Origin of the sequence: Parafannyhessea umbonata (genome assembly GCF_012844235.1) — a bacterium.
Lineage (GTDB): Bacteria > Actinomycetota > Coriobacteriia > Coriobacteriales > Atopobiaceae > Parafannyhessea.
Window position 1 is genome coordinate 1 of the sequence record NZ_JABAGR010000011.1, and the last position, 43,411, is coordinate 43,411.

At 63.6% G+C, this 43,411-nt stretch carries 36 protein-coding genes, 4 tRNA genes and 1 other RNA gene; 12 read left to right on the forward strand and 29 right to left on the reverse strand.

Annotation, left to right across the window (positions count from 1 at the left end; translation table 11 throughout):
• From HF885_RS09455 to dnaX, 6 genes are all read right to left on the reverse strand, one after another.
• Positions 1-73, reverse strand: a tRNA-Asp gene (locus HF885_RS09455).
• Between the two features lie 54 nt (positions 74-127).
• Positions 128-204: transfer RNA gene (locus HF885_RS09460), tRNA-Asp, on the reverse strand.
• Between the two features lie 183 nt (positions 205-387).
• Positions 388-1,422 (reverse strand): hypothetical protein, encoded by a 1,035-nt coding sequence (locus HF885_RS09465; protein WP_170104685.1) that lies wholly within the window; start codon positions 1,420-1,422, stop codon positions 388-390.
• Between the two features lie 62 nt (positions 1,423-1,484).
• Positions 1,485-2,093: a recombination mediator RecR gene (gene recR, locus HF885_RS09470; RefSeq protein ID WP_170104714.1), complete on the reverse strand. Its 609-nt coding sequence runs from the start codon at positions 2,091-2,093 to the stop codon at positions 1,485-1,487.
• Between the two features lie 71 nt (positions 2,094-2,164).
• A complete protein-coding gene (locus tag HF885_RS09475; RefSeq protein WP_170104686.1) occupies positions 2,165-2,473 on the reverse strand; it encodes a YbaB/EbfC family nucleoid-associated protein in 309 nt (102 codons plus the stop codon).
• A 153-nt stretch (positions 2,474-2,626) separates the two neighbouring features.
• Complete coding sequence (gene dnaX / locus HF885_RS09480) at positions 2,627-4,975, reverse strand: DNA polymerase III subunit gamma/tau (RefSeq protein ID WP_170104687.1); 2,349 nt, start codon at positions 4,973-4,975, stop codon at positions 2,627-2,629.
• 464 nt (positions 4,976-5,439) lie between these two features.
• Here dnaX and HF885_RS09485 point away from each other — a divergent pair, with 464 nt between their 5' ends.
• Positions 5,440-6,525, forward strand: a complete 1,086-nt coding sequence (locus HF885_RS09485) for a hypothetical protein (protein ID WP_170104688.1) — start codon at positions 5,440-5,442, stop codon at positions 6,523-6,525.
• A gap of 223 nt (positions 6,526-6,748) precedes the next feature.
• Here HF885_RS09485 and deoC read toward each other — a convergent pair whose 3' ends face one another.
• From deoC to HF885_RS09520, 7 genes are all read right to left on the reverse strand, one after another.
• A complete protein-coding gene (gene deoC, locus HF885_RS09490; protein ID WP_170104689.1) occupies positions 6,749-7,459 on the reverse strand; it encodes a deoxyribose-phosphate aldolase in 711 nt (236 codons plus the stop codon).
• 501 nt (positions 7,460-7,960) lie between these two features.
• On the reverse strand, positions 7,961-8,389 hold the full coding sequence (locus tag HF885_RS09495) for an Hsp20/alpha crystallin family protein (protein WP_090863840.1): 429 nt from the start codon (positions 8,387-8,389) through the stop codon (positions 7,961-7,963).
• Between the two features lie 247 nt (positions 8,390-8,636).
• Entirely contained in the window at positions 8,637-8,867 is a 231-nt protein-coding gene (locus HF885_RS09500; RefSeq protein WP_235927401.1) for a hypothetical protein, read from the reverse strand.
• A gap of 118 nt (positions 8,868-8,985) precedes the next feature.
• Complete coding sequence (locus HF885_RS09505) at positions 8,986-9,645, reverse strand: DedA family protein (RefSeq protein WP_170104690.1); 660 nt, start codon at positions 9,643-9,645, stop codon at positions 8,986-8,988.
• A gap of 123 nt (positions 9,646-9,768) precedes the next feature.
• An RNA gene (ffs, locus tag HF885_RS09510) (signal recognition particle sRNA small type) lies at positions 9,769-9,864 on the reverse strand.
• 163 nt (positions 9,865-10,027) lie between these two features.
• Positions 10,028-11,071, reverse strand: coding sequence for an Ltp family lipoprotein (locus tag HF885_RS10670; RefSeq protein WP_206109892.1), 1,044 nt, complete (start codon positions 11,069-11,071; stop codon positions 10,028-10,030).
• A 37-nt stretch (positions 11,072-11,108) separates the two neighbouring features.
• Entirely contained in the window at positions 11,109-12,071 is a 963-nt protein-coding gene (locus HF885_RS09520; protein WP_170104691.1) for a hypothetical protein, read from the reverse strand.
• A 347-nt stretch (positions 12,072-12,418) separates the two neighbouring features.
• Between HF885_RS09520 and HF885_RS09525 the strand changes: the two genes are divergently transcribed.
• The 5 genes from HF885_RS09525 (at position 12,419) to HF885_RS09545 (ending at position 17,869) form a co-directional block, all read left to right on the forward strand.
• A complete protein-coding gene (locus tag HF885_RS09525) occupies positions 12,419-14,230 on the forward strand; it encodes an adenine deaminase (protein WP_170104692.1) in 1,812 nt (603 codons plus the stop codon).
• 125 nt (positions 14,231-14,355) lie between these two features.
• Entirely contained in the window at positions 14,356-14,958 is a 603-nt protein-coding gene (locus HF885_RS09530) for a hypothetical protein (protein ID WP_170104693.1), read from the forward strand.
• 158 nt (positions 14,959-15,116) lie between these two features.
• On the forward strand, positions 15,117-16,556 hold the full coding sequence (amrA, locus tag HF885_RS09535; protein WP_170104694.1) for an AmmeMemoRadiSam system protein A: 1,440 nt from the start codon (positions 15,117-15,119) through the stop codon (positions 16,554-16,556).
• Positions 16,553-17,452 carry an AmmeMemoRadiSam system radical SAM enzyme gene (amrS, locus tag HF885_RS09540; RefSeq protein ID WP_170104695.1) on the forward strand — a complete coding sequence of 300 codons (900 nt, stop codon included), beginning with the start codon at positions 16,553-16,555 and terminating at the stop codon, positions 17,450-17,452. The genes amrA and amrS overlap by 4 nt, the downstream gene beginning before the upstream one ends.
• Positions 17,453-17,593: 141 nt before the next feature.
• Positions 17,594-17,869, forward strand: coding sequence for a GNAT family N-acetyltransferase (locus tag HF885_RS09545; RefSeq protein WP_170104696.1), 276 nt, complete (start codon positions 17,594-17,596; stop codon positions 17,867-17,869).
• A 162-nt stretch (positions 17,870-18,031) separates the two neighbouring features.
• Here HF885_RS09545 and HF885_RS09550 read toward each other — a convergent pair whose 3' ends face one another.
• The 4 genes from HF885_RS09550 to HF885_RS09565 form a co-directional block, all read right to left on the reverse strand.
• A complete protein-coding gene (locus HF885_RS09550) occupies positions 18,032-18,709 on the reverse strand; it encodes a prolyl oligopeptidase family serine peptidase (protein WP_206109893.1) in 678 nt (225 codons plus the stop codon).
• On the reverse strand, positions 18,697-19,245 hold the full coding sequence (locus HF885_RS09555) for a hypothetical protein (protein ID WP_170104698.1): 549 nt from the start codon (positions 19,243-19,245) through the stop codon (positions 18,697-18,699). The genes HF885_RS09550 and HF885_RS09555 overlap by 13 nt, the downstream gene beginning before the upstream one ends.
• 234 nt (positions 19,246-19,479) lie before the next feature.
• Entirely contained in the window at positions 19,480-21,174 is a 1,695-nt protein-coding gene (pgi, locus tag HF885_RS09560; protein ID WP_170104699.1) for a glucose-6-phosphate isomerase, read from the reverse strand.
• 174 nt (positions 21,175-21,348) lie between these two features.
• Complete coding sequence (locus tag HF885_RS09565) at positions 21,349-21,903, reverse strand: hypothetical protein (protein ID WP_170104700.1); 555 nt, start codon at positions 21,901-21,903, stop codon at positions 21,349-21,351.
• A gap of 133 nt (positions 21,904-22,036) precedes the next feature.
• Here HF885_RS09565 and trxA point away from each other — a divergent pair, with 133 nt between their 5' ends.
• Together trxA and HF885_RS09575 are read left to right on the forward strand one after the other, a co-directional pair.
• Positions 22,037-22,354, forward strand: a complete 318-nt coding sequence (gene trxA, locus HF885_RS09570) for a thioredoxin (protein ID WP_090847325.1) — start codon at positions 22,037-22,039, stop codon at positions 22,352-22,354.
• A 114-nt stretch (positions 22,355-22,468) separates the two neighbouring features.
• Positions 22,469-23,179, forward strand: coding sequence for a phosphatase PAP2 family protein (locus tag HF885_RS09575; RefSeq protein WP_170104701.1), 711 nt, complete (start codon positions 22,469-22,471; stop codon positions 23,177-23,179).
• Positions 23,180-23,274: 95 nt separating this feature from the next.
• On the opposite strand, the gene HF885_RS09580 is transcribed toward HF885_RS09575, so the two are convergent.
• From HF885_RS09580 to HF885_RS09630, 11 genes are all read right to left on the reverse strand, one after another.
• Complete coding sequence (locus HF885_RS09580) at positions 23,275-23,748, reverse strand: YfcE family phosphodiesterase (protein ID WP_170104702.1); 474 nt, start codon at positions 23,746-23,748, stop codon at positions 23,275-23,277.
• A 107-nt stretch (positions 23,749-23,855) separates the two neighbouring features.
• Positions 23,856-24,593, reverse strand: a complete 738-nt coding sequence (locus HF885_RS09585; protein WP_206109894.1) for a LytR/AlgR family response regulator transcription factor — start codon at positions 24,591-24,593, stop codon at positions 23,856-23,858.
• Between the two features lie 59 nt (positions 24,594-24,652).
• A complete protein-coding gene (locus HF885_RS09590; protein ID WP_170104703.1) occupies positions 24,653-26,005 on the reverse strand; it encodes a sensor histidine kinase in 1,353 nt (450 codons plus the stop codon).
• Positions 26,002-27,225, reverse strand: a complete 1,224-nt coding sequence (locus HF885_RS09595) for a glycosyltransferase (protein WP_170104704.1) — start codon at positions 27,223-27,225, stop codon at positions 26,002-26,004. Before HF885_RS09595 ends, HF885_RS09590 begins: the two co-directional genes overlap by 4 nt.
• Before the next feature lie 145 nt (positions 27,226-27,370).
• Positions 27,371-28,828 (reverse strand): APC family permease, encoded by a 1,458-nt coding sequence (locus HF885_RS09600; protein ID WP_170104705.1) that lies wholly within the window; start codon positions 28,826-28,828, stop codon positions 27,371-27,373.
• A 131-nt stretch (positions 28,829-28,959) separates the two neighbouring features.
• A complete protein-coding gene (locus tag HF885_RS09605; protein ID WP_170104706.1) occupies positions 28,960-30,174 on the reverse strand; it encodes an agmatine deiminase family protein in 1,215 nt (404 codons plus the stop codon).
• 140 nt (positions 30,175-30,314) lie between these two features.
• Positions 30,315-31,745 carry an APC family permease gene (locus HF885_RS09610; RefSeq protein ID WP_170104707.1) on the reverse strand — a complete coding sequence of 477 codons (1,431 nt, stop codon included), beginning with the start codon at positions 31,743-31,745 and terminating at the stop codon, positions 30,315-30,317.
• 119 nt (positions 31,746-31,864) lie between these two features.
• Positions 31,865-32,944, reverse strand: coding sequence for a putrescine carbamoyltransferase (gene ptcA / locus HF885_RS09615; protein ID WP_170104708.1), 1,080 nt, complete (start codon positions 32,942-32,944; stop codon positions 31,865-31,867).
• 542 nt (positions 32,945-33,486) lie between these two features.
• On the reverse strand, positions 33,487-34,650 hold the full coding sequence (gene nagA / locus HF885_RS09620; RefSeq protein ID WP_235927402.1) for an N-acetylglucosamine-6-phosphate deacetylase: 1,164 nt from the start codon (positions 34,648-34,650) through the stop codon (positions 33,487-33,489).
• Positions 34,651-34,932: 282 nt separating this feature from the next.
• Positions 34,933-38,490, reverse strand: a complete 3,558-nt coding sequence (gene nifJ / locus HF885_RS09625) for a pyruvate:ferredoxin (flavodoxin) oxidoreductase (protein ID WP_170104710.1) — start codon at positions 38,488-38,490, stop codon at positions 34,933-34,935.
• A gap of 238 nt (positions 38,491-38,728) precedes the next feature.
• Positions 38,729-39,388 (reverse strand): hypothetical protein, encoded by a 660-nt coding sequence (locus HF885_RS09630; RefSeq protein WP_328804376.1) that lies wholly within the window; start codon positions 39,386-39,388, stop codon positions 38,729-38,731.
• Positions 39,389-39,674: 286 nt separating this feature from the next.
• On the opposite strand from HF885_RS09630, the gene HF885_RS09635 reads away from it, so the two are divergent.
• On the forward strand, positions 39,675-40,667 hold the full coding sequence (locus HF885_RS09635; protein ID WP_328804377.1) for a LuxR C-terminal-related transcriptional regulator: 993 nt from the start codon (positions 39,675-39,677) through the stop codon (positions 40,665-40,667).
• Between the two features lie 98 nt (positions 40,668-40,765).
• On the opposite strand, the gene arcC is transcribed toward HF885_RS09635, so the two are convergent.
• On the reverse strand, positions 40,766-41,734 hold the full coding sequence (gene arcC / locus HF885_RS09640) for a carbamate kinase (RefSeq protein ID WP_170104712.1): 969 nt from the start codon (positions 41,732-41,734) through the stop codon (positions 40,766-40,768).
• A gap of 347 nt (positions 41,735-42,081) precedes the next feature.
• Here arcC and gluQRS point away from each other — a divergent pair, with 347 nt between their 5' ends.
• From gluQRS to HF885_RS09655, 3 genes are all read left to right on the forward strand, one after another.
• On the forward strand, positions 42,082-43,050 hold the full coding sequence (gene gluQRS, locus HF885_RS09645) for a tRNA glutamyl-Q(34) synthetase GluQRS (RefSeq protein WP_170104713.1): 969 nt from the start codon (positions 42,082-42,084) through the stop codon (positions 43,048-43,050).
• A 50-nt stretch (positions 43,051-43,100) separates the two neighbouring features.
• Positions 43,101-43,191 (forward strand) — tRNA-Ser (locus HF885_RS09650).
• A gap of 141 nt (positions 43,192-43,332) precedes the next feature.
• A tRNA-Arg gene (locus tag HF885_RS09655) sits at positions 43,333-43,409 on the forward strand.
• Positions 43,410-43,411: the final 2 nt, after the last annotated feature.

Below are 43,411 nucleotides of genomic sequence, written 5' to 3' on the forward strand. Positions count from 1 at the left end.
GGGATATGCGGGACTCGAACCCGCGACCTCCGACGTGACAGGCCGGCGCTCTAACCAGCTGAGCTAATACCCCGTGCGCTGGTGCAATAAAAAGGGCCCCGGTTCCCCGAAGCCCTGAATACATGAATGGCGGGATATGCGGGACTCGAACCCGCGACCTCCGACGTGACAGGCCGGCGCTCTAACCAGCTGAGCTAATACCCCGTGCATCAGTGCGTAAGCAATAGTACACGCTTCGCCCCACGTTTGTCTAGCACAAAATTAAGAAAGTTCTTCTCCACCAGTTGTGCACAACCTTGGCGGGCACGCGCCGGCGAGCGAGAAGGACGCGGGCCCGGCACCGCAAGGCGGCTGCGGGGCCCGGCGGGCGTGGCGGCTCCGGCGGCGCTACTCCGTGGTCGCGGTGCCGTCGTCGGACGCGCCCGCGGCGCTGGATGACGCGTCGGAGTCCGAGCCCGACTTGGAGTCCGACTTCGCATCCGACTTCGCATCGGACTTCGTGCCGATGGCCGAGGCGCTGCCGCTGAGCGTCACGCTGGTGGTGTCGCCCGAGTCGGTCGTGACGGCGATCCCCTGCTGGGACAGCTTGACGGACTTGATGGTGCCCGATCCGCCCACGGCCTTTCCGTCCGAGTCGACCACGGGCGAGGCCGGCGTGCCCATGCCGATGGTGCACGCGTACACGTCCCAGTTGCCATCCAGGTTCTCGGGCACCACGATCGTGCCGTTGTACAGTACCAGGCTCGCCGGCGTTCCGGGCACCGTGCTCATCACCTGCAGGCCTTCGCCCTTTGTGACGGCCGACACGATGGCGTACGTGCCGTCGTCCTGCTTGCGCAGCGAGTACGTGGCGTCGCGGTAGCGGATGGACTGGTCCGCGGCGACCACGGTCTTCTCCACCTGCTTTGTCTTGGTGGTCTTGGCGGTGCCGCCGCTCAGGATGCCGCCCAGAAGGTAGCCGCCAAGCGCCAGCACCACCACGACGGCCACCGCGATGCCCGCGATCAGCTTGCGGTTGGTGTGCGTCTGGGGCTCGCGGCGCTGCGTCTGGGGGCGGTACGCGTCGGACAGCCGGCGCTCGCTTCCGTAGCCGCTGCGGCGCCACGACGTGGTTGAGTCCGCGGAGAGCGTCTCTACGTTTGAGCGGGTCTCGACCTTCGCGCCCATGCTCGCGTCGATCCGCCTGAACGAGCCGGTCGCCGCCGGGTCGAGCACGGGGCGCGGCGCGGCCTGCTCGGCCATGCCGTCGCTATCGTAGTCGTGACCGACGCTGTAGTTCTGGTAGTGGTTGGTGGTGGCTCCCGCAAAGTGCGTGCCGCCCGTGGAGCGTCCGCCGCGCCTGGGCACGCGCGCGCCGCCCGAGCCGGTCGCCGCGTGCCGGGCGCCGTGCCGTGCGGAGGAGCTTCCTGCGTTTTCGCTCATGTGTCAGACCTCCCCGTCTGGTGTCTGCTGCGATTATGCTACGAACCGCGCGGAGCCGCGAACTAAAGCGCCCTTCTGGCCTCTATCGCGCGGCCAAGGGTCACCTCGTCGGCGTACTCCAGGTCGCCGCCCACGGGCAGCCCGCTTGCCAGGCGCGTCACCTCCACGCCCAGCGGCCGGATGATCCGGCTCAGGTACGTGGCCGTGGTCTCGCCCTCGACGTCCGGGTTCGTGGCCAGGATGACCTCCTCCACCGTGCCGTCCGCAAGGCGGCCAAGCAGCTCGCGCACGTGCAGCTGCTCGGGGCCCACCTTGTCCATGGGCGATATCACCCCGCCCAGCACGTGGTACAGCCCGTGGAACGAGCCGGTACGCTCGATGGCCTGCACGTCGCGCGGCTCCGAGACCACGCAGATGCGGCTGCGGTCGCGCGTGGGGTCGTCGCACACGTCGCAGTGCTCGCGCGTGGCGTAGTTGAAGCAGATCGGGCAGAAGTGCACCTGCTCCTTCACCCTCAGGATGGCGTCCGCCAGCCGGCGCGCGGTCTCGGCGTCCGCCTCGAGCAGGTAGTACGCGATGCGCTGGGCAGACTTTGGCCCTATGCCCGGCAGGCGGCCCAGCTCGTCAAGCAGGCGCTGCAGCGCTCGGCCGTCGCCCGGCGCGCCCGCCACCGCGACGCCCGAGCCCGCGCCGGCCGAGCCCGCGCCGGCCGAGCCGACAAACGCCTCGCCCGAAAGCGCCACTAGAACATCCCCGGGATGTTCATGCCGCCGGTGATGGCACCCATCTGCTGGTTCGCGACGCTCTGGCCGCTCTCCAGGCAGTCGTTCACGGCCGCGAGGATGCTGTCCTGCAGCATCTCCACGTCCTCCGGGTCCAGCGCCTCCGGGTCGATCGTGATGCCGGTGATGTGCCCGTCCGCGGTGCCGGTCACCTTGACCATCCCGCCGCCGGCCGAGGCGGACACCTCGGTCTCGCCCAGCTTCTCCTGCGCCTGCGCAAGCTGCTTTTGCATCTTCTGCGCCTGCTTCATCATCTGCTGCATGTTCATGTTGGTTCTCCTAACTGGGGAATCGCCGTGGGCGAGAAGAGCATGCCCTTCTCGCCCTATTGTTTGTACCCACCGAATGATACGGCTACTTGCACGTCACGAAACCGCGAGCAAGTCACGTACAGCGTACCGCTACGAACCTGTGCGGCCCGGCTACTCCTTCTTCTGCACGCCGGCGTACTTCACGTCGCCAAACACGCTGGACAGCATGTCGAGCACGGCCTGGGCGTCTGCGGGCGCGTCGTCCAGCGACGCCTCGGGCTGCGCGTCGCCAAACGCGCGCACGGGTTCTGGCTTGGGCGCGGGCTTCGGCGTCGGGGCCGGCGCGGGCGCGGGCTGCGGCGCAGGCGCAGGCGCGGGGACAGGTGCTGGTTGCGGCGCAGGCGCGGGGGCCAGGGCAGGCGCAGGCTTGCGAGCGGTCGCCGGGGTCTGCGGTGAAGGTGCAGGCGCGGCGTCGTATCCACCGGGAGCCCTTCCCTCCTGCACGTCCTCGTCGTACGAGACGGCGGCCGCGTCGTCGTAGGGAACCTCCTCGTAGGGTGGCATGTCGTCCCAGGGCATGGGCCCGGCTGGCTGCGCGGGTGCGGGAGCCGGGGCGGGAACCGGGGCAGGCGCCGGGGCGGGAGCCGGACGCGGTGCGGAAGTCGGCGCGGCCGCCCTCTGGGAGCGCGCGATGTCCGCGCCGCGCAGGCTTGCCTCGGCATAGATCAGCTGTCTGTGGCCGAACAGCGCCTCGACGGCAGGCTCGACCACGGCCCTCACGTCTGCTCGCTCGAGCATCTTCACGGCGAACGCGGAGCCCTTAGGCAGGTTGACCAGCAGCTTCGAGCCGTCGTCGCTGATGGCCGAGGAGCTGAGCAGCAGCGAGCCGCGCGGCGGGTCCTTGCGCACCAGCGCGTCGACCACCTGGCGCCACCTGCGCTGGAGCTCTCCGCCATCCGTCACGGCAGTCGATCCGGAAGCCGGACTTGGCGCGGGAGCCACGGGCTGGGGCGCCGGTTGGGATGCCGGTTTTGGCACCGGCCGGGGTGCCGAAGCCGGTGCGGGCTGGGGTGCCGGAGCCGGTGCGGGCCGGGGCGTGACAGGCTTCGGTGCCGGCGCCGCGGATCGTGGCGCTGGAGCCGGCTTGCTTGCGGCTGCCTGCACGGGCGCCTGCTGCGACACCGTGGGCTGTGGCGAAGGCGCGGGGCGCACCCCAGCTTCTGGCTGCGGCGCGGTGGCCACGTTCTTCTCGCCCTGCGCCGGACGCGCGGGCGCAGTTGGACGCGGCACACGGGGCGCGGCTGCTGGTGCGGCGACCGGTGGCGCGGGGGTCGCCGGAGCGGCGGTAGGCATCGCGCCCGGCACCATCAGCTCCGCCACGCGGCGCTCGAGCTGGGCCACGCGATCCGCGAGGGAGTCGAGCGTCAGGTCGCTCTTGGGGCGCGCGATCTTGGTGAGCGCCACCTCGAGCACCAGGCGCTGGTCCGTCGCGGTGCGCATCTCCTTCGCGGCATCGCCCAGCACCACCATCGCGCGCGAGATCCTGTCCACGGAGCCAAACGCCAGCGCCTCGTCGCGCAGGTTCTGAAGCTCCTCCTCGTTAGCTTCCACCACGCCGGGCTTCACTCCCACCGCGGCGACCACGTACACGTCGCGCAGGTGACCCGCGAGCTCGCGGGTGAACTCCAGCAGGTCGCGGCCCTGGCTCACGAGGTCGCCCACCGCCGAGAACAGCGTGGGCACGTTGCGCTCCGCCATGGCGCAGGCGACGCTCACCAGCATGGAGCCGCTGACCTCGCCCAACAGGTCCTGGGCGGACTCCAGCGACACCTTGCCGTCACCAAATACGGAGAGCTTCTCCAGCGTGCTCAGCGCATCGCGCATGCCGCCGCGCGCGTGGCGCACCACCAGCTCGAGCGCGGCCTTGTCGTACTCGAAGCCCTCTTGGCGGCAGACGTCCTCGAGGTGGGCCTCGATGTCCGGCGCGCCAATGGCGCGGAAGTCGAAGCGCTGCACGCGCGAGAGGATGGTCTCGGGAATCTTCTGCGGGTCCGTTGTGCACAGTACGAAAACCACGTGCTCAGGAGGCTCCTCAAGCGTCTTCAGCAGCGCGTTGAACGCCGCCGTCGTGAGCATGTGGACCTCGTCGATGATATAGAACTTGTAATTGCCGCGCACGGGGGCATAGTTGACGCGATTGATGATCTCTTCGCGAACGTTGTCCACGCCGGTCCTGGACGCGGCGTCCAGCTCGTACACGTCCGGGTGCTCGCCCGCCGCGATCAGCTTGCACTGCTCGCACGTCCCGTCCGGCAGATGCCCCGGCCCCTGCTCGCACATCAGGGCCTTTGCCAGGATGCGCGCCATGGTCGTCTTGCCCGTACCACGCGGCCCGCAGAACAGGTACGCGTGGCTCGTGCGGCCCTCCAGCACGGCGTTCTCAAGCGTCGAAACCACATGCTGCTGGCCAACTACCTGGTCAAACGTCTGCGGACGATACTTCCTGTACAGAGATTCCATTGCGCCTCCCGCGCGTCGCGACGCCACGCCCCGGCTATGCCGCCGAGGCACCGCGTCGCGGGCCTTGTTGTCTGGGGCATAAGTATAGCGGCCGGGGGGCTTGCGACGCATCGCGGTCGCGGCGCGGGATGCCTTGCCACTGCGGGCCGCGTGGATCGCTTGCTGCATCCCCTCGCCGCGCGCGGCGGTGCTCTTACCGCAGATCACTACGTCCACAGTGCTTATCTTTCATCTATCTTTATGCATCTATGAAGTTTGCCCAGTTGAGTAAATTTTGCTCGTTTATCACGTAATATCGCTTGCTATGAACGACTAGTCGAACGTCGATATTTGTTATAATTCGCCCTCACTACTACATACGGTAGCTCATCTTAGTTCGTCGCTTGTCCGCGCGAGCGCGTCGCGCGGTCGAAAGAACGAGTTAGCGATGACAAAGCCGCGGTCGCGCACGGGAGGTCTTCAACATGAGACTCACGGTCGGACTTTCGGATGCCCTGCGCATCACGCGCGCCCTTAGGGCTCAGCGCGTAGACCTGCACGGCCTTCCCCACGGCGAGCTCCAGGCTCCTGACCCCTCGCCCGCGAAGCGCTGGTCCGCACAAGCCATCGATTGCGACGCGCTCCTTCTGAGCGAACCGCCGAGTCCAGGGGAGCCAGTCGAGGTTATCGTTAGCCGCTTCTGCAAAGCACCGCGCACAAAGCTGCTGCATGCCAGTACGCTCAGGGACTGGCTATTGCCGCAGAACTCGTTCATCCGAGTCGATGACGAAATCTGGATACCCCGACCAGAGATGCTCTTTGCACAAATGGGGTCTCTTCTTTCCCCCGTTGAGCACCTCGCGCTCGCGCTCGAGCTTTGCGGAACCTACACCTTGGACGCCCACGAGCCCAATCGCGGTGCTTCGACGTTCGGCATCACTCCCGCAACTAGCGAGGAAGAGATACGTGCCTTTCTCGCCTCCTACCCGCAGGCTCACATCTGGGGAATGCAACAGGCAAGAAGCCTCGCACCTCTCATTACTGATAACTCCTGGTCTCCGATGGAAACCTCTGTGGCGACCGTGCTCTCGATACCCGTCACAAGTCAGGGCTATGGCCTCGGACCCCTGGTCCTCAACAAGCGATTCGCTGGGGGCTCCACCTTTGTCGGAGCGCGCACCTCTCGCGTTCCCGACATTCTCTTTGCAGGAACGCACGTTGGCTTCAACTACGACAGCAGCGATCACCTTCCTATCGATACCATTGCCCACGCCGGCCTTAACCTTGGGCTGAACCCAGGCAGCCGCGCCAGAGAGCGTGAGCTTGACAGGGCAACACGCGATGCGAGACACAAGTTCGTCGATGACCGCCGCAGAGACCGCGAGCTTATGGCCGCTGGCCTGCAGGTTATTTCCGTTACGTCCGAAGATCTGTACGAGCCAGGCGGTATGGACGCGCTGGCAAGATGGGCGATGGACAGAATCGAGGCCGAGGGAGCTCGAAACCTCCTCGCCCAACGCGATGCTCTCGCCCACCAGGACCTCGCACGTACCAGGCAGCTGTTGCTGTGATCGCTCCTGCCTGGCCGTCGAGGCGACATGGCCCGCAGCGAGCTCGAACGTCGCTAGTACGGGCACGAAAGCGATGGGCCGCATCACCCGGACACGGCCCACCGCACACGAACGTAGAACATATTTTCGACACAATTCAGCGACCTGCGGAAACGCGACGCGAACGTCAACCTTACTTTGAGTGTTCTACGTTCGTCCTTAGCGGTTGCGTCGCACGTCCCGCCTACAGCTCGATGCTGCTCACGCCTCGCTCCTCGAAGCGGCGCCGCAGCTCGTCCATGATCGGCACGCCCGCGCTGCAGCCAATGCGCTCGGCACCCGCGCGCACCATGTCCAAAAACGCGTCGGCCGTGCGAATGCCACCCGCAGCCTTCACCTTCACGCGCGGATCCACGTGCGCGCGCATCAGCCGCACGTCCTCCACGGTCGCCCCGCCGGTGCTGAAGCCGGTCGACGTCTTCACGAACGTGGGCAGCACGCGGTTGGCCACCTCGCACAGCGACACCTTCTCGTCGTCGGTCAGCAGGCAGTTCTCGAAGATCACCTTGCTCGGAACGCCGGCCTCACGGCACACGTCCACGATCTGCCGCATCTCGTCCTCAACGTACTCCCAGTTGCCGGCCTTGACCTCCGTCAGGTTCACCACGTAGTCGATCTCGTTCGCGCCGGCGGCCAGGGCGTCTTTCGTCTCGAACACCTTGCACGCGACGCTCGTCTGTCCCAGCGGAAACCCGATAGCGGCACCGGTGTCGATGTCGGTCCCCGCCAGAAGGCGCGAGCACAGCGCCGACTGCACCGAGTTGATCGCGACCATCTTGAAGTGGTAGCGCCGCGCCTCGTCGCACAGGCGCTCCATGTCCTCGCGCGTCGCGTCGGGGTGCAGGTTGGTGTGGTCAACGAGCCTCGCAAGGTCGTCCAGCGTGTAAGACTTCATGTTCCCCCTCCCCCGCGCGCGTCCATCCGCGCGCGGCCAATGCTTCGACATGCGCATTATCCAACGCATCGCCGCGCGCCGCGACCATCGCTCACGCAGACGGTTGCGCAGGACGGCCCCGTGGGGCTTTCGCGCGGGCGAGAAGAACGGGGCGGTACCTCTCGGCACCGCCCCGTCCAGAGCAAGTCATATTCGGTTGTGCGCATGCGCGAGTGCGTGTTCCGCGTCGTGGATGGCGAGGCACTCCCGCCGTTTCCGCGCCTTCCTAGAGTCTCACGGCGCCGTGAGTCCCCGGGAATCGACGCCACATGAGTCCGCGACACTCTTGCGGCCGCACGAAACCTCGCGTGCGCGGGAAAGCCATTCCCTCTCTCATTCGCCTCGACCCCCTTTCAGCTCTCGGCCGTCAGGCATCGGGCACCGCCTTCCGCCTGGCATCTAACGCTTGCTACCTAACGGTTGCCTGAAACCCCGCAGGTCAGAAAGCCTTCCGCCGTCCGGCTACTCGATGGTGACCTTCGTGACGTTTGCCTTCTTCTCCTCCTGCTTCGGGACGTCGACCGTCAGAACGCCGCCGTCCATCTTTGCAGAGATGCCCTCGTTGGCCGCGTCCTTCAGGTACACGCCACGGGTTGCCTGCCACTCCGAGGTCTCCTTCTGCAGGTAGTTCTTGTCCTTCTGCTCGTCGGACTCCTTCTTGTCGACGCTAATGCTCAGACGACCCTCGTTGAGCTCAATGTCGACCTGGTCCTTCTTGACGCCCGGCAGCTCAGCCGTGATCACGTACTTGTCGCCCGCGTCCTCGACGTCCATGTTGAACGCGTCTGCGTCCGACACAGCCAGCGGTGCGAAGAAGTCGTCAATCGCTGCGAACGGCCAAACCCTGCGAAGTGCCTTCTCGTAGTCGCTATAGGGAACCATACCTGCCATTGTTACCACTCCTTCTATTGGCTGGACGCCCTTCCTTTGGGCTTCCTTGGGTTCACTGGTATATGTAACCACCTACCAGTAACTTAAACATGGTTTCTCAGATTTTTTGAGTCTTATACGCTAACGATATCTAAGTGCTTCAGCCTAAGGTTTAGACCTCTCGAATCCATGACGCCTGTCTCCATGCACAAGGGGACGTCGCCCAAGCTGGGAAACGTCCCCTCGGTCGTCCTTCTCTCTGGCGCCTCTACAGACCACACTCCTCCAGGCGGTCCAGGATTTCGCCCAGCGTCGACTTGTACGCAAAGAGCTGCCGGTACGTCGCCGTCTTCACGCGACCCTGCGCGCGCAGGTCGTCCATCTGGCGCACGGCGTTGCTGTAGTCCTCCCGCACGCCCGCCGCAAACGCCTCGTAGCGCTCGAGCCTGCGCTCGCGCTCCGCCGCGGCCATGCCCGCGGTCGTCGTGTCATCGCTCATGCATCCTCCGTCCCACGCAAAGGGGCGCCCGCCTCCGTCGGAAGGCAGACGCCCCAGGCTTGCACCTATCTATCTTAACGGACGCCTTCGAAGGCAGCCCCCCTTGCCGCGCGGCAGCCTACTCGGCCGCCTCCTCCGCCTTCTTGCCAAACTTCGCCTTGAGCGCACCCACGACGGCCGGGATGACAGAAACGAGAATGATGCCCACGATGACCAGCTCAAAGTGCTTCTGCACCGCGGGGATGCCGCCAAAGAAGTAGCCCAGCAGCGTAAAGAGCGTGGACCACGTGATGCCGCCCAGGACGTTGAAGATCACGAAGTTGCGCCAGTGCATGCCGCCCATGCCGCTCAGGAACGGGACGAACGTGCGGATGAACGGGAAGAACCTGCCCAGGAAGACCGCGAGGTGGCCCCACTTGTCCAGGAAGTCCTCCGTCTTCTTCACGCGCTCCGGGGTCATGGCCTTTACCTTGCCTGACGCCACGATTCTCTGCCCAAAGAAGTGGCCGATCATGAAGTTGCACTGGTCGCCCAGGATGGCCGCGGCCCACGCGACGCCAAGCAGCATAAAAATGTTGAAGCCGCCGTTGTGCGCGAAGAACCCCGACGCAAACAGCAGCGAGTCACCCGGAAGAAACGGGAAGAACACGACGCCCGTCTCGATGAAGATGATGAGAAACACAAAGCCGTACGCCACAACCGGTCCGGCGGCGATGGCGCTGGCTATGGCCGTGCGGGGGTCCTTCAGCAGCTCGACGATGAAGTTCACGAATCCCATGCGAGAAAATCCTTACCTTTGGCGGCGCCAACGCGTGCCAGGGCTCGCGACAGGCGGGTCCGCAGTCTCTGCTTACAACAACACCCCTTGCCGCGTTCGCGGTTTGGGGCGCAGGTCAAAGTGTGCTCGATGGGAACGGGCGCCCGCCCGAGGCTCCTTATGGCTGCTACCTTCCGGTCCTGACCAGGTTCGGAACAGTACGTCGCCCGAACCCATCGAGCACACTCACGGACTGATACTCTACCTGCCCGGCGCGGCGCACGTGGTATCGCCCGGACGATAACACCAAAAGCCCACGTCGCCAGTGCGCCCGGGCCGATGGAAAACCACCCACCAGCCCGGGCACAAATTAACGCTGTCTGTCTTCCGGAAGCATCAGAATCTACAGCCCGACCGAATCCGCTCCATGCGCTGCCTGCTCGGCCGTGAAGCCCTCAAACTCAAGCTGCCCGATCAGACTCGCTCTCGAGAAGGACGAGTAGTCCATGTACTGTCTAGCCTTCTTCTCTGCCTGGACCATCCAGTCAGCTCCACAGTGGTCTGCCGCAAAGGTAGCATCCTCTGAAGAGAACCCCTCAAATTCCAGCTGATCGATGAGGCTCTTGTAGGAGAACGAAGTATAGTCCAGGTAACTAGCGGCCCTTGCCAAGGCATTACTCTGAGAGACAGTAAGTTCGACCGTGTACTCCTGTTGGTTGAGCACCTGTCCGCAAACCTTGCATTTCTGGACCTTTACTCCAGGCGTAACGTAACCGTCGCTAGATATGGTGTAGTCCTTCTGAATCTCCCAGTCTCCTGGCGTATGCTCCTTCTTCTGAGTTTCTTGCTTGATGGTCTCCCCGCAGCGCTTGCACACACCTTCTCGCACGCCGGTTTCAGTGCACGTCGCTTCTTTCGTGACCTTCCAGTCAGTAATATCGTGTCCTAGGGCAGACCCTCTGGTTACAAGACAACGGCTACATGTTTCCGGTTCAGTACACGTCGCCTTTTTCCAAGCGTGGCCAAGTGGCTTGCCTTCCTCTTTGCCACAACGTTCACAGACTTCTGGCAAGGTGCACGTAGCCGCAAGCCATTTATGCCCGAGTTTTTTCCCTTGTGTTCTCCCGCAAATCAGACAGGTCTTCGGCGCAGTGCACGTTGCTTCTTTCCACTCGTGTGCGCACAACACGTGCGTTCCGAAGAGGATTCCCAGCACCACTATCGCTGCCGCAAAATACGCCCCTACCCTCACTTCGCGATAGCTCCATAGCCCTGTCTTCTTCGGCTGCCTCTCGTGTTTCTCCTCCGAAGTACAAGAATTCTCACTGTCATTTTTTTCATCTGTGGTGGACTCGGCTTCCGAGGAATCTTTGGCCTTGCCAGCCTCCGCCTCTGGTGAGCTGTCAGACGTTTCCAGCTCGCTCTCTTCTTTCTTCGCTTCGCTCACAATCCCCCCATTCTACACGAGTGCTTATAGCGCCCCTCTATTGCATCGTTTTTTGAATTTTGTGGTGATGAACAGTTGATACAACAAGTACGTCAGCTATAAGTAAGCTCACGGTTCCGCCCACTGCAGATTGGGGAGGCTCAAGCCAGAATTCAAGTCCAAGAGGAATCAGGAAGAGTGCCAAAACTATCTTTACCACCTGCATCGCTCTTGATAGGCGCTTCTTTGCCACGGCTCGCTCTTCTGCCCTGATTTCGGACGGGTCTATGCTTTGCTTGATTGACTCGTATTCCGCTTGCGCCTTGTCGACTTCGCTTGTGTCAGTTTTTATTTCTTCGTACTTTTCCTTAAAGGAATTGGCTTCCTCGGTATCTCGAATCACTTCGTCGAGCTGCTCCTTAGCTTTATCTACGGCCTCTTGAACTAGGCTCTTCCTCTTCTCAAGAGTTCGCGTCAAGTACTTCGCCTTGGCTGCCAGATTTCTCGCCTCGTGTTCTAGCTCGGGGTCGACGGAAGCGACCATGCTGCCTTCGTCGGACACGAAGCTAACGTAAAGCGCTCGCTCATCATGCGTCTCCGTAGATGTGGTCACCTTCTTCGTTCCGCCGACAATCGCCCCTGCTTCTCCGGCAAGCACGCCACCGACAATCGCACCTCCTATGCTTGGCCCGCCACCGGAAACCTTCGTATCAGAATACACATTTCCACTAGTTGAGACACTTATGTCGAGAGAGTTATCGAGCTGCAGGGTCTCGCCATTGTATTCAACTCTGTTGCCATAAAGTACGATTGGCCCAACGGTCATAACTTGTCCGTCATAGGGTGCGCTAGCGTCTTCAACACCCCTTCTACACAGCTCTACACGCCGCTCGTATCTATCATTTGCGGCGTCGACTGCGGCGAGGGCTTCTTTCACCCTCTTCTCATACGACTCTTTCGCTTCGTCGACACGCTTGGCGGCGCTGCTCAGCCGCTCTCGCGGTCCAATAGCCGTTTCCACTGTGCCTCCTCCCCCTCAACAAGTTCTTCCTTTGGCAATTTTTACATTTAGTGTGCTTTAGATGCTTTTTATATTCTAGTTCTGTGACAGAGACTCTTCTTTCGGAATCCTTGAGTGTTTACAACGGACTCCGCTCTCTGCCTCGTTAGTTCGTTTCGCATCAAGCGACTGATAGGTAACAGACAAGCTACGTGAGCCGCCTTCTACTCAAGCGATAACCAGTCAACTATTCGAGTTTGATTCGTGGTACAAGCCACAAACCCGCGGCGCCGATACGCTACCCTAGGTGCAACCAAATATCGCCGCGGGCAGAGCGAACGGCCACGGCGTCGTCACGGGAGGCGCGCATGATCAATCACTTCTGCAAGGTTCCCCTCTGGGAATGCAACGGTAAGCTCGTTCGCGTGGCGCAGGGGCAGGAGGCCGCGGACACGGTCATCCGCCACGCAAAGCTCGTCAGCGTCACCACGCGCGAGATCCTGGACAACGCGGACATCGCCATCAGCTGCGGCCGCGTCGCCTACATCGGATTCGACGGCCACACGGCCGAGCACTGCATCGGTCCCAACACAACCGTCGTGGACGCCCACGGCCTCTACGCCGCGCCCGGCCTTCTTGACACCCACATCCACATCGAGTCCTCCATGGTCGGCCCGTCCGAGTACGCGCGCGGCGTGGTGCCACACGGCACCGTCGGCATCTACGCGGACCCGCACGAGGTCGCAAACGTCCGCGGTCTCGAGGGCGTGAAGACCATGTGGCAGGACGCCGCCCGCACGCCGCTCAAGATCATGCTCACCACGCCGTCGTGCGTGCCGGCGGTCCTCGGCGTCGAGGACACGGGCTCCAGCATCGACGCCGCGCAGGTCGCGGACACCATGACGTGGCCCGAGACCTGTGGCCTCGGCGAGATGATGAACTTCCCCGGCATCCTTTCGGGCGAGAAGAACGCACTCGGCGAGGTGCAAGAGACCCTCAAGGCCGACAAGCCCGTGACCGGCCACTACGTCACGACGGACGACGACCGCGGCCTGAACGCCTACATCGCCGCCGGCGTCACGAGCTGCCACGAGTCCAGCACGTTCCAGGACGTCCTCGCAAAGCTCCGCATGGGCATGTACGTGCAGCTGCGCCAGGGCTCCGCCTGGCTCAACCTGCCGGGCTACCTGCCGCAGCTCATCCAGAGCGGCGTGGACACCAGCCACTGCATGCTGTGCACGGACGACTCCCACCCGCACACCATCGTTGCGGACGGCCACATGGACCGCGTCCTGCGCGAGGCCGTCAGGCTCGGGCTCGACCCCGTCGTCGCCATCCAGATGTGCACCATCAACGCGGCCACGTACTTCGGCGTCGGGCTGGACATGGGCTCCATCACGCCGGGCAAGTGCGCGGACATCGCGCTGTTCGAGGACCTCACGGACTTCCGCGCCGCGCAGGTCTACATCGACGGCGAGCTCGTCGCGCGCGACGGCAAGGCCCTGTTCGAGGTCGAGCCGTTCCAGTGGCCTGACTTCATGACCAACACCATGGACCTCGGCATCGACATCACGCCGCAGACGTTCCGCATCCCGGTCGACACGCAGGAAGACACGTGCAAGGTCCGCGCGCTCGGAGTCAATGCGGGCGACACCCTCACGCGCGAGCTTTTCGTCCAGGTGCCCGTGCGCGACGGCTCGCTCCAGGCAGACCCGGAGCACGACGTGCTGAAGGCCTGCGTGTTCGACAGACACCACGGCGAGAAGGGCACTCACGCCTTCGGCTTCATCAACGGCTTCGGCATCCACGGCGCGCTCGCCCAGACCGTGAGCCACGACGCCCACAACCTCCTCGTCATGGGCGACAACGACGCGGACATGGCGCTTGCGGCGAAGACGCTCGCGGAGTGCGGCGGCGGAGAGGTCGCCGTCATGGACGGCAAGGTCCTCGCCCTGGTCGAGCTGCCCGTCTGCGGCCTCATGAGCGACAAGCCCGTCGAGGTGGTCGCCTCCGAGGTCGACCGCATCGAGCAGGCATGGTCCACCATGGGCTGCACGCTGCCGTCGCCGTTCATGACCATGGGCGTCATGTCGCTTGCCTGCGTGCCGTTCCTGCGCCTCACCAACCGCGGCTACGTCAACTGCATCACGTTCAAGATGGAGCCGCTCCTGGCAGAGTAGCGCCGCAAGGCAGCTGCAAGCCGTCCGCAAGGTCACGTCACGGGTCCGTCCTTCGGGGCGGACCTTTCGCTACCCGTTGCCTTTGCGCTACCATCGTGGGGTTAAACCACGTACAGGGAGACCACATGTCAAAAAAGAGCAAGAACCGCTCCAAGCAGGCGGCGCACATAAGCGCAAAGCAGCGCCAGGAGCAAAACCTCACCGTAGCCGAGCAGGATGCCGAAAAGTACGGAGACGTGCTCTTCTCGGTAACGTACTTTCTGGACGAGAAGAGCGCGGACAACGCGGCCGCGCTTTATGGCGGGGGTCGCACGCGCGACCTGTGCCTCGTGCTTTTGGTCGTTGGCATCGTGATGCTGGTGACGAACTTCGTGCTGGGATTCAACCTGGCGATCTTCCTGATCGCGCTTGTGCTGTCGGTGTCTGGCGCCACGGCGTCAGGCAACTGGAAGTCCGTCACCATGTGGGCTCTCATGGGCACAAACCTGGGCGATTCCAAGGAGGACCTCAACCGCCACAACGTCGTGACCGCGGAAGAGGTCATCGTGGAGGGCCCCGGTGCAGAGGTGCTGCGCCTGCCGCTGCGCGAGCTGCGCCGCGTGCGCCACGACGAGCACGGCTGCCTGGCCATGTTTGGCAAGGCGCGTGTGGCGTACTTCCCGGCCAGCCAGATGAGCGTGAGCCGCCTGCGCGAGCTCGAGCAGTTCCTGGAGAAAGCCGCAAGATAGGTGCAAGATAGCCGCAAGCTGGGTGTCCGGCGCGCTAGACGCGCCGCAGTATGGGTATCAACCCTGTAACCAGCGGCAACATAACGGCGTCACGGGCGGGCGCGCGGTGCGGATGTCGCATCGTGCGCCCGCCTGCGCATGCCGGGGAGGAAGGACCCATGGCAATCGTAGCGGCGTTCGCGGTTCCGCACCCGCCCCTGATCATCCCGGCCGTAGGCAGGGGCCGCGAGAAAGAGATTCAGAAGACGATCGACGCGTATCGGGAGGTAGGCGCGCGCATCGCGGAGCTCGACCCGCAGACGATCGTGATATCGTCCCCGCACTCCGTCATGTACCGCGACTACATCCACGTATCGCCCGGCGCGTCCGCGGAGGGGAACTTTGGGCAGTTTGGCGCAAGGGAGGCCCGCTACGCGGCGCGCTACGACACTGAGTTCGTGACGGCGCTCGCCGCGGCGGCGGACGCGGACGGGCTTGCCGCCGGCTGCGAGGGCGAGCGCGATTCCGCGCTTGACCACGCGACCATGATCCCGCTGCACTTTATACAGGAAGCCTACCGCAAGGCCGGGCGCGAGCCGAGCTACAAGGTGGTGCGCATGGGCATTTCCGGCCTTTCGCCCGCGGACCACTACCGCATGGGCACGCTGGTGCAGCGCGTGGCCAGCGTGCTGGGGCGGCGCTGCGTGTACGTGGCGTCCGGCGACCTTTCGCACAAGCTTGCGCCAGAGGGCCCGTACGGGTTTGCGGCGGAGGGGCCCAAGTTCGACCGACGCGTTTGCAACGACTTCTCGACCGCGGATTTTCTTGACCTTTTGATGATCGACCGCGGGTTTGCGGAGCGCGCGGCAGAGTGCGGCCTGCGCAGCTTCCAGATCATGGCCGGCGCGCTGGACCAGACGGACGTGCGCTCAGAGCTCCTTTCCTACCAGGGGCCTTTTGGCGTTGGATACGGCGTGGCGGCGTTCGTTCCCACGGGAGAAGAACGCGCGGACCCGGCTCGCGACTTTCTTTCCGCGTACGAGGGCGCCCACCGCGAGGAGATGCGTCGCCGCAAGGAGGCGGAGGACCCGCTTGTGAGGCTGGCGCGGCTGTCGCTCGAGACATTCGTTCGCACGGGCGAGCGCCTGCGCGCGGCCGACGTGCCAGACGGGTTGCTGGCACAGCTGCGCAAGGCGGCGGACGACAGCCCCGCCGGCTGCTTCGTCTCGCTCAAGAAGGACGGCGAGCTGCGCGGCTGCATCGGGACCATCATGCCCACGCGCGACACCCTGTGGGCAGAGATCCTGGGCAACGCCGTCTCTGCCGGGGCGCATGACCCGCGCTTCTCGCCCGTGCGCAAGGGCGAGCTGGACGAGCTGGTGTACGACGTGGACGTGCTGACGCCCCCGGAGCGCATAGCGGGGCCGCAGGAGCTGGACGTGCACCGCTACGGCGTGATCGTGAGCACGGACGACGGCCGGCGCGGTCTGCTCCTGCCCGATCTTGACGGCGTGGACAGCGTGGAGCAGCAGGTGCGCATTGCGGCGCGCAAGGGCGGGATAGACCTCTCGCGCGACGACTGGCACCTGGACCGCTTCGAGGTGGTGAGGCACACATGACGCGCGCAGCGTCGGGCGCTGCGTCAGGCGCAACGTCAGGCGCGACGTGCGACGCGTGCCCACGGCGCTGCAGGCTTGCGGAAGGCGCGGTTGGCCGGTGCCGCGCGCGGCGCTGCCGAGACGGCAGGGTCCTGCCAGAGAACTACGGCAGGCTCACGTCCATTGCGCTCGACCCCATACAGAAGAAGCCCATCGCAAGGTGGATGCAAGGTTCGACCGTTCTTTCCGTTGGGAGCTACGGGTGCAACCTGCGGTGCCCGTTCTGCCAGAACTGGCAGATATCGCAATCCGGCGAGGGCGACGTGCCGTGGCGCGAGGTATCGCCGCGGGAGCTGGTGCGCATGGCGCTTGACGTGCGGCGCCGCGAGGAGGTGGCCGGCAGACAGATGGCGGGGATCGCCTACACGTACAACGAGCCGCTCGTTGGCTGGGAGTACGTGCGCGACTGCGGCGAGCTTGCGCACGAGGCGGGCCTCGCGAACGTGCTCGTCTCGAACGGGTGCGCCACGCCGCAGGTAATTGCAACCCTTGCGCCCCTGGTGGACGCCGCCAACATAGACCTCAAGTCCTTCTCACCCGCGTTCTACCACGCGTGCGGCGCGCCTGCCGGGGCGCTGGACGCCGTGCGGCACACCATAGAGGCGCTGGCCGCGGAGGGCGGCTGCCACCTGGAGGTGACCATGCTCGTCGTGCCCGGCATGAACGACACGGACGATCACATGCAGAGGCTCTCGCGGTGGCTTGCCTCCGTCGACCGCACGGTGGTGCTGCACGTGACGCGGTTCTTCCCGCGCTGGCACATGTCTGACGCACGGCCGACGGACGTGGAGCTTGTCTATCACCTGGCTGACGTTGCGCGAGAAGAGCTTGACTGCGTGCTGGTGGGCAACTGCTGACGGCGCGACGCAACCGCCCGCGAAGACGGCATGTCTAGCATCTGCCTTTACGGGTATACATAAAAACATACGCAGTTTTCGCGGGGGCCGCATGGCGATTTTGCCACGCGGCCCCCGCTTGGCACCCTAAGGAGGCTCAACATGATCTTTCAGGTCGACGACAACAGCGTCAAGTTCCTTGGCGACGACAACGAGGTCAAGGGCGCAGTCCTCTTTCCCGACGCGGGGGACGGCGTCGTGGACATCAACAAGACGTACGTTGCCCCAACGGAGCGCGGCATGGGGACCGCGGGACTCTTGATGGGCCGCGCGGCGGAGCACATCAAGGCGACGGGCAAGAAGGCCAGGCTTTCCTGCAGCTATGCGCAAGCGTGGTTCAAGAAGCACCCCGAGTACCAGGGCCTCGTGACGGAGTAGCGCGACGGTCGTGGCGGCGACTGCGCAGGCAGCCGCAAGCCCTGTGGAAGACAACCGCAAGAAGGCGGGCGGCACGTGGCTTTTGCCAACGGCCGCCCGCTTCGCTTGTACGCGCCGCGCGCAGGCGCAGGCGCAGGCGCAGGCGCGATCTTGCACCAGTCTTTACCTGCGCTGCAGACCGACCCACTCCCACAGGCTCACCGGGCGGCCGCCCACCGTCACGGGCGACCCGTCCGCGTCGACGTCCACGAAGTCGTGGTACACCTCGACCCAGCAGAAGTGGCCACGGTAGCGAAGCGGCGCGCCCGATGCGTCATGGTAGCGGCCCGTCAGGTCGTCCACGTGGTCAAACAGGGTAAGGTGGACGTCCGCGCCAAGGCGGCGCAGGTGGCGGTACGTGGGGATCGAGGTGCGACGCGGGTCGACGATGTCGTCGTCCGCGGACTGCACCAACCAGAGCGGTGTGCGAGCGATGGCCGCGACCTCGGCCTCCGTCGCAAGGTCGTCGTTCCACGCCGGACACACGGCGATGCCGGCGGCAAACAGGTCTGGGTAGTCTGCCAGCAGGCGGCACGTCATGAACCCGCCGTTGGAGAGCCCGCCCACGTACACGCGCGACGGGTCAACGGCCGGCAGCGCCGCGACGGCGCGACGCACCATGTCGCCAAGCGCGCGCACGTAGCGACTCTGGTTGTCGTCATCCATCCGGCCGGATCCAGAGTCCATCCAATACGTGGGGGAAGACGGCACCAGCACGTACGCCGCACCGCCGAGCTTTGCCTGGATGTCCGGTTGCCCAAGCGCCGTCACCCTGTTTGCCATGACCGTCAGAAACGGCACGCGCGGCTCGCCCGCGCCATGCAGCCACAGCAGCAGCGGCACGGACCGTGGCCGCGGCGAGCGATTACCCCGCGCGCACTCCGGCGTAAAGAGCGAGAGGCGCATGTGGTACCCATCGAAGTTCCTTCGCCCGTGAGGTCCCATCCCAGCAGGTCGGGACAGGTGTCACCCGCAGACTCATCAAACACGAGGCCCCCGAGCGCACCCGCAGAAGGATTTTTCGCCGCAAGCGCGCGACGCTGTGCCACGTGAAACACGGGCATGAGCTCCCTCGAGCCCATGACCCCGCCACCGATGCGCTGGGTGGCCCTCACCTCCGGAAGCTCGAGCACCACGTGGCTGCCGCCGGGACGACGCGCGCCCATCTCGTCGCACGCCCATGCGCGAAGCACGGCTACGTCCTCCCCATCCGCGCGCACGGCAAAGGCATCTGCAAGGTCGCCGGCATCCGCAACGTCGTACGGCAGGTCAAGCACAAGCCTGCTCACGTATGCGCCCCTGTCCGTCGCGGTCGTGACGGTTCGATACTCTGCCATGATGCCTCCAAAGTCTTCCGCGAGGCGTCCGCGCGTGGCGCTCGGGCAAATTTCCGCGCAAGGCGCCCGAAAGGCGGGTCGCAACCATGTTCTCACGTCCTTCTCGCCCGCGGGGCGAGAAGGGAAAGGCCTCCGGGGCCAAAGGCAGATGCCAGCTCCGGAGGCCTTGCGTGCTCTAGCTTCGGTCGTCGCCGCGCGCGGCAACCTTGCAGTTGCCTTGCGGCCGCCTTGCGCCTACCTGCGGTGCGCGCGGTAGTACGCGATGAGCGCCTTCGTAGAGGCGTCCTGGGCGGCGAGCGCCTCGTCGTCGTGGAACGCGGGCGTGATCTGCTTCGCAAGCTGCTTGCCCAGCTCGACGCCCCACTGGTCGTAGGAGTCCAGGCCCCAGACCGTGCCCTCGACAAACGTGATGTGCTCGTACAGCGCGATGAGCTCGCCCAGGGCGTGCGCGTTCAGCGTGTCGCCAAAGATCGACGTGGTCGGGCGGTTGCCGGTGAAGACGCGCGCCGGGACCATCCACTCCGCAGTGCCCTCCGCGCGGACCTCGTCCGCGGTCTTGCCAAAGGCGAGGGCCTTCGTCTGCGCAAGGAAGTTGCCCAGGAAGAGCTCGTGCACGTCCTGGTCGCCGTCCTTCGTGGGGTTGGGGGTGTTGGCGAACGCGATGAAATCGGCCGGAATCATGCGCGTGCCCTGGTGAATGAGCTGGTAGAACGCGTGCTGGCCGTTGGTGCCGGCCTCGCCCCAGAAGATCTCGCCGGTGTCGGACGTGACGGGGGTGCCGTCCCAGCGCGTGGACTTGCCGTTGGATTCCATGGTCAGCTGCTGCAGGTACGCCGGGAAGCGGTGCAGGTACTGGTTGTACGGCAGCACGGCGTGGCTTGCGGCCTTGAAGAAGTTGACGTACCAGACGTTGATGAGGCCCATGAGCGCGACGACGTTCTGCTCGAGCGGGGTCTCGCAGAAGTAGGTGTCGAGGTCGTGGAAGCCGGCCAGGAAGTCCTTGAACATCTGCGGGCCAAACGCGATGATGAGCGACAGGCCGACCGCGGCGTCGACGGAGTAGCGGCCGCCGACCCAGCTCCAGAAGCCGAAGGCGTTCGCCGGGTCGATGCCGAACTTCTCAACGAGCTCCAGGTTGGTCGAGACCGCGACGAAGTGCTTCTTGATGGCATCTGCAACGGAGGCGTCGGAGCCGTCGATTGCGCCCTGCGCCTTCAGGCCCTCCAGCAGCCAGGTGCGAGCCTCGCGCGCGTTCGTCATTGTCTCGAGCGTCGTGAACGTCTTGGACACGATGACCACCAGCGTGGTCTCGGGGTCGAGGCCCTTGACCTTCTCGGCCATGTCGTTGGGGTCGATGTTAGAGACGTAGCGCACGGAGATGCCGGCGTCCGCGTACGGCTTGAGCGCCTCGTACACCATGACCGGGCCCAGGTCGGAGCCGCCGATGCCGATGGAGACGACGGTCTCGATCTTCTTGCCGGTGACGCCCTTCCACTCGCCGGAGCGCACGCTGTCCGCGAACGCGTACATGCGGTCCAGCACCTCGTGCACGTCCTTCACGCAGTCCTGGCCGTCGACGATGAGCTTGCCGGCGTCGGAAGCGGGACGGCGCAGCGCCGTGTGCAGGACGGCGCGGTCCTCGGTGGTGTTGATGTGCACGCCGTTGAACATCGCGGTGCGGCGCTCCTCCAGGCCCACGGCCTTGCCAAGGGCGGCCAGCAGCTTGACGGTCTCGTCCGTCACGAGGTTCTTCGACAGGTCGAAGTGCAGGTCGGATAGGTCAAACGACAGCTTCTGGACGCGCTGGGGGTCAGCGGCGAACCAATCCTTCAGGCTGATGCCCTTGGACTGGAGGCTGTCGAAGTGGTCCTGGAGGGCCTTCCACTCTGGGGTCTTCGTCGCGTCGATGGGTGCGGGTACGTCTGACATGCTAGCTCCTTAGGTCTGACTGCAGTCATGTGCAAGACCGGGTCGCCCGGGCGGCGACCGCAACATACAGCCCTAATTCTACCCCGTTCGCCAAAAGATGCGTGACGGGGCATAAAGTGCCAACAGACTTGCGCGCGGGCGAGAAGGACGTGGGCCCTTTGCCGCGGCGCGCCGCTAGATGGGCTCGCCAAGCGGCGGCACGCGCTTCAGGCGCGCCCACATGACCTGCTTCTGCTGCTTGTCTGCAAGGGCCGCCTCGAAGCCGCCCAGGTTCAGCACACGCATGCCCAGCACTAGCGCCACGACGCCGGGCGCGAGCATCGCCTCCGCAAAGTCCGGAAGCGCCGCGAGCTCGTCCGCGTACGCCTCGCGCACGGCCGCGGCGGCAGCCTCGTCGCACAAGACGAGCGTCGCCGGGTCAAGCGCGGCTACGGCGCGGCGCAGCATTTCCACAGGCAGCGGCTTGCCGGTGTCAAGCGAGCACGACATGGCCGCCCAGTCCTCGGGTGCGTAGCCCAGCGCCTCGAGCGACTTGCGGAGCGCCGTCCCGTCCTCGCCCGAAAGCAGGGGGCGCCCGTCCTTCTCGCCTGCGTTGAGCTGGCCTTTCACAAACAGGACGGAAGAGAACGAGTTGCCGGACATGCACACGCCCCTAGACGCGAGCCCCGCGAGCTCCGCGCGGGCCTTCGCCACGTACGCGTCGCGGCGCGCCTCCCTGTCTGACGGCATAGCCGCTCCTCTCGTGTTGTCGTCGTTGGCTTTTATGGATTCGATTCTAGCGCCGCAATCCTGCGTAGATTGGGTATAAGCGCTCCAGAGACAATCTGCGCGCCCGCGCGCGCCCCTTCGAAGGAGAGAGTTAATGGCAAACGCAATCACCTCCGCGGACTTCGATTCCGTCCTCGCAAGCTCTGACAAGCCGGTCCTGGTTGACTTCTGGGCTTCCTGGTGCGGCCCCTGCCGCGCGCTTGGCCCCGTCGTCGAGCAGGTTGGGGACGAGATGGCCGACCGCCTGACCGTCTACAAGTGCAACGTGGACGAGGAGGGCGACCTGGCCCAGAGGTTCCAGATCGTGTCCATCCCCACGCTCATCCTGTTCAAGGACGGCAAGCCCGTCCACACCATGGTGGGCAACATGCCGAAGGCCGACCTCGTAAAGGAGCTCGAGGCAAACCTGTAGGGCCCGCCCCACATACGCATTTTGCGGACGTCTGCGCGGCGTCCGCTTTTTGTATCTGTCGGCCGCCGGCCTCCCTGCAGGCATCCGCGCGGCCGCACCCACGGAGGTCATCCCATGACGCAAGACAAGCGCAAGGCAGGCGCGCTCGCGCGGCTGGTGCAGAGCCGGCGCGCGATGCTGGTGCTCGTTGCGGTGCTGGTCTTTACCTGGCTTCTGTTCGAAATCAAGACGGACGACATCATGCGCATGGACGCCGCCGCGCACAACCTGGTCGTGATGCACATGCGCGCGGCGTGGCTCACGCCCATCATGCAGTCGATATCGGACCTCGCCTACCCCGTGGTGCTGGTGGTGATGCTCCTGGTGATCGAGGTCTTCGCCCCCGGACGCCGCCCCGGGCTGTGCGCCGCGGTCAACCTCGTGCTCGCCACGCTGCTCAACCTGCTGCTCAAGGCGCTGATCCAGCGCCCGCGCCCCGAGGGCTACCGCCTGGTCGCGGAGAGCGGCTTCAGCTTCCCGTCCGGCCACTCCATGGTGGCGATGGCGTTCTACGGGCTGCTCATCTGGATGGTCTGGCGCTACGAGAAGGACGCCCTCGTGCGTCGGCTTGGCGTCATCGGCTTTGGCCTTGTTATCGTGCTCGTGGGGCTTAGCCGCATCTACCTGGGCGTTCACTACGCCTCAGACGTGCTTGCGGGTTTCTGCGCGTCCATCGCGTGGCTTGGCGTGTACACCAAGCTCCTTGCACCCGTCTTCCTTGCGCCGCGCGAAGACCCTCGGGGCGCGCCGGGCGAGAAGGACGGCGCCTCCGGTCGCGAGGTCTAAAGGCAACTGCAAGCTTGAGCCGCTCGTCTGGCGGCCGGGTGTCTGACGGCACCGCGGGCGCGGACCCCTGCGTCACGCCAACCCCTTGCCGGCCCCTATGACTCCTGCCAGTCCAGGGCGCGCAGCGGCACGATCTTCGCGCTCTGCACCTTGCCGTTGTCTGCGATGATGCGGCCGATGGTGGGCCCGCCTGCGCGCGGGAACGTGGGGCTGCCGGGGTTCATGACGAGCGCACCGGTCTTGGCGTCGCGCTCCACGAACGGCCGGTGGGTGTGCCCGCAGATGGCGACCTCGCAGGTGGCAAGGTCAAGGCGCTCCCGGTAGTGGCACACCTCCCAGCGCAGGCCGGCCGCGAAGAACCTCACGAGGTTCGTGACGTACGAGTCGTAGGTGTAGCCCCAGTCGTTGTTGCCCTTGCACATGTAGGTCATGGCGATGCCGTTCAGGGTGTGGAAGTCCGACTCGGAGCACATGTCCCCGGCATGCACGATCACGTCGGCGCCCTCCAGCTCGGACAGAAGCTCGTCCGATAGGTACCCGTGTGTGTCGGAGACTATGTCAAAGCGCATAAATTCCCGCTCTTCTCTTCTAACGAGTGCCCGTGCGCGCTGGGCGCGGGCGCGTGTCCGCGCATGCCCCGCGTCTGCTCGCGTGGGATTCCTTCGTGCGCAGGGCGCTACAGCCCAAGCGCCCGCTTCAGCGGCACGACGCGGCGGCGCGACACGGGGATCTTCTTCTCTTCCACGCCCTTGATGCCCAGCTGCAGAATGCCGCTGGAGATGACCTCGACGTCCTCGACGTGGTCCAGGTTCACGATGTAGCCGCGATGCACGCGGAAGAATCCGTGCGGCGTGAGCTTCTGCTCGAGCTTCGCGAGCGAGATGGTAGAGAGGAAGCGGTCGCCGTCCGTGTAGATGCAGGAGTAGTCGTCCTTCGCCTCGATGTAGCGAATCTCGTCCACGGGGACGAGCACCTTGCGGCCGCCCTTCTCCACGGGGATGCGCTCCTGCGCGGGATGGCTAGCGGGGGCGGGCTTCACGATGGCCTCGACCTTGTCGAGGGCGCGGTTGAGCCTGTCGGTCTCCACCGGCTTCATGAGGTAGTCGACGGCGTCCACGTTGAACGCCTCGAGCGCGTACTCGCTGTACGCGGTCACAAACACCACCGCCGGCGGGTTCTTCAGCTTGTGCAGGGCCTCGGCAAGCTGCATGCCAGACGTCTTCGGCATCGAGATGTCCAGAAATATCACGTCGATGCGCTGGTCGGTACCCTCCTTGCTCTTGACGAGGGATTCCACGGCCTCGCGGGCGTTCAGCGCCTCGCGAATGGTGTCGACGCGCCCCGTCTCCTCAAGGAGGTACCTGAGTTCAGAACGCGCAGGAGCCTCGTCGTCCACGATGAGTGCGTTCAGCAAGTCACATCACCTAACCTTTGGAACACCAGCACGGCCAAGCCGTGCATAAGCCAACGTTTCTATTCTATCCGACCGTCAGTCTCTTTGGGAGCCACGCCCGCAAGCCGCAGCGTGACGCACGTGCCCTCGCCCAGCTTGGACATGATCTCCACGCTGGAGTCGCCGCCGTAGAACCGCTGCAGACGCTCGGACACGTTGCGAAGCGCGATGCCCGTGCCGCGCGAGCTGTTGCTGGAATCCTGCGACGAGCCGGAGAGCAGCCTCTCCGCCACGTCCTCCGTCATGCCCAGGCCGTCGTCCGCGACGGCAATCAGCACGTCGTTGCCGTCCTTCACCACCTGGACGTCGATCGTGAGGGGGCCCTCGTCGCGCATGGCGTGGCGCACGGCGTTCTCTACGATCGGCTGCACGATGAAGCCGGGAACCATGACCTTCTCGCATCCCGGCGCCACGGACTCGCTCTCCAGGATGCGGTCCTCGCCAAAGCGGGCCTTCTCTATCGTGAGGTAGCGGCGCGTCTGCTCAAGCTCCTCGGAAAGGGGAATGAGCGACTGCGAGCTCTGGAGCGTGCGGCGGTAGAACGCCGAGAACTCGCGCAGCAGGTCGCGCGCCTTCGCGGGGTCCGTGCGCGTGAACGCGGCGATGGTGTTGAGCGTGTTGAAGAGGAAGTGCGGGTTGATCTGGGCCTGCAGCGCCTTGACTTCCGCGCGCGCCGTGAGCTCCGCCTGCCGGTCGAGCTCGTACGCGGAAAGCTGGGTCGACAGCAGCTCGCCAAACCCGCGCGCGATGGTGAGCTGCGTGCGGTCCACGTCGCTCCCGTTGCGATAGAAGAGCTCGAGCGTGCCCACCGCGTGCTCGCGCACCATGAGCGGCACCGCGATGCCCACGGGATATTCCTTGTCGCGCAGGGCGCCCGCGGCGTCGTCGTCCGCCTCCAGCCACTCGTTCTCCTCGCTGTACGAGAAGGTCTGCATCCTCCCGCTGGTTATGACATCCCTGGTGGTGGGCGAGTTCGGCTCGCCCACGCGATGCTTCGACTCGTCGCCGCCCACGATCGCAAGGAGCACCTCGTCGTCGCACATGGCGACGGCGGCGGCCGTGGTCTCCGGAAGCAGCAGCTGGCATACGGCGTTGCAGTTCTCCGGCGTGAGGCCTCCGTTCATGTGGGCGAGCACGGACGACGACACGCGCAGCATGCGCTCCGTCGCCTGCGAGCGCATGTCCTCGGGCACCAGCAGCATCACGCCGCCGGCGAGCACGATGTCCACGGCAAGCCCCGCGCCCGCCAGGACGGCGGCCACGAGGTTCGCGGTCAGAAGGCCCCACACCAGAAGCGCGATGAGCGCCACCGTCAGCACGCCGAGAAGAACGTTTATGACGAGGCCGCGGGGGGCATAGCTAGGTCCAGTCATTCCTGCTCACCACCCATGCCGGCCGGCGTCCCCATCTTTACGACCTGCCGTGCCAGGTCCGCGTCGCCCCAGAGCGACGACATCACCTGCGGCCAGTACGTCTGGAAGCTGAAGTAGCTGCTCGCGACGCGCCGCGCCCACTGCTGCGCCACGTGCCTGCCGTGCAGCCAGATCCTAAGGTAGTCAAGGTGCTCGGGCCCCGCGATGGCGCGGCGCAGCGACGTGTGCGCGATCCTGGTGCGCACGCCGGGCGATATCCACTCCGAGGGATACGGCCGCAGGGACTCCGGCCGCACCTGGCGCATGCCCTTTATGGAGTTCGCGACGGCGAGCTTCTCTACCTCGTAGTTCCACCGGTACACGTCCTGCATGAAGCGGGACGCGTGCGAGGGGATCTTTGGCGGCAGGTGGCGCACGCGCCACGCGCTGTCAAACCACACGTCGTAGCCGTGCATGCGCAGGTTGAACAGGTAGTCCAGGTCCTCGCCGCGCGTGATGGTGGGGTCGAAGCTCACCTTGCTGAACACGCTGGCGCCCACGCAGAAGCAGCCGCCGCACACGTAGTTGGAGCGGCTGATGCGCGTGCCGCCCAGCGCGCGGTGCATCCACTGGTTGAACTCCAGGCGCTTGGACCGCCAGCGGTCCTGCCACCGCGCGCGCGTGATGGACGCGTACGGGGAGTTGTGCGCGTCGAGGTAGCAGCCGCTCTTCGCGGCGATCTTCAGGCCCTGGCGCGTGGTGAGCCCCATGCCGTACACGGCGTCAATCAGGAAGTTCTCGTTCAGGGCAACCTCGTCGTCGTCCAGGAAGACCACCACGTCGTGGTCGAGCACGGCCGCGACGGCCAGCCCCATGTTGCGGATGGCACCGTAGCCGCGAAGCGAAACGGGGTCGCCCTCGAGCCGCGGCACGGCCCTATCGATGGCTGCGCGTATGAGCTGGGCCTCCGCCGAGCCTATGACCAGCGGGTTCAGCCTGGGGTGCTGGCGGCAGACGCCATCGACCCTCGCACGCGCGCTCTTCTCGCATGCGGGGTCGCACACAAGGAGCACCACGACCCTGAGCACGCCGCGCACGGTGTCGAGCGACGAGAGGCAGGTCTCGAGCTCGGGCAGCGGCTTCGTCACGGGCGTCGCGTGGTCATATACGCCGACCTCGCCAATCTTGGCGGGCGCGTCGCTTTCCGCCCAGTAGGATGGTATGACGATGACGGGATTCAAGACCGGTGGGCCCCTTCTGTCCCCCGCGCGCCCCAAAGCGCAGGTGGCGCGGGATCCGATGGTCTAACTGCTATGTTGTCTTATGATACCCGCAGATGCGCCGTCCGTTGCCCGTTTTATGCGATTTGGCGAGATGAGTTTGACACTAGTGCAGGTGGTATGCGCGAGGATGGATGTTGTGGTGCCGCTCGTAATCTGGTCCCATCTTCGCGGCGGGAAGCTCGACGCCAAGCTCAATCGCGCGCTCCGTCGCGCGGCGGTAGCTCACGTGCCGCACGACCTCGCCCAAAAGGATGACGACAACGGTTGCCGCAAGCAGGGGAAGCTTCTTGAGCTGGTCTGGCGCCACTCCAAACGGCACGAGCGATATCACGATGCAGACGACAAGCTCCACCACCGGCACCCAGCAGAACAGCGCGTTTGCCACCCGGCCACCAGGCACCCTAAACGGACGTGGCCGGTCCGGATCGATCTTGCGCAAGCGCAGGAACGCGGGAAACATGGGCACGTACGACGCAAGCGTGAACACAATGTCGAGCGACAGCGCCACATAGAAGACGCCAATCCCAAGGGAGTCCAGCAGCGGCCCCGTCACCACCAAGGCAGACGTACATACTCCCGTTACCACGCACGAGCCAAGGTGCCGGCCCTTCTCGTCCTCCTTGCCAAAGGCACGAGGAAGGTTGCCCTCCTTCGACGCACGGTTGGTCACGGAGCTCACGCCGTGCGACCAACTGATCATGTTCGCGAAGCACGAGAGCAGAAATCCCAAAGACACCAGCATAAAAGGCCAGCTACGCGCGCCTGCCATCGCAGCGACGGCATCGGCTACGCCTGAGGCAAGGTTGATTTTGTCGTGCGGCACCGCGGTGGAGATGCCAAGCGACACAAAGAGGTAGATGGCTACGATCGTAAGGCCAGACGCGACTATGGCCTTTGGCATGTCGCGCTGCGGGCTTTCCATCGAGTCGACAAAAGTCGCAATTACCTCGCACCCCATGTAGTTGTAGATGATGACGGAAAGGTACGTGAACGTCGTGGGGTCGCCAAAGTCTGGCAGCATGGACTGCGGCGTGAGGGGCGACACGAACCCGTGCCGGCTTCCGTACCAGATGCCCATCCCGCCAACGCCCAGGGCGAGAAGGACGTTCACCACGGCGCCCAGGTTCATGATCCAGGATATGTCGCCAACCTCCTGCATGGAGACCCACACCACGAACCAGATAAACGCAAGCTCGATGGCGACGGATGCCCACGCGGAAAGAGGGCGTCCCAGCATGCCGCCGATGGTGGTGGGAAACAGCACCGCTATGGACGCAAGCCACGTGAAATAGTTCACCCAGTAGTACCACGCCTCGCGCGTGGCCCAACGGCGTCCCATAGAGTCGCGCACCCACTCGTACACGCCGGCGCCCTCCGCGTACGTGGTCCCAAGCTCTGCCACGATGAGCCCGTACGGCACCAGAAACGTGACAAACAGCAGGAGCCACCAGAACACGGACGAGTTGCCGATCGCGGCGGCGGGCGCACACGCCTCGATGGTGAAGACGACGCAGATTATCGAGAGGACCACGTCCTTAAGACGCAGCTTCTTTCTGGCCATGGGGCCTCCGTTGGATGCTGACTTCACAATAGAAGGGCGAGGCGGCCCACGTGGGACGTCCCGCCCTGCCTGCGCGCCCTTCTCGGCCGCGCCGTCTTTTGCGGATGCTTTTGGGCCATCTGGCCCTTGGGCTACTTGGTCTGGGCGGAAGGCTCCTGCTGCGTGATGCAGTGGATGTTGCCACCACCGTAGACAACCTGGTCCGACTTTACGCCGACAACCTTGTAGACGCCCTCACCCCAGGTCTCGTCGTAGATCTTCTGCAGGGTCTCGACGGCCAGGGCGTCGTTCTCGTCACCGTACTGCGGGGTGATGACGCCGTGGTTGGTGACCAGGTAGTTCATGTAGGACGCGATGAGCGGCTCGTCCGGGACACGCGGCTCCGCGGCCTCGTCCACGTCGATGGAGTCGCAGGCCTCCTGCGTCATGTACAGCGGCTTCACGGGCATGGGGAGCTTGTAGACCTTGAGCTTGCGACCCTTGGCGTCCGTCGCGTTGGACAGGGTCTCATACGCCTCGTGGCACTGGCGATAGAACGGGTAGTCCGGGTCGTCGGACCAGATGCATGCCATGACGCCAGGAGCGATGAACGTCGCGACGTCGTCGATGTGACCGTTCGTCTCCTCGGGGTCGATGCCCTCCTTCACCCAGATGACCTTCTCGACGCCCAGATAGTTCTTCAGGTGCTCGTTCATGTACTCGCGCAGCGGCTCGCTCCAGGGCTCGAACTTGCGGGCGTACTTGGGCCAGATGGTGTCCTCGTCGTCCTCGTCGGCCATCACGGCAGAGCAGGTGCGGCCCGGGGACAGCAGACACTGGTCGGTCACGACAAGGGTGCCCTCGCCGTCGACGGTAATGGAGCCGCCCTCGAGGATCATGTCATCGGGACGGTACGTGCGGCATCCCGCGAACTCGGCCATCTTGAGGGCGATCTCGTCGTCGGAGCGCCACGGGAAGTACAGGCCGTCCACAAGTCCGCCGTACGCGTTGAAGTGCCAGTTGTTTGCGCGCTTCTCGCCCTTGTCGTTCACGACGAACGTTGCGCCGGTGTCGCGGAACCACGCGTCGTCGGTGGTCATCTCGAGCACAAGCACGTTCTCGTCGTCCTCGAACACCTTCTTGCAGTTGGCGTAGTCAGCCTCGTTAACGCACATGACCACCGGCGTGAACTCCGCGATGGCACGAGCGATGGCCGCGTACTGCCTCTGGGCGGGCTTGGCGCCAAACGCCCAGGTGTCGGTGCGGTGCGGCCAGCCCATCCAGACGCGGTCCTGCGGCTCGAACTCCGCAGGCATGTGGAAGCCGTCGGCCCTAGGGGTGGACTCGGACTCGGTAATGGTACGCATAAGACCCTCCTCTTGCGGTGGCGGGCGCACGTGCGCCCGCCGTTACGTGTAAGACAAGAACAGACAAGCCAAAGGTTGCTTGCAGCCAGGCGCGGACTGCCGCAAAGTGCGCGGCCTTTCTCGCCCGGGTACCGCGCCTGCTACTCTGCAGACTCCGCCGCAGCCTCCTCTTCCAGGCGCTTCTGCGCAAGTTCCGGCGTGAGGCCGTGGTACTCCTCCGTGCGGCCCTTTGCGGAGACCACGCGGACCACCTCGCCAATGGCGAGAAGGACGAAGAACCCTATGAGCATCGGCATCTTGGAGGACACCTCGTCCGCGGACAGCGGCACGACGGTGGTGACGATAACGCCGACGAGCTCGACCATCGGGATGATCATCGCAGCCTTGAGCAGACCGCCCTTGAACGGCATCTTGTAGACGCGCTCGCGGTTGGGGTCGTTCTTGCGCAGGTTCATGAACGCCGGGAACATGGGGACATAGGTGAGCAGCAGGAAGACAACGGAGAGGCTGAACAGCATCCAGAAGATTCCGTCCGAAATCGCCTCGATGGGAATAAGCTGAATGCAAAGGACGAGCGATGCCACAACGCCGTTGGTGATTGCCGCACCGTCCGGCATGCCGGTCTTGGGGTTCATCTTGCCGAAGACCTTTGGCATGTTACCGGTCTGGGCGGCGTAAGCCGCGACGGAGTTCACACCAAACGACCAAGATGCCATGTTTGCGAAGAACGTGATCAGGAACGCAACGCAGATGAGCTTGAACAGCCAGGAGTTGCCGACCATGGTCTGGACGGCCACGATCATGCCGTAATCAGGATCAATCTTGTCAGCGGGTATCGCCGCGCCGATGCCGAAGCCACAGAACAGGTAGATGACCGCGATGGCCGCACCGCCCATGATGATGGCACGGGGAATCTCGACCTTGGGGTTCTTCATGTCGCCGGTCATGGTGCAGATGACCTCGAAGCCCATGAAGTTGAAGATGATGATGGAGATGTAGCTGAGGCCATTCAGGCCGGAGGGCAGGAACGTCTGCGGACTCATGTCGTTTGCAAATCCATGCTGGGATGCGAACCAGATGCCCATGCAGCCGACGACCACGGCAATCGCGACCTTGATGATGGCGCCGCCGTTGAGGACCCACTCGGAGTCAGACACCTTCGAGAACGCCATGAACGTGACGATCCAGGTAAACGCAAGCTCGATGATGAGCGAGGTCGCGAGGTTGAACTGGATGCCAAAAGCCATGTTCAGGATGGGCGGGAACATGGTGGCGAGCGACGCGATCCAGAACGGGTAGTTCACCCAGTAGTAGTAGGACGCACGAGCTGCCCACTTATCGCCCAGCCCGTCGCGGATCCAGTCGATGATGCCGCCGTCGCTGTCGTAGGTGGTTCCCAGCTCCGCGACCGCGAGGCCGTACGGAATCAGGAACGTGACGATCAGGAAGATCCACCAGAAGAACTGCTGGTTTCCGATCGCCGCGGCCGGCGCCGCCGCCTCGCAAACAAAGACGACGCAGATGACCGTAGAGATGATGGTGAGGAACGATATCCCCCTCTTCTCCCCCATGCAATCTCCTCTCTTCTTCTGTCCTATCAGGACGAGAAAAGCCACCCACCCCGACGCGGCGCGGCGCCGGGGTGAGGGGCGTATTGGACGGGCACGCCCCGACCCTGAAGCACCTGGTACTAGGCCTGGAGCTCCTCGATCTTCTTGAGGGCTGCGTGCAGCTCGGCCTTGGCAGAGTAGTCAACGTCCTCGTCGTTCAGCGGCGTGCGCTTTGCCAGCGCGGCGAGCAGCGCGCGGATGGAGTGCTTGCGGTTCTCCGCCTCGACCCAGCACAGGGAGCGCTCGGGGTCGTCCATGACCTCGTCCACGACCTCCTCGCCACGGGTGGCGGGCAGGCAGTGCATGAACTTGGAGTTGGGGCCGGCATAGTTCATCATGTCCATGGTGACCTGGTACTTGGGGTAGAACACGTCCATGTAGGACGCGCCGGACTCCTCCTGGTCGTACAGGCCGTACCAAACGTCGGTGTACACGAAGTCGGCGCCCTTGATGCTCTCGATGTCATCGGAGATCACGATGGTGCCGCCGGACTCCTTGCAGTTCTTCTCGCCGATTTCCATAAGACGCTTGCCAAACGCCGCGCGCTCCTCGGGGGTGCCCACGTGCAGGGCGCCATCGGATATCTGGTGGCCCTTGGGGCCAAACTGCACGAAGTGCATGCCCATCTTGGAGCAGATGAACATGAGCGAGACGCACACCTGCGTGGCGTCACCAATGAATGCCAGCGTGCAGTCCTCGATCCTCTTGCCCTCGGGCAGGTTCTCCAGCATGGTCATGAGGTCGCCCATCTCCTGCGTGGGGTGGTTGAACTCGGACATGCCGTTGATGACGGGCACGGCGGAGCCGGCAGCCAGGCCCTCGACGTCCTTGTGGCGGTTGACGCGCGCCATCATCACGTCGAGCAGCGAGCCCATGACGCGGGCGGTGTCACCCAGGGACTCGTGGCCGCCAAGCTGGATGGTACCGGGGCCGTAGAACTGAGCGTGACCGCCGAGGTCGGTCATCGCGGTCTCAAACGAAATGCGGGTACGGGTGGAAACCTGCTGGAAGATCATACCAAGGGACTTGTTGCGCAGGAGGTGCGGGTAATAGCCATCGACCTTGATGGCCTTCTTCATCGCGAGGCCAAGGTCCTCGATCGCAAGAATCTGTTCCTTGGTGAAGTCGTTGGTGTCGATGAAATCCTTGGGCATTGCCATTGCGGTGCTCCCTTTCTCGAACCTTGCACGTAGCCGCCGGGCCCACCCCGGCCAGCCTGCTTTCACGACCATGGTGCAACGCGCCCGCGGCCAAGGCCAGTTTATCCGGGTTCCAATGCCGCTGAACTACACTAAACCGCGTACCAACCTCATTAATCCCGCTGGTACACGGCATTGTATCGAGCTAACTGTTTTAGTCGCTTATACAGTTCGTTACGTTATGGTTTGCATAACGTTAGCCGTTCGTGCCAGTTTTCCTACCATTCGCTCCCGAACGCCCCATCGCCTCGAAACGCGGTTTAGGTGTGTTGCGGTCCCGCCGGAGACCTGCAAGCGGATGAGGTGCGGCATTGCCGGGATCCGTCTGGCACCCGTGAGGACCGGTGCCGCAGCCGCCGGGCAGGGCCGCAGGCGAGAAGGACGCGCCGCCTTCGCCGCAGCCGCTTCACTAACCAAAAAAGACTGGCCCCCAACGCGTTGTTGGGAGCCAGCAAGGTGATGGCCTATGTGACGGCGTCAGGCGGAGCGGACGCCCTTCTCGCCTACTTCACGAGCACGCCACCGACGTAGGTAGCGCGAACGGAGAGGTCCGCACCAAGCACCACCAGATCGGCAGCCCTGCCGGGCAGAATCTGCCCACATCGATCCGCAATGCCTGCTGAGCGCGCCGGAACTATTGTCGCCATTGCGACGGCATGCTCCAGCGACTCGACGCCCCAGTCGACGATGTTGCGCACCGCGCCGCCCATGGTGAGGACGGAGCCCGCTATGTTGTTCTCGTCACGCAGCCGCGCCACGCCGCCGCTGAGCACGATAGGAAGCTCGCCGAGCATGTAGTCTCCATCGGGCATGCCCCCGCAACGCAGGCAGTCGCTCACCAGCGCAACCTCGCTCCAACCCTTCGCGCGCACGAGGGCGTCGGCGGCGGCGGGCATGACGTGCAGGCCGTCGCAGATGAGCTCCGCGTAGGTGTTGTCAGTGGTCATGGCGCATCCAACGAGGCCGGGCATGCGATGGTGCAATCCACTCATGCCGTTGTACGTGTGAACGAAGACCGAGGCGCCGGCGTCGACCGCATGTCGTCCTTGCTCGCATGTTGCGTCGGAGTGCCCCAACGCCGTCACGACACCCATCTTTGCCGCACCGCGCACGTACGCATCGGAGCCCTTGCGCTCGGGCGCGAGCGCACTCTTGCGAATGAGGCCGTGCGCGGACTGCTGCCACTGCCTCAGCTTGTCGAGGCTGGGATCGCAAAGGTACGCGGGGTTCTGTGCACCCTTATGCTTCTCCGTGAAGAACGGGCCCTCCAGGAAGATTCCCTGGATGCGGGCCTCGGGGGAGCCGGCAGGACGCTCCTCCACGGTCCTGGCGATGCCGGCGCAAGCCTTGTCGATGGAATCGGTCGAGGCGGTCAGCGTTGTCGCGAGGATGGACGTTGTCCCCTTGTGCGCGAGCGCATCAAGAATCTTACGATTGCCGTTTGGGTCGCAGTCCATGAAGTCGTGGTTTGCGTAGCCATGTATGTGAGTGTCGACGAAGCCAGGCGCAACGGTAGCGTCGCCACAGTCGACGACCTCGAGGTCTGGCGAGGGGTCGTCCGAAACGCCCACAACGACCCCGTCACGCACCTCGAGAAAGCCACCGGGGCGGAAGCCAGAGGGAAGGAAGAACCCGCGAGCCTTGAGGGAAACGCTGTTGTCTGCCAATATCCTGCACCTCCTGAGGACACGTCGTCGCCTTCGCGATGCGGCGCATGTGCGCCGGCCAGCAAGGTAGTTCAGCCTTACATGCCGATGCGCCAAGTGCCAAGGCCACAACTTGCGAAGACATACCACGACGAGCGCGACGCTACGAATCATTACCGCTATGGTACACAAGACGTCGCGAGGTGGAACGACGAGCGGGTGTGGCGTTAGAAAAAAGAACCGGCCGCGAACTCTGTCGCGACCGGTTCCTTAGCTAACGGCTAGTGGAGCGCGTTCTTCTCCCTACGCCTCGGCGTACATGGCCTTGAGCTTGAGCAGGTGCTCGTAGCGTGCCATTGCCGCAGCCTCGTTCTCGGCGAAGAGCTCCTTTGCGCGATCGGGGAACTCGCGCGTGAGGCGGCTGTAGCGGGCCTCGTTCATCAGGAACTCCTGGTAGCCCTCCTTCGGCTCCTTGGAGTCAAGGGTGAACTTCTTGCCGTCGGGAGCAGCGGGGTTGAAGCGGAAGAGGTTCCAGTAGCCGCAGTCGACTGCCTTCTTCATCTCTTCCTGAGCGTGCATCATGCCGCCCTTGGCGATGGAGTGCATCTCGCAGGGGCTGTAGCCGATGATCAGGGACGGTCCGTCATAGGCCTCTGCCTCGGCGATGGCCTTCAGGGTCTGCATCGGGTTGGCACCCATGGCGACCTGGGCGACGTAGACGTAGCCATAGGACATCTCGATCTCGGCAAGGGACTTCTTCTTGGTGGTCTTGCCCGCAGCGGCGAACTGTGCGACCTGACCAAGGTTGGAAGCCTTGGAGGCCTGTCCACCGGTGTTGGAGTAGACCTCGGTGTCGAAGACGAAGACGTTCACGTTGTTGCCAGAGGCAAGCACGTGATCGAGGCCGCCGAAGCCGATGTCGTAGGCCCATCCGTCGCCGCCGAAGATCCAGAAGGACTTCTTGGAGAGGAAGGACTTGTCGGCGAGGATTGCCTTGGAGGCGTCAGAGCCGTCTGCCTCGAGCTGTGCCACGTACTCGGCAGCGGCAGCCTTGGACTCGGCGGTCTTGTCCTTCGCGGCAAGCCATGCGGTCGCAGACTCCTTGAGGCTCTCGGGGATGCCCTCGGTCTCGATGAGCTGCTCGGTCATGGTAGCAAGACGGTCCTGCTCGGCATCATAGCCAAGCTTCAGGCCGAGGCCGTGCTCGGCGTTGTCCTCGAACAGCGAGTTGTTCCAAGCGGGGCCGTGACCCTCGGCGTTGACGGTGAACGGTGAGGTCGCAGCGGGGTTGCCCCAGATCGAGGAGCAGCCGGTCGCGTTGCTGATGAACATGCGGTCGCCGAAGAGCTGGGTGACGAGACGTGCATAGGAGGTCTCGGCGCAGCCGGCGCAGGAGCCGGAGAACTCGAGCAGGGGCTTGTGGAACTGGGAGCCCTTGGGGTTCTTGTCGCTGGCGAGCTCGCTCTTCTCGCTCACCTTGTTGACGGCGTAGTCCCAGACCTCTGCCTGAGCGGCCTCTTCCTCCTGCGGCACCATGGTGAGGGCGCCACCGTTCTTGTAGTCGCTCTTCGGGCAGGCATACAGGCAGTTGTAGCAGCCCATGCAGTCCAGCGGGGAAACGACGATGGAGAAGGTGTAGCCGGTGTTCTTCGGCATCTTGAGGTCGGTGGTCTTCATGGCCTCAGGAGCGGCGGCCGCCTCCTCGGCGTTCATGGCAACCGGACGGATGGTCGCGTGCGGGCACACGAACGCGCAGTTGCAGCACTGGATGCACTTGCTGGGATCCCAACGCGGGACCATGACCGCGGTGCCGCGCTTCTCGTACGCGGAAGCACCGAGCTCGAACTGGCCGTCGGGGTTGTCCTTGAAGGCGGACACGGGCAGCGAGTCGCCGTCCATCTTGTCGATCGGGAAGAGAAGCTCGCGGACCTGCTTGACGATGGCGTCACGGCCCTCAAGCTTGACCTCGTGCTTAACGTCCTCGGCCTCTGCCCAGTCGGCAGGAACGTCGAACTTGCGGAACGCGGTCGCGCCGGCGTCGATGGCCTTCCAGTTGGCCTCGACGATGGCCTGGCCCTTCTTTGCGTAGGACTTCTCGGCGGCGTCCTTCATGTACTTTAGGGCGTCCTCGGCGGGAAGGACCTTCGCCAGGGCGAAGAACGCGGACTGGAGCACCGTGTTGGTGCGCTTGCCCATGCCGACCTTCGCAGCGAGGTCGATTGCGTCGATCAGGTAGACGGAGATGTTGTTCTTGGCGATGTAGCGCTTCGCCTCGGCAGGCATCTTCTCTGCGAACTCCGCGTCATCCCACTGGCAGTTGACCAGGAAGGTACCACCCGGCTTGACGTCGCGGACCATCTTGAAGCCCTTGACGATGTAGCTGGGGTTGTGGCAGGCGACGAAGTCGGCCTTGGTGACGTAGTACGGCGAACGAATGGGGCTGTCACCAAAGCGCAGGTGCGAGATGGTGACGCCGCCGGTCTTCTTGGAGTCGTACTGGAAGTAGGCCTGGACGTACTTGTCCGTGTGGTCGCCGATGATCTTGATGGAGTTCTTGTTCGCGCCGACGGTACCGTCGCCGCCAAGACCCCAGAACTTGCACTCGATGGTGCCAGGAGCCGCCGTGTTGGGGGCGTCCGGATCCATCGGGAGCGAGAGGTTGGTGAGGTCGTCCACGATGCCGATGGTGAACTCGCGCTTCGGCTCGTCCTTCTTGAGCTCCTCGAAGACGGAGAACGCGGCCGCGGGCGGCTCGTCCTTCGAGCCGAGGCCGTAACGGCCACCGGTCACGACGAGATCAGACATGCCAGCCTCGTAAAGGGCGGTAACGACGTCCTGGTAGAGGGGCTCGCCAATGGAGCCGGGCTCCTTGGTGCGGTCGAGGACGGCGATCTTCTTGACGGTCTTCGGCAGGGCCGCGACGAAGTCCTTGATGGACCAAGGACGATAGAGGCGAACCTTGACCAGGCCGACCTTCTCACCGTGGGCGTTGAGGTAGTCGATGACCTCCTCGAGCGTATCGCAGAAGGAGCCCATGCAGACAACGACGCGGTCCGCGTCGTCGGCGCCGTAGTAATCAAACAGGTGATAGCTGGTGCCGAGCTTCTCGTTGATCTTGTCCATATAGCCCTGGACGATCTCGGGGAGCGCGTCATACCTGCTGTTGCAGGCCTCGCGGTGCTGGAAGAAGATGTCGCCGTTCTCATGCGAGCCGCGGGAGTGCGGGTGATCGGGGTTCAGCGCGTGATCGCGGAACTCCTGCAGAGACTTCCAGTCGACCATGTCCTTGAGGTCGTCGAAGTCCCAGACGGCGACCTTCTGGATCTCGTGGGAGGTGCGGAAGCCGTCGAAGAAGTTCAGGAACGGGGTCTTGCCGGAGATGGCGGCAAGGTGGGCGACGGGAGCGAGGTCCATGACCTCCTGGACGTTGCCCTCGGCGAGCATGGCGAAGCCGGTCTGGCGGCAGGCCATGACGTCGGAGTGATCGCCGAAGATGTTCAGCGCCTGCGTCGCGACGGTACGCGCGGAGACGTGGAAGACGCCGGGCAGGCCCTCGGCGGCAATCTTGTACATGTTCGGGATCATCAGAAGCAGACCCTGAGAAGCGGTGTAGGTGGTGGTCAACGCACCTGCGCCGAGAGAGCCGTGGACGGTACCGGAGGCACCAGCCTCAGACTCCATCTCGATGATCTTGACGGGGTTGCCGAAGATGTTCTTCAGACCCTTTGCCGCCCACTGGTCGACATGGTCGGCCATGGGGCTCGAGGGAGTGATCGGGTAAATGCCCGCCACCTCGGTGAATGCATACGAGACCCAGCCTGCGGCCTCGTTGCCGTCCATCGACTTGAACTTACGTTCCATATCCTCTCCTTACATCCACCGGACGCTGCCAAGCGTCCGTTGTTTTGGCACGTGGCACAGGATCACGAGGGGAAAGCTCTCGTCGCTACTGCCAACATGAATGCGCGCCGAATCACATCGATGCACATACACTTGTATTATTGCTCAAAGTGGATGCAATATTCCTACAAAACGGTGACCGTAATTCCCCTATTTTTAGTAGGGATTACGTTTTCTCAGCTCATTGCCAGTGCGGCCCTCATTTCTTTTTTGCACGCTCGAGCAATCTCTCGTATCCCTCTGAGAAGCGCCGGCCTTCGGGGCCGGAGAAGTCGCTCGCGGGTACGACGCCATGCTCGTCGGACACGAGGAACGCCTCGTCGAAGTCGATGCGACGACCCTGGACCTTCTCCAGAAGGTCATCAACGTATTTGATGTGAATGCCCATCGTCTTCGCCAGGTCGGTGACCAAAGAGACGGCGCCGGCGGGCACCATGCCCGGAGCCCCCTCCCGGATGAGGGTTCCTTCGCTCGCGAGCCACAGTGCCTCGGGGGCGACGCCGACCTCCTCCGCCTCGCGGCGCGCGAGGTCGGCACGGGCACAGAGCGCAGCCAGGCGCGTGTCCTCAAGCTCCTCATAGGGACCGACGGACATCGCGGCTCGACCCTCCGTGTCAACAATCATCATGAGCACGCCGTCAGGGTTGGCCGCCGCCCCGTCTCCCAACGTCCACTCGATATGCTGCTTCGCCCAGGCAACAAGCTCCTTTTGTACCCTCCTTGTGCGCGTATGGCGCGCCCCAAGGGCCCTGAGGTGTCTGTTCTCAAGCGGAAGCGTCTTATTCGAAAGCCGCCACCTACAAACGATTGCAGGTTGTCCAAGCATGAACTCGCCATCATTGAGATCTGCGTCCGGCACACTTACCTCCTTGATCGAATGCTCGTCCATCCAGTGTACCCACAGCCCGTCGAATGGCATTTGGCCCCGGCGCTCACATGTAGTCTTTTTGAGCGTGTCAAAGACTATCGAAAGAAAGAAGGTTTCTGGCAGATACCTTCCAACGTGCGGAGCGGCAGCCGTGGCATTCGGATGTGATTGACACCACATGCGCGTCGGACTTTCGAAAAACCCAACAAGATATGCCAGAATGGCTAGCATTCATCGGTCAGACAGCTTTTCTGTTGGCTTATGTTGCTGCGGAGGTGTGGATTTGAGCTCTCTCATCTTTACGTACACCATCGTTGTTCTGTGTGTCTGCCTCAGCACGGCTTCGATTTCGATTGCGGCTTATATAGTCTCAAGACGGCTCAAATACATTCCGCAGGCGCTCTTCTTCATTGCCTACTTCGTCGAGCTGACCCAGATCTTTGGGGGCGAGTGGCTTCTTCAGAACGTCGGAACGGTTACAGCGGCGAACTACTATGCGGTCGATGAGCCCGCGTTCAGAATACTGATCGGAGCCGTCATCCTCGCCTGCTTCTGGCAAATCGTGTTCGGCATCATCGATGTGCGCGAACCGCGTCGAATAGTCCTGCCGACGATTGCGCTCTGCGTGGCCCAAGCGTTGATCCTGCTTCTACTCCCCTATGGCCCGCTGCGCCAATGGCTCTTCTACACCATGCGGCAGGTCTCCATACTCAGCTGCCTTGGATATGCCTTCTGGCTCTATCGCTCGAACAAGGACGAGGTATTCCAGCATCGCATGGTAAAGAGACAGCCCATATTCCTGGTACTTCTCGTCTTTACCATCTCTATCGTCTGCGAGGACACCTACGTTATCCTGCTTGCGCCCATCCCCACGGCAAACAGCCCGCTTACCGGCGTCTTCCTCTCGAGCCGCAACATATCCGAGAACCTGATGATGATCTTCGTCGCGGCGATCACCATCTACCAGACCGTGCGGGACCTTGCGCTTCGCTTCAACGAGCCTCCCGAGGTCCAGGTCGACGCCAAAAAGCACAATACCTCACTCGCGGAGCACATCGAGGACAGGCTTCCCGCATACGCCCAGCTCCATAAGCTCTCAAAGCGCGAGCGAGAAATACTTGCCCTTGTGGTCGAGGGAAAGTCCAACCGTGAGATCGCATCAGAACTGATACTTGCTGAGGGGACCATCAAGACGCATCTTCACAACATCATGAAGAAGTGCGGACAGTCTAACCGCGACGACCTTAAGAAGGATTTCTGGCGCAGCTAGGCACGGTTCCACGCACGAAGAAGGGAGGGCCGCGACCAAGTCGCGACCCTCCCAATGTCTTCAGACAGTATGTCTTGAAACGCCTATGCGGTCAGTACCTATGCGTGGATGCGGGTACCAGAGAGACCGGCCATAGCCTCGGCGGCCTTCTCGAGCGAGCCGATGATGCAGACGCGGCCGGGGCGAGACTCGGCGAACTTGATGCCGGCCTTGACCTTGGGCTCCATGGAGCCCTTGCCGAACTGGCCCTCCTCGACGTACTTCTTGGCCTCGTCGACGGTGATGTCCTCGAGGTCCTTCTGGTCGGGCTTGCCGAAGTTGATGGCGACGTGGTCGACGGCGGTCAGCAGGACGAGCATGTCGGCGGAGCAGTCCTCGGCGAGGAGCTCGCCGCCCATGTCCTTGTCGATGACGGCAGCGACGCCCTTGTAGGTACCCTTGTCGGTGTAGTCACGGACGACGGGGATTCCGCCGCCACCGCAGGCGATGACGATGAACTCGTTGTCGAGGAGGTTGAGGATGCTCTCGTACTCGACAATCTTCTTGGGCTGCGGGGAAGCGACAACGCGACGATAGCCGCGGCCGGAGTCCTCGACCATGGTCCAGTCGGGGTGCTTCTCGAGCTCGGCGTCGGCCTCCTCCTTGCTCATGAAGGCTCCGATGGGCTTGGTGGGGTTCTTGAACGCCGGGTCATCGGGGTCGACCTCAATCTGGGTCACGACGGAAGCGACGTGCCAGCGCTTGTACTCCTTGTGCATGGCAGCGCCGATGGCCTGCTGCAGGTGGTAGCCGATGTAGCCCTGGGACATCGCGCCGCACTCGGGGAGGTCCATGGCAGGGATCTTCGCCGGGTCATCCTTGTGGGCGTAGGCGAACGCGTTCTGGATCATGCCGACCTGCGGGCCGTTGCCGTGGGTGATGATGATCTCGTTGCCCTGCTCGATAACCTTGAGCAGCGTCGGGGCGGCTGCGCGGACCTTGGCGATCTGCTCCTCGGGGGTGTTGCCGAGGGCGTTGCCACCGAGGGCGATGACGACGCGGTTAGGCTTGCCAAATGCCTTGGACACTTTATCCTCCTATGCCTAATGACTTAAGGCGACGCCTTCGCGCCGCCCTCCTAATCGGAGATTAGACTATACCGCGTTTCTCAAGATTGTGTAGGGGTTTTTCTCGTTTCTATAAACGGTAGCAAATTCGTTTTCAAAGGTAGACGGCTGTTTTCCAAGATATGCAGATGGATACACTGATAAATTATTCCAATATTTGGAATCAATCATGGAGCGTTAAGTCACTCTGGTGCTAGGAATGTTAAGTATATGCGACTCGGGACGGAAAGCCCGTTCTCCCCAGGGGCACGGCGGGACGCAACAGCTACCATGGGCATATGGATACCTCGACTCACAAATCATGCGACATGGACTGCGCGCCGGAGCGGCGCCCCGTCGTTGGACGCTTTGCCCCGACGCCGTCCGGCAAGATACACCTTGGCAACGTCTTCTCGGCGCTCATGGCGTGGGCTTCCGTCAGGTCGGCTGGCGGCAAGATAATTCTTCGCATAGAGGATCTTGACCCGCGAGCGCAGGATCAGCGGGTGGCCGACGACCTCATGAGGGACTACGAGTGGCTTGGCCTCTCCTGGGACGAAGGGCCGTACTATCAGAGCAGGCGGACGGACGCCTATCAGGAGGCTCTGGAGACGCTTGGCGACAGGGGGCTTACCTACCCTTGTTTTTGCTCGCGCGCAGAGCTTCACGCGGCAAGCGCGCCCCATGCTGCCGACGGCACGTTCGTGTACCAGGGAACGTGCAGGGGGCTGACTCCGGAGCAGATTGCCAAGAAGTCCAAGAGGCGCAACCCCGCCATCAGGCTCATGGTTCCCGACGAAAGCTCCCCGCTCGCGCGGATCACCGTTGTCGACCGCGTGTATGGGACCTATAGCGAGAACCTCGCGCGAGACTGCGGCGACTTTCTGATCAGGAGAAGCGATGGCGTGTTCGCCTATCAGCTTGCCGTGGTCGTGGACGACGGCCTGATGGGCGTGACCGAGGTCGTAAGGGGCAGGGACCTCCTTCCCTCCGCCGCGAGGCAGACGTATCTTGGCGGGCTGCTGGGGTTTGACCGACACGAATACTCACACGTCCCACTCCTGATGGGACCAGACGGCCACCGTCTCTCGAAAAGAAACCTCGACACGGACGTAGCGAGCCTTCGTGATGACGGCATGGACGCGAAGACCATAATTGGCCGACTGGCAGAGGCCGTGGGAATCGCCGAGCTGGGCGAGAGCCTGACCGCAGACGAGTTCGCGCGCAGATTCTCTTGGGAAGACATCCGGGCACACAAAAGTGACGTGGTAGTGGACGAGAACTTCTTTCTAAAGTAGATGTTGTGAGTTTGGCCCAATGTGGGGTATTATTGCCAAGCACGATGTTTGGAGAGCTGACCGAGAGGCCGAAGGTGCTCGCCTGCTAAGCGAGTATAGGACCAAATCCTATCTGGGGTTCGAATCCCCAGCTCTCCGCCAGACGATTCGGACCCAATCAAAGAAATTTGATTGGGTCTTTTCTTTTTCGCAGGTAAATCGATTAAATCGCAATCTATTCCAAAAAGTTTGAAATTCTCCCTTGACGCGGTTTCCCATCAGTGGCATTTTAATTACTGCAATGCGGCGTTACCTCAGCTGGATAGAGGGTCTGACTACGAATCAGAACGTCATAGGTTCGAATCCTATACGCCGCACCAGA

Coding starts and splice junctions, on each gene's coding strand:
- HF885_RS09555 (WP_170104698.1), bottom strand. CDS start 19,245: ATGGCAGAGTATCGAACCGTCACGACCGCGACGGACAGGGGCGCATAC.
- HF885_RS09545 (WP_170104696.1), top strand. CDS start 17,594: ATGATCTTTCAGGTCGACGACAACAGCGTCAAGTTCCTTGGCGACGAC.
- HF885_RS09600 (WP_170104705.1), bottom strand. CDS start 28,828: ATGGCCAGAAAGAAGCTGCGTCTTAAGGACGTGGTCCTCTCGATAATC.
- HF885_RS09495 (WP_090863840.1), bottom strand. CDS start 8,389: ATGGCAGGTATGGTTCCCTATAGCGACTACGAGAAGGCACTTCGCAGG.
- trxA (WP_090847325.1), top strand. CDS start 22,037: ATGGCAAACGCAATCACCTCCGCGGACTTCGATTCCGTCCTCGCAAGC.
- HF885_RS09475 (WP_170104686.1), bottom strand. CDS start 2,473: ATGAACATGCAGCAGATGATGAAGCAGGCGCAGAAGATGCAAAAGCAG.
- HF885_RS09530 (WP_170104693.1), top strand. CDS start 14,356: ATGTCAAAAAAGAGCAAGAACCGCTCCAAGCAGGCGGCGCACATAAGC.
- gluQRS (WP_170104713.1), top strand. CDS start 42,082: ATGGACTGCGCGCCGGAGCGGCGCCCCGTCGTTGGACGCTTTGCCCCG.
- amrA (WP_170104694.1), top strand. CDS start 15,117: ATGGCAATCGTAGCGGCGTTCGCGGTTCCGCACCCGCCCCTGATCATC.
- HF885_RS09580 (WP_170104702.1), bottom strand. CDS start 23,748: ATGCGCTTTGACATAGTCTCCGACACACACGGGTACCTATCGGACGAG.
- HF885_RS09575 (WP_170104701.1), top strand. CDS start 22,469: ATGACGCAAGACAAGCGCAAGGCAGGCGCGCTCGCGCGGCTGGTGCAG.
- ptcA (WP_170104708.1), bottom strand. CDS start 32,944: ATGGCAATGCCCAAGGATTTCATCGACACCAACGACTTCACCAAGGAA.
- HF885_RS09485 (WP_170104688.1), top strand. CDS start 5,440: ATGAGACTCACGGTCGGACTTTCGGATGCCCTGCGCATCACGCGCGCC.
- deoC (WP_170104689.1), bottom strand. CDS start 7,459: ATGAAGTCTTACACGCTGGACGACCTTGCGAGGCTCGTTGACCACACC.
- dnaX (WP_170104687.1), bottom strand. CDS start 4,975: ATGGAATCTCTGTACAGGAAGTATCGTCCGCAGACGTTTGACCAGGTA.
- HF885_RS09610 (WP_170104707.1), bottom strand. CDS start 31,745: ATGGGGGAGAAGAGGGGGATATCGTTCCTCACCATCATCTCTACGGTC.
- HF885_RS09465 (WP_170104685.1), bottom strand. CDS start 1,422: ATGAGCGAAAACGCAGGAAGCTCCTCCGCACGGCACGGCGCCCGGCAC.
- HF885_RS09605 (WP_170104706.1), bottom strand. CDS start 30,174: ATGCGTACCATTACCGAGTCCGAGTCCACCCCTAGGGCCGACGGCTTC.
- HF885_RS09525 (WP_170104692.1), top strand. CDS start 12,419: ATGATCAATCACTTCTGCAAGGTTCCCCTCTGGGAATGCAACGGTAAG.
- HF885_RS09565 (WP_170104700.1), bottom strand. CDS start 21,903: ATGCCGTCAGACAGGGAGGCGCGCCGCGACGCGTACGTGGCGAAGGCC.
- nifJ (WP_170104710.1), bottom strand. CDS start 38,490: ATGGAACGTAAGTTCAAGTCGATGGACGGCAACGAGGCCGCAGGCTGG.
- HF885_RS09505 (WP_170104690.1), bottom strand. CDS start 9,645: ATGGGATTCGTGAACTTCATCGTCGAGCTGCTGAAGGACCCCCGCACG.
- pgi (WP_170104699.1), bottom strand. CDS start 21,174: ATGTCAGACGTACCCGCACCCATCGACGCGACGAAGACCCCAGAGTGG.
- HF885_RS09590 (WP_170104703.1), bottom strand. CDS start 26,005: ATGACTGGACCTAGCTATGCCCCCCGCGGCCTCGTCATAAACGTTCTT.
- HF885_RS09500 (WP_235927401.1), bottom strand. CDS start 8,867: ATGAGCGATGACACGACGACCGCGGGCATGGCCGCGGCGGAGCGCGAG.
- amrS (WP_170104695.1), top strand. CDS start 16,553: ATGACGCGCGCAGCGTCGGGCGCTGCGTCAGGCGCAACGTCAGGCGCG.